Here is a 57,671-nt window from a genome sequence, read left to right as displayed (position 1 = left end):
ATTGTACTGGAGTTATACTCAAATACGATGCTATGTGGTACTGTGGAATTAAATCATCTATTCCAGATATTTTCTTTCTTAATCTTAAATATCGCTCTGTAGCATCCATAGAAATAAACTCCAATTGACGTTCTTCATATTTAATAAAAACGCGTTCTAAAACTTTGTTATACAAATTGCTAATATGAATATCTTCTGCACAAAGTCTAGTAATTTCTTCGAAATTTAACTCATATACTTTACACTCAGTAAGTGTTTCATAAGTTAGTTTAGAAGGTTTTTTTTTAATCAAAGCTGTAAGTGACCCAACAAAGCTAAAAGGCATAAAAAAATTTTTATTATACTCCTTTCCTTTTTCAGAACTAAGATAAGCACGTACCATTCCAGATATAAGCATATAGATTTTATCAGGAACCTCCCCTGGTTTATCTATTTGATATCCCTTTTCAAGTTTTCTAAACGTAGATATACTGGCAAGCTTCTCAAAAGTTTCTTCGGAAACATCTAAAAATGAATTTAAAAAAATAACATTTGGATTCATTGTCTATAATTTTTAAGCTGCTTCAGATGCATTCGGAGCTGTAATGTATCCGTATTAAAAAACAAATATTAAAATATTGTTTAGTCATTATCAATAATGATATTTCAGTATATAGTAAAATAACACCTTCTGTAAAGTTACTAATAAATTTCTCTATAATTTGCAGATAAATTTGTTTAGATGCACTATTTCGTGAACGCTTTGAAAGCCCAGAACATATTATTAGATAAGTGGTGATTCTTCCGACAAATCCCAATAACACCAATTTTGTAAGTTAAATTCAGTACAAATCCAGTGGTTTTTCTTATGTTTTTTTAGATTAAAACTAATAATTGAGAGTCAAAATTATGGTATAAAAAAGCCTCAAGTTTTTACTTGAGGCTTTTTCTGCTCTTAAGTGTTATTATGTTTTACTTTAAAGTAAATTCTGAGCTTGATACTAGGTCTTTTTCATTAAAAACGTTAACTATATAACGTCCTTTTTCAAAATTATCTTTTCCTTTTGATGCTACGAATTCACATATATTAAGGCTAGCATTTTCGTAGTTAAACTTACTAATAATACTGTAATTTAATGTTTTCCCATCAAAATGAACTTGATCGTTTAATCCTAAAGTATTATTTTTTGGATCTATTACCTGTACATATAATTCTTGGTCTCCAGCTTGAACTAAACCATTTTTAGCAACAGTAAAACATACTCTAATTTTGTCTGTACGGCTAGCTCTCTCTGTTGGTATTAGTTTTCCTGAAGTTCTTTCAATAACTCCAAATCCTTTTAATCCAACCGTATTCAAAACTGCTGCATTTTCAACTACTTCAGCTAAAGCATTATTTTGAACTAATAGAGAATCAGTAAACATAGTGCGCTCTTCTAAACGTACACGTGTACTATCTAAAGATGTTGCTAAATATGAATTCTCAACTCTTAAAGAATCATTTTGTGCCATTAATACATCCATTTCCTTTTGTAATGACTGATATTTCTTTTTGTATCTCCATAAACTTCTTACATTCGTTTCAGAAATCTTTAATGAATCAATTAAACCTTGGATACGTCCTCTTGCATCAATTAAATTTTTGTTCGCGACATCATTTTCGCTAATAGCCACATCATATTGTTTTGCCATAGCGTTTAAATCGTTCATAACTAATTGCTTCTCTTCTGTTAAATCTTTTTGTATCTGATTACTACTCTTATACAAATTCATTGTATAAAACCCCGTTCCTAAGAATAAAACTAATGCAATTCCTAATCCTACCTTAAGCCCCATATTGCTCTTACTGTTTTCCATAATTACTTGTTTTTAAGTGTTTTTAAAATCTAGTGTTGCTATAATATTAATAGTTTATTTTTTTTATGCCATAAACAAATATAATGGTGTATTTTTAGTACTCAAAAATTTATTTACTTAAAAATGGATAAACTAGTTTTATTTAAAAATTCTTCACGAAATAAATTATTAAACAAACGCCTTGGTGAATCCAAATTTGGCCAACATGTTAAAATATTAACCAGCATTTCCAATATATACGAACAACTTAAAAATTTGGATGTTACTTATGTAATAATTGGCTTACCTGAAGATATAGGTGTATTTGCAAATCATGGGAAAATAGGAGCTTCAAAGGCTTGGGAGTCTGCCCTTAAAGTTTTGTTAAACATTCAAAGTAATCATTATACAAAGGCCGAGAACGTTTTAATTTTAGGACATCTTGATTTTTCTTTAGAGATGATGGAGGTTTCAGAGCTAGACATTTCTAAGAAAAAAAATATTTTAAAAGCTAGAAAAATAGTTGCGAAGATTGACAACTACGTATCTTATGCTATCAATCAGATAATTTTAGCAGGCAAAAAACCAATTATCATTGGTGGCGGACACAATAATGCCTATGGAAATATTAAAGGCGCTTCATTAGCATTTAACAAACCTATTAATGTCATTAATTTTGATGCGCACTCAGATTTTAGACCAGAGGAAGGGCGCCATAGCGGAAATGGTTTTAGTTACGCTTACGCTGAAGGGTTTTTAAAAAACTATTTTATTTTTGGTCTACATGAAAATTATACTTCAGAAAGATTATTTAATAAGTTGAATAAACTTAAACCTATTAAGTATAATACATTTGAATCTTTAGAAATTAGAAAAGAATTAAAGTTTAAAACCGAATTAAATCGTGCATTAATGCATATTTCTAAGGCACCATTTGGTATTGAAATAGATTGTGATGCCATTGAAAACATTCCAAGCAGCGCCTGCACACCTAGCGGTTTTAGTGTTAATCAAACCAGACGATTTTTAAGCTTTTTTGCCGAACAGGATAACGCCTGTTATTTACATATCTGTGAAGCTGCTCCAGATAAAAAAACAAGTACTAAGGTTGGAAAACTTATTACCTATTTAATTACAGATTTTATAAAGTCATAGTATCTATGTATCAAACTTTTAATATTAATCAATATATTTGCATAAGCACTTATATAAATAATAATACTATGGATGCATTACGTGGATATGGAGAATTAGGATTGGGCTCTCGGCTTAAAAGAGTAAGTGAATATATGATGAAAGAAACTCAATTAGTTTACAATCATTTTAATGTGGACTTTGACCCCTATCTTTTTCCAATATTTAAGATTATAGTTAACAAAAAGGGTGTAACAAATTCTGAAATACAGAACTCATTACAATTTACACAGCCTGCCATAACACAAGCTATTAATAAATTAAACGATAAAGGCTTAATTGTATATGATTCGGATAAATTAGATAAACGAAAAAAAATAATTTCCCTATCAGGTAAGGGACACGATGTATTAGAAAGATTAAAACCTATCTGGAAAGCTATTGATAAAGTCATTAAAGAATATACCTTAGAAAGTTCTTCTTCTTTAATTGAACACTTAAACATATTGGAAAATAAACTTAACACTAAAAGTTTTAGTGAAACAATCATTAATAATATTAAAATGAATACAACACAAGCACTTGAAATCATTTCTTTTGATAAACAATATGCCAAGGATTTTTATGAATTAAATGTAGAGTGGTTGAAAACATTTTTTTATGTAGAACCTTATGACGAAGAAGTCTTAAGCAAACCTGAACAATATATTATAAACAAAGGAGGTCATATATTTTTTGCAAAAATCAATAACCAAATAGTCGGTACTGTTGCACTCATGCCTATTGGTAATGATGGCCTTTTTGAATTAACAAAAATGGCTGTTTCACCAGAACATCGAGGGTACAAAATAGGACAACAACTCATGCAACATTGTATTGATTTTGCTAAATCTATCGGATTACCAAAGCTTGTACTCTACTCCAATACAACTTTAGAAAATGCTATTTATATCTACAAAAAGTACGGATTTATCGAAAAACCTTTAGAGCCTGACACACCTTATAAACGAAGTGATATTAAAATGGAATTGGTGTTTTAAACAATTAAGTATAAAAATCATCGATTAAAAACACCAAAATACGATTAAGTACTTCTTAATAGATATTTATACAACCATATTTCTTTAATTTGCTTTAATTAAAACCCCAAATAGAAAATGAAAACCTTAAAACTTACGTTATTAACAATTATTACAGCTTGTTTAACTTTTTCTTGTAGTAGTGATGATGATTCACCTACAAAAAGCAATGCTGAATTAATTATTGGCACATGGAAATGGACTGAAGAAACTGAAGATGGTACTAATGAAGTACTAGACGAATGTGATTTATTAGATACGCTTACTTTTACAGATACACAAGTCTCTTATGTATCTCATTTTAAAGAAAATCAAAATGCTACGACATGTTCATCTATTACATTAAATGATATATATTCTATTAATGGTAATAGTATTACTTCTGATGTAGAATTAGCTGATACTAATACTTATGAAATAGTTACACTTAACTCAACTACATTAGTATTAAAATTTGAAGAAACTTTCAATAATGAAACTACCGTATATACAAATACGTTTGTAAAACAGTAAGTAATACTATATGTAATAAAGAGGCTGTCTAAAAAGCAATTAATTATTGTCAAACTGATCGCAGTCGAAGTTATAATGTTTTGAAAACTAAAGCATTTCGACTGCGCTCAATGTGACATTTAAACTAAAAACTTACTTTTTAGACAGCCTCTTCTATTTTCTCTTATATAAATTGAAATTAATTCATGAAATAATAAAACAAAGTAAAAAGGATCAAAAAAATAATTAGAAACAATAAATAATCCTTTAATCTATCTTTTTTAAGGTTACTCCTTATTCCTGCTTTTAACCTTTCAAGCTCAGATGCTCTTAAGTTTGGAGAATTAAATTCAAGCTTTTTTCCATACCTTTTATTGAGTAGTTTCTTTTTATCAAACTTATCACTGTTCTTATCTTTACGATCTTTACGCCTTTGTAAGACAGCTTTAAAATGTCCTGAACCTCCAAGTCCTAACATACTTCTTTAATTTAATTAACAGCCTTCAAAGAATCAATTTGTTTCTGTAATCTTTCAATTTCTTCTGCCTTTTTATCAACTACTGGAGCAATATTTATAGAGTCTTTTACAGTTTCAGATACATCTATCTCTTTAGTGTCTTCTGCAAAATAATAGCCTATACCTTCACTAGCTCTCCAGGCTTCATTCAGCTGGTCGTAAACTGTTTTATCCCATTGACTCGGGTGTTTTACATCAATCCAAATAACATCTCTATACTCGCTATCTATCAATGCTAAGTCTGGAGTTGCCGAACCATCAAAATTATCGGAACCTTCTCTTATAGCCGATATTGTACCCAAAAAGAACATACGCTTTCTTCCAGCAAGATCTTTTATATAAGGTCTGAATTCAACGGGTTTATTCACTGACCAATCAAATTCTTTACGAGATTCAATAACTTTTAAAGGCATGGCAGAAACCCCAGCATAACCTTGCTTTTTTGATGCATGATCATAATAATATATCTTGTCGGTACCATCAGCAGGTATAAAAACACTAAAAGTTAAACTGGTTCGCTCATCCCCCACTGGTTCTAAGCCAAACCAATGATACAAACCACTATATCCATCTGAATCAGTATCGGAAAAATCGAAATCGGTTACGAATGGTTGTTGATTCTGATCATCTGGTAAATTAGGAATCTTAACAGCAGTTTCCATATTCCATGGCAACGGATCACTGAAACCTCCTAAAAATTTTAAAGATTCTGCTTGTAAACGTGATACTTTTTCTGCTAATGTATTTTGTCTGGTGAGATAAGGATGATTCTTCATCTCATCAGGACTTATATAAGTTCCCTTTCCTATTAAAATACGTTCCATATAATCATTAAAATCGTGTTCACCGTTTTCAATAACCATCACACCTCCAAAGGTTGGATAGGGAAACAAAAAGCCTTTCCATTTAATTAAACTTACAACTTCTACCCATTGCCCTGTATCATTTTTCATGTAATAAGTATCACTGGGCTCTATAGTGAATAACTGAAAAAAGTTAAAACGTTGTACTACTGCATTATAAGTATTTCTGCTAAACTTTAATGATTCTCCTATTGAAAAGGTTACTGGAATTCTATTCTCGTTAGAAAATCTTGGAAAAGGTGTCGTACTGGACACCGCGAAAACTTCTTCGGTATTATCAGTCATACCTTGCCATACATACTTTTCTGTTGGCTGAATAGCCATGGTCCATTTATTCTCATCTCCTATTCTTACTAAATGTGGCAATGAGACGTCTTTAGTCTCTCCAACACTTTCATTGGCCATAGAAAACACATTTCTTAATGGTTGAATTCTTTCATTTTGTGTTAGGGGTAACTCATTAATTTCAACTCTGTTCAGATTATTAAAAACATTATAAGTCTTCATATAATCATACATTTTAAAGTGCCATCCAGCAACATATAAAATCCCGAAGAAAACAACTAATAATCCTAAAACACCTAGACGTCTTCCTGTGCTTGCAGAATTTCTAAACTTTTTTAACCCAAAGAATAAAACAATAGCACTTAATAAAATGATGAAAATAAATTTTCTAACAAATAATAACGCTGGCTGATAATCGTCGCGTAAAACAAATAATAAGATCAGTAAGATTAACGCAATAATTAGTGTTGTAATCTTTTGACGTTTTCCTCTATTCCAGTAATTTTTAATCATATTCTTTTTTTTAAGTATTCAGTAATCAGTCGCAGTTTGCAGTATTTACTCTTACTCTATAATATTTTCTTTTTTCTTAATTTCAAATCTATTTATTCCTTAATGATCACTTTTATTGTATACTGATATACTGAACACTGCATACTTTACAACAGCCCTTTATCTTTTAAACGTTCTCTAGCACTTTTCTCTTCTTTTTTTGGTGCTTTGTTTACATCCTTTTCATCTTCAACCACTTCTGCATCTTTAGTTTTTAAATCTTCAATAAAATCTTTCCCTTTTTCAATGGTATCATGCACAATGTCTTCTAAAGAATCTGATTTTTCTTCAATAACTTCTCCAGACTTAAATACAAAATTAGCTAAATAAGTGCCAGCTAGTGTACCAACAATCATTGAAGCAAATATTGAAATAGTTGCAATGTCTATTGGAATTAAAAAACGAGTAATAACAATACCTATTAAAAATAGAAATCCAATAAAAATGAGTCGCACCAAGAATGTTTGTTTATATACAAAGCCCTTTTTATCTGTAGACTTCATTTGCAATGCTTTCGAATTAAAAACTTTATTAAAAAAACGATATATACCATTACTACGAGACTCTCTCCAATATAGAAAGGCTCCAAAAAATATAGCTGCAATAAAAATTATTAATTCTAGTCCCATGTTTTAAAAGTTTGAAGTACGAAGTTAGAAGTTTGGAGTTTCTTACTCATGCTTGTTATTTTATATCGTTTGAAGTATGAAGTTGGAAGCTTGAAGTTTCTTACTCATACTTGTTAATTACTCTTTTAGTTATTCTCCTCCTTTTTTTAAGGAGGAGTGGATTTTGATTTCTTAAAATCAAAAGACGAGGTGGTTTATTTTACCCTTCCGTCTTTAATTCTCTTAAAGAATTAAATCCACCTTCCCTTTGCAAGGGAAGGAATTTATTAATTACTATATATAAAGTTAGTCTAAAACTATTAAATTTTGCTACGAATAATTGCTATGGCCCATTCTTTAAGTGAATCATCCCATGACTTAAAACTAGCATAAAAATCTTCTTTATCGTACCAATACCAATATAAAATGTCTTTAGGCGATACGTTTACCAGCAGTTTCCAAATTAAATCTTGGTGTTTTGCTTCTAAAGAGGAATGTGGTTTATGCAATGCTTCAAATAATTTTGAATCAACAATATCGGCTATTTTATATTGATTACTTGTTTCCAATTTTTCCAAATAACGCTCCACACTCATCACTTTTTTACGAGATTCAATATCTAATTTATTTAGGTAACTTTTATACAAAATAGGGTTTTCTAGAATATCTTTAACCGGATGCTCTGTTTTTTCCAGGTATTGTGTCATTTCGTATTTTTTAATACGCTCGTAACGCTCTGTTTTTACTGCTACTTCTAAATCATATTCTATAATAACATGATCGCGTAATTTATCCATTAACTCCGATTGATGTATGTGATAAATTAACACCTCATAATTCGTGTCCTTAATAGCTTCTTTATGCCACTTTTCATCTTCAAAAACTACGATAGGTGTAATAAAATCACGTAATACATATACACCTCCAAAGGCTCTAGTATAAAAGGAACTCACAGAGAAATCTATAGCAGGCAATTCTAAATCTCTAGTTCGTAAGTCTCCATAGGTTTTAGCGGAATGCAATAATTCTAAATGAATTTCTTCATCTATAAAGTTATGACCTTCTTTAAATTTTTCAATGAGTTGGAATTGTTCATTTTGCTGATGATACAGGTTATTCATTAAGTGAAAATTAATGTGTACTGTATTATATTTCAACACATCCAAAGGTTCATAAAAAGCATCTATCTTTTGATCAAAATCAATACAAATTGCTGAATCCCTGGTAATATCATTGATTTTATCTCCATAGATTTTAAAGATCTGCTGCATCATTTCCCTATCAAAAGTATGATACGGTAAATACACAGGCTTGCCTTTTTGCAATGGCGAAATAATGATCCCGTGTGGATTCGCTTCTCCGTTATTTAAGTAATGAAGATTCTCTTTTTCTTCTGCTACTTCTGGGCTCCAGCCTATACCGTCTATATGAAACGTTTTTAACTTTGTTTTGGTAAACCCAAGTTTTACTAAACATTTGTTATAACGCTCTACTAATTTTCCACTTACAGGAATCAGTTCGCTTCTATATAAATTGGCTTCTTTTAGTTTTTGCACGTTTTTGTCATTCCCACGAAGGTGGGAATCTCATTATTTATTGTTATTAATTATTATGTTTACTAATAAACATAATTTTATTTTTCAATATGGATTCCTGCCTTACTGAAACAAGTTCAGCATAGGTCGCAGGAATGCCAAAATCTCACTCCAATAACTTGTTAATCATCGCATACTGCAACAAAACAATAGTCCTTGTATCTACTATTTTTCCAGTATTCAGCATATTAACTACTTCTTTAAAAGGCATTTCTAATACTTCAATATCTTCATGTTCGCTATCTAATCCACCTCCATCATTCACTTTCATAGCATCTGTATACTCACCAATAAAAAAATGCATTTTTTCGGTCATCACTCCAGGTGAAGAATAGGCTTCATAAACTTTTTTTACTTCTTTTATCCTATACCCTACTTCTTCTTCTGTTTCTCTAATAACGCAGGCTTTCGGATTATCTTTATCTAACATACCAGCGGCAATCTCAACTAAAAACCCATCGTCATTGTCATTCATATACGTGGGCATTCTAAACTGTTTTGTTAAGATAACGGTTTGCTTTTCTTTATTATAAAGTAGTATGCCAGCTCCATCTCCTCTATCGTATACTTCTCTTGCCTGTGTCACCCATTTACCATCTTTCATTAAATAATCGAAAGTTAGTTTTTTGAGTATATAATAATTGTCTGAAAGCAGTTTGCTTACTATATTTTTAATACGATTAGTTGCCATTTTCAAAAGTACCTCTTGCTTCTCTTTCTATATTTAACTGGTTTACTCTAGCATCTACTTTTCGTTTAAAATCTGTATCTGCAATGGTTGCTACATTATCTAAATAGCGTACTACTTCCTGACGACGAATTTCTGAAAAATCTAAGCCTTTCATGTTTGCACGCATTAATTCCTGAAGCATATTAAACTTGATTTCGTAATCTTGTTTAAAATAAATTTCTGGGTTTTCAAACCAATCTTCTTCTAAATCAAAATCTGTTAAACGTAATGATACAGCACTTTGAATGTTCCTAACATCACGCGATGAAAAGAATGGAAATGCCTTTTGCATGTCTTTATAAAGATTCGCATAAAATAAATGTTCATTCGTTTTAAATTGTTTTTCTACGTTATCATAGATATCATGCACACGCTCTTCGATTGGCTTATTGGAAACATTCAGGATTTCTCCCATGTTTTTTGCCAAGCCCTGATCTTGTAAATAACTATAATTTTCTGGTTCTTGCATGTTTACAAAATCGGGCATGGTTTCGTCTAATTTACGCCACCACAAATGATCTTGATCTAAAAAATCATGTTCTGTTCTTGCTCCATCTATTTTAAATCGTCCCTGTACACGAGAAATCACAGCTTTGTCGAGCATTTCTGGTAGATTAGTAAATAATCCAATCGAACTGTTTCCGTAGTTTACGGCATAAGCACCTTCTGTATAGCGCAAAAATACACCGATTACTTCTTTTACACCTGCCGAAACACCTTGTGCTGTTCGCTCCTGTAAATTATTTTCTGCATCATCAATGGGAGCAAAAATTAATTTTGACGGGTCTTGCATAGGCTTCATCCACTCTACCATTTTTTCTGCCGAACCACCTTGAAATGTACTAATTAGGGTATCTGGCATTGGATGAAACAAAAACGGAATATCTAAAGCATCACAATGTTCTTTAAGTCGTGTTGCAATCGCTGCAATAAGCATACTTTTTCCTGTTCCTGGAATACCATAGCCCATAAAAACGGGCATGAAGCCTCCTAATTCTTGAAACGGATTTTTCTTCGCTGTGAAATCGTAACTTAACATATGTTCTGTTAAACGACGCGCAAAGTGTTTGGCATCACGGTTACCAACAATTTGCTCAAACTTAATTTTATTAAACTCGATACTTTTTGCTGTCCCTTCAAATACATTGCTCCAACCTGAAATGGCAAATTCCGATTTTTCTAACTTATAGGTTCTGTCCTCAATAGTTTCTGTATACTCTAAGCTACTTTTGCGTAGTTGAATTTCATCAATTAAGGCTTCAAAGTACACCACTGTAAAGTCTATAACATCCTTATCTGATTTGATAATTTCTGGATGGTCTAAATACTTATCATAGTAGAATAAACTACATGAAATTCCTTTTAAAGGCGTTAGTAGTGACACTTCTGGAATACCAGCAAACTTCTGCTTCATCACACTTAAATCGTCTGATGCATATGGTTTTAAATCGTTTAATATTTTATAGGCTAAACTGAAAAGCATAAAGGCTGTAGCGGTATGCATTTTACTTTCAAATTCACGTTTACCATTGGTATCTAAAGCCGATTTGTTTTCATTTAAACTCGATAAACCAGACGAATCATAATAACTATCTTTAATCCAAATACCTAATGTTATGCCTTCTTGAACAGCATATAGTGTTTGATTTAAATAAATAGGAATGGCTATAGAATCTGGTAATAAACGCTTTTTTAAAGCTAGAATCGTTTTTGATACCGAGGTTATTTCCGCTGCATGACTGCCATTATTAGCACGAGATAAATACAATAAAATAGACTCGTCCTTAGCATCTTTATCTTTGTTTTTAGCACGCTGACCTTGCTCCCATTGCACACTTTTTAAATAAGAAGACGCTTCATCACGAAGCATGTCGAGTTCGGTTAATTTTATTGGGAATGTTGAGTTGTGCTCCATATACTATGGTTAAGTTTATAAATAGTTTTAGTGATATACATTTTTATTAATATAATAAACTAATTTGTATAACCACTCCATAAAATTAGTATTAAAAGACTAGTTTTTGTTACTTCTTAATGATATTTTTTTCAATTTACTCAGAGATACATTATTTGAACTCTTAAATGCATATGTTCAAAATAAGAAAAGTACTTTAGCCTTTAAAAATTAATTTTTATCAAAACGAAAAATTAAAATGTTTAAAACGAGTTTTTTCATTTCTACATTATGTTTTTTATGTCTAAGTGTTGTGTCCGCTCAAGATATTGTGAACCCTACGGCCCCTGTTGGAGAACAAAAAACCAATTCATTTTATTACGGTTTTGAGGCGGCTGGAGACCTCGCTAAATGGAGAACTACTCAATCTGAAAATTGGATAACCACAACAGAGCGGAAATCGCGAGGTAGTAAAAGTCTAAAATTTACATTGAACGAGATTAGTAATGCTATTGAAAGTTTTGTAACACCCTATACAATCTCTAAAGTTAGGAATGCTGTAAGAGGTGGACAGTCTATGATTATTGTGAGTAGCTATGATGGTAGGATGTTGGGCATTGACTTTGGAGGCAATATCCTTTGGGATGTTGAATTAAAATCTTCAACTAGCGATGAACCCTCTGGCGTTGGAAACAATGATATTTTTTGTTACGATTTAAACAATGATGGGAATGATGAAATTTTAGTAGCAAGTGCCGACGGTAAATTATATTGTTTAGATTCTCAAAATGGTACAAAGCTTTGGGATACATTTTCTATTTCACAAATAAGCGGAGTAACCCCAATGTATGCTGTTTGTGTAGTAAAAAAAGAAGGCGCTCCATACATTGCTTGTGGCAATTTTGATAATAGCATTTACTACTTAAATGCCGATGGCTCTTTTAATAAAGAAGTTAAATCTGAAAACTATTCAAACTTTAAAATTTTTGGAGATAAAACATTCAATCTTTTTAAAGACAACTTGCATATAGCTAATTTTTTAAGACCCATTCCGCAAGATGCCAATAACGATCATCTGGGCATGATAGCGACTAACAATAGCATGCAAGTCAAGGGTACTTTTTATCAATTTGAACCTTTAGAAGATTTACCCATTCAAATCCCTGGGGCGGCAACCAACGTGGGCATAGTTTTAAACACCCTTAAACCAATAGGTTATTTTAAACTGGTTAATAATCCATCAGATAATAAACCTATCATACTTTTGGGTAACAGCACACAACGTAACAGATCTGGAGCATTCACACTAAATCCAGATATTGATAATTACACCTCTACATCAAGTGTTGGCGGACAACCTATTCAAGGGGTATTAGTGGATTTAATAGGAAATGGTTACACAGACGTCAATGGCTATCGTGTTCCTCAATCTGAAGTGGTTAACACATCTTCTGGATCTATATTCTTGACGCTTTTTGGCTCTGATATCATCATTCAAGATGAAAACTTAACATCGAGCAGACGTATTCAATCTTCATTTGCTTATAATGACTTGTGGAAAGACACGGTTTCTGGGAAACTATTATTTGCAGGAAGCCAATCTGGTGGTAGTTGTGTACATGTTATTGACACTATGAATCCTGATTGGGAACAAAACTATGTGAATTTAGTTCCTCCAGGAAAAATAACAACATTATTGGATAACGTTGAAACTATTAAAACTCAAGTAGCTTCTTACGTAAGACCAAGCTATGAAGTGCCATCCTCACCAAATAATGTATACTTTGTTACTGGTTTAAGTAACAATACTAGTAATTCTACTAAAGCATTTATAAATACCATGGAAGCCATAGACCCTATTAATGGACCTAAAGTTCTAGAAAACGTGTTTAGCCAAAGATATAGAAATTGGGATAGAGCTTCAGATATTTCAAGTGTTAAATATCAAAACAAAAGAGATAGTAGGTTTACGTATTTAGATTGCGACGAAGACCCCGATATTTCTGTATGTAGTAATGATTATAAAAATGTTACTCAAATTAGAATCGATGCATTAAACAGAAACCCACACGGCGTTTCTTTTTGGGGCGGACACGGTAATGACCCTTCCCCTTTTTCGCAACCTGTATTAAATGAGATTTTTACAGCCGATATTAGTAAACAAAAAGTACTAATATATCCTGAAATTGTAGATAAAGATCCAGAATTTGAACAGTTCATGGATGATTATTTTTATGAAATAACAGACAATGTAAAGACTAATAACTTAAATGTAAAAATGCATGTTAGAACCAAACATACATTTTGGCAAGGTGATGTTCATACAGCTGCATGGGATAGGTTGATTTCTGGTGAGTTTGCAGATATTTTCATACCATCAATGGAAGAAACTCAAGATAAATCGATGGAACTGAGCGTTGCAGGAAGAATGGGAGTTTGGATGAGTGGCGCTGTGAATAACTGGGGCTCTCGAAGCGTACCTGATAATGCTTCTTATGATAGATTACGTCAGTTTTGTCACCCCAGAGCCAAAAATCATTATTTACGACATACCATTTATTCACTTGCAAGTGGAGCTACCCACTTTAATAATTTTGAAACGTTTGAGAGTTCTTGGATGAAGTTAGTTTTAGAATTAACAGCAAAAGGCGCTATCTATGTCCCTAAGCGTAATCAACTGCTCAGTATTTCTCCAGTGCATTTAAGCATCCTTAACCCAGACCTTCAATATCTTTATAAATCGACTTCAGTGAAGTTCCTAACAGGGTTTGATAAAACCGCTGGAGAAGAAAAATTTGTCTTTGGAAGATTAAGCGGAGCGTTTCCTGGGGCTAAAAACACAGAATACGATTTTTCGACCTATGCTGCTGGTGCCAAAGAAAGACGTTTAAACTTTATTCCAGCCTATGAAAATGGTATGGTTTTAATAACACCTCCTGATGTTCCTAGCGGACAAACACAACCTGTTAGAGGTAAGTTGGAGGATCACATGCATCCTTTTTATTCAGGAAAGACAAAAGAATACTTTACTGACGGTAAAAAATATTACTCAGATTATAACCAAACAGCATCTTTCGACCCAGATAGCAACTATTATCAAACAATAAAAACAGACATAGAAAATAGTGCCGATTTGCTTCCTATAAAAGTATCAGGGAATGTGGCTTGGGTAGTTTGTCAAACCAATAAGCGGCATTTACGTTTAACTCTTATTGATTCGGGGTATTTAAATCCACATGGAGGTACTGCTAAAGTTCAAATTAATACTTCGGAAATTAGTGTTTCGGGCATAAAAAATGTGCTCAACCCATCTGAAACATATAGTGGTAATACTATTGATATTGAAGTACCTTTAGGAGGTTTCAAATTTTTTGACATCACACTTTCAAGTGATTATTACTAAAAAACTAAGCATGAAAAAAATAATGTTTTTTATAGTTATACTAACTGTAGCCATTAATTTTGGCTATTCACAAACTGTGTATTCCTTTAATTCTTTTTCCTCGGTTCCAAGTTCGCGATATACGCTTGCTGAAAATACAGATCACAGCCTACATTTAAGTATTTTTATTGAGTCGGACGCTACCTTAAATGGTTTTAAAACGACTTTGGATGGTGGCCATGAACTTATTTGGGATTTAACGGCGTTTAATAAGAATGAATGGATAGATTTAAAACACGATTTTACAACTACTGATGAATTGGTAAACCCAGTTTTTAATATTGAAATAATTGATGATAATACCTCAGGAACTGGTTTTGGAACATTTTTTATTGATGATATTAAAATTTATGATAATTCATCATTATCTATTCCAGATATAGAAAATGAAGTTAGTATGACTCCTAATCCAGTTGAAAATGTTTTAACTCTAACAAATATACCTGTTAATTTTGAAATAAAACTTTATAGCATTTTAGGAACTGAGTTTACGGTAAAGAAAATTGATAATGACAATGGGGTTAACCTAGAAATGTCTGAATTATCTTCTGGGGTGTATATTTTGAAAATATTAGACGAGAACAGAACTTTTACCAGGAAAATTATAAAAAAATAGAAAAGGGTATTAAGGCTTTTCTATTTTTAAACCAGCAATTTCAATAGGTGGTTTTGCCAAATTATTCATAATCTCTGGTGTTTTATTATATAATAATTGAATAATGCGGTGTGGTGCAAATACATATTTTTGTTTAAATACACCGTTCCATTTTTGAAGGATTTGTTTATTAAAAAAACGACCTTCTTTAAATTCACTTCCAGATTCAACTTCATCAATTTTAAGAGATATCGCGTAGGATTCTAAAGGAATATCTTTTTTTCCTATGCCTTCTAAAACGGCATGTGTTATATCGTTTTCATCTTTTGCAAATACATTATGCACAGGCCCTAAATCAATACGTTTTAAAAGCTTTGGTGATACTTTTGGTAATTTTCTATCTATAGTATATGCCATGGTATCTAAACTCATTTTTCTATCGGCTGTCGTTTTCAAAACTTCATAAATGTCATCTTTATAATCTTTTACATCTGTTCCGCTATAATTGAAATACATAAAACAGATAAACGGTCTGTTGTGTGAGACATCATAAAAACTCCAGCTAGTCATGTATTTTGTATCTATACCTTCTGGTGCACTTAAAATTTTGCCTTGTACAAAACGGTTAAAGATATATTGTTTCTTTACTGATGAATAATATACTATAGATGCAGCCTGGAATAATTTACTTTTCTTAATAGGCTCCTTTTTGCGCATTAATGTTTCTAAAAACTCTTCTTTTAAAGTGCTAATGGGTGTTAACCTTCCTAAATAATCATCCCGCAATTCTAAATCGTTAAACAAATATCGAAATTCTAAATAGTTAGGAAACCCTGAATGGGTTAAATCGACTTTCATATTATCCTCATCATCATACATATATTTTATACGCATGGCTTCTATGGAATATAATAACAAGTCGCTATACTGCTTAAATAATTTAATTTCTTGACTATTACATAGCTCTTGTTGTTGTACGGCAACCACAAGTTCTTTAAATGCAAAGTCGACCATTTTATGATAGAAAACATACTGTTCTTTGGAGTCAAGAACTGCTGAATCTAATGGTGTTACAATGTGATTAATGGACATTTTATTTATTAAAAGTGAACTAGTAAAAGTAAAACGTTCTTACTCGTTTATCAATTAAATTAGTTGAATAGCACGTTAAGGATAGAGGCATTGTTGAAGCTCTTTTTTGTTTTTCTCAAAAAAAGCGACTGCCGAAAGCCTGACTTTTTACTCATAAGTATCATGTTTTTAAAATATGATACTTATGAGTAAAAAGTAACGCTCAAATTATTAAAATATTTATAGTTTATTTGATTGAGATTCCTGCCTTTACTTCGACTACGCTCAGTATAAACTCCAGAATGACAATTAGCTCAATAAATCGTCGTCGCTTGATTCTGGTTTTGGTTTTCCTTCTGGTTCGCCATTATCTCCTTCTAATGCTTTATTAGGATCGACTTTATAATAATCTTCAAAAATCTCTTTCATATCGATACCATAACGTTCTGCAAAATTCTTTTGAATATCACTGTCTTTTGCACGAATTTCCTGTAAAGCCTCTGCGTAGCTACTGTATACGCCTTGCATTACTTTTTCATGAACTGGAATATTATCCATCATATCTTGACGCGCTTTAGCACTTGCTGTATGCATAGATGCTAGAGTTTCACCTATATGTTCATCTGTTTTTACTCCCAGGTGTTCTAAAATAGCTGCAAATTCTTGATCGGTTCGTGCTTTTAAAGCGACTACATAACCGTCATAATATTTTAAACGCTCTTCGGTATCACTCTTTAATTTTGCACGATGCGTTTGTAGGTTGCTACGCAAAGAGGTTAATACTTTAATAGTTAAATTATGCTTGTGTACGAAACTATCTTTACTTGCTGCTAAGGTGGTATACGCGTTTTTTAAACCTTCTAATTCTTCTACTTTTTGCTCTAGAGTCGTTACTTTACCAACGGCTTGTGCATAGTCTGCAGATTGTTTATCTGCAATATCTTCAAGTTCTTGTCTTGCTTGTTTTAATAAGGCGTATTGCTCTTCTAGCTTCGCTTCTACTTCTTTCTTCTTCTCTAAAGCTTTTGTATGATTTTTAGTGGCTTCTACAATAGCATCTTGCAACTTATCTTCTACTTCCTTAATCTCTACTTCGCGATTTTTTAATCTGCTTACGGCTGCTTGAGATTTATATGATAATTCGCTTAATAGTGTCTGAATATCTGCGCTTTCAATACGCTCTTGAAACATGGCTTTTGCTTTATTATCTGCAGCTGCACGTATTTTTTCTGCAGTTTTAAGTTCTTCTTGCGCCTTTTTTATTTTGCTTTTGCGCCCCCAAAGGTTATTCCACCATGTATCTGGTTTTGCTTCGGCATCTTCTAATTCTATTTTAGCACGCTCTAGCGCTTTTTGAGCATCGTCTATTACTTTTTGCTCGGTAGGATTAAGTGCTGAGAATTTTTCGAAAATGATACCAACTTCGTCTTGATAGTCGGTTAAATCTTTAATAGCATCTAAAAGGGTTGATCTATCTTTTTCTGCCATGTGTACCACATCATCTAAGGTGGCATTTAATATTTTTTGTCGAACTTCCGGATCATCTTCTTGAGACAATTTAGATTTCATAGTGTCAATGGCTTTTCCCCAATTAACATCTACTTTTTCTGTTTTCTCGTTAGAATTGGTTTCCAATAAATCAAAATCGTCAGACATAAGGTTAGAATGTTTTTTTAAATTATATATATTTTAGATAAGCAATGTCGTTAAAAAAAATCAATTTTAAAAGCAAACAAATGCTTTTAGACACCCTTTTTACCGAAATAAGTTCAACACAAACTAAGAAATGACAATTAAACGGATAAACGGAAATCTCAAATTTTAATTTGTGAGGTAATTTCTCAACTTACAGTACTTTAACTATTAGTATAATTTGTTGTTAAAATGTTACATTTTTTTAAGATTTCACTATTTTTTTATGCCCTAAATGGCTACTTTAAAATTGCCTTCTAAATAAATTATATTATATTTGAGTGACTATTAATCAAAGACATACGATAATATATGTTATCCAACTATTCGACTATATTTTTATTAACTCCCTTATTAATTAACCAATCTGATATTGTTACTGTACTAATCATTGTTGTTCTCATTTTTTCAATTTTATTGATTTTAGGTGTTAGAAAATCCTATAAACTAAAAAAGGAAAATGAAAAGTTAAATAGTATGGATACAAAAATGCCTGATGAAGAGGAAACTTATAAAGATTTTACCGAGGGGCATATGTATGACAACAAATAAAAAACGCCCACTTTTCAGCAGGCGTTTTAAAAATTTATCTTACTAGTTTTTTATACTTTATTCGTTTTGGCATTAAATCGCCACCAAGACGTTTCTTTTTATTTTCTTCGTAATCACTAAAACTACCTTCAAAGAAATAGACTTGAGAGTCTCCTTCAAAAGCAAGGATGTGTGTGCATATTCTATCTAAAAACCATCTATCGTGCGATATAACTACAGCACAACCAGCAAAGTTTTCCAGCCCTTCTTCTAGTGCTCGTAATGTATTTACATCAAGATCATTTGTTGGCTCATCCAAAAGTAATACGTTGCCTTCTTCTTTAAGTGTCATGGCAAGGTGTAAACGGTTTCTTTCTCCTCCAGAAAGTAATTTTACTTGCTTATTTTGTTCGCTTCCTGAGAAATTAAAACGACTTAAATAAGCTCGTGAATTTACTTGTTTTCCTCCCATCATAACCAATTCTTGCTCATCACTAAAGTTTTGCCAAATTGATTTTTCTGGATCTATATTGGAATGACTTTGATCTACATAAGCTATTTGGGAGGTCTCTCCTACTTTAAACTCGCCTTTATCTGGCGTTTCTTCTCCCATTATCATTCTGAAAATAGTAGTTTTACCAGCTCCGTTTGGTCCAATAACCCCAACAATTCCTGCTTGTGGTAGATTAAAGTTTAAATCATCGTATAACAATTTATCATCATACCCTTTACTAACACCTGTAGCTTCAATAACATTGGTTCCTAACCTTGGTCCATTAGGGATGTATATTTCTAGTTTTTCGTCAAGTTGTTTTTGATCTTGACTCATTAACTTATCGTAATTCTTTAAACGTGCTTTTTGTTTGGTTTGACGGCCTTTGGCACCTTGTCTTACCCATTCCAACTCACGTTCTAAGGTTTTTTGACGTTTAGATGCTGTTTTACTTTCTTGTGCTAAACGTTTTGATTTCTGATCTAACCAAGAGGAATAGTTTCCTTTCCATGGGATACCTTCTCCTCTATCTAACTCTAAGATCCAACCCGCTACATTATCCAAAAAGTATCTATCGTGCGTTACTGCAATCACAGTCCCTTTATATTGTGCTAAATGATGTTCTAGCCAGTGTACCGACTCTGCATCTAAATGGTTGGTAGGCTCATCTAATAACAATACGTCTGGTTCCTGCAAAAGCAAACGACATAGTGCTACACGGCGTTTCTCTCCTCCGGAAAGTACACCAATTTTCTTATCACCATCTGGAGTACGCAAGGCATCCATAGCGATTTCTAGTTTGGTATCGAGTTCCCAAGCATTGGCTGCATCAATTTGATCTTGAAGCTCTGCCTGACGGTTCATTAACTTCTCCATTTTGTCTGGATCGGAATACACTTCTTCCAAACCAAACATGTCATTAATCTTATTATACTCGTCAAGAATAGCAACAGTTTCGGCAGCACCTTCACGTACTACTTCCATCACTGTTTTATCATGATCTAGCTTTGGTTCTTGCTCTAAAAATCCAACGGAGTAATCTTGTAAAAAGGTGACATCTCCTTGAAAATTTTTATCAACGCCTGCAATGATTTTTAATAATGTAGATTTACCTGAACCATTAAGACCTAAAATTCCAATTTTAGCTCCATAAAAGAAGCTTAAATAAATATTTTTTAATACTGGTGTATTGGCACCTTGAAATGTCTTGGTTAAACCAGACATTGAGAAAATTACTTTCTTATCGTCGCTCATTATTAATTATTAATTTATAGTCGTAAGACTTAATATGTGATAATTGTAAATAAAATAAACAGGAAACACTAAACTCTTCCTTTTAAAGCATTAAAGACCCATGCATTAGCAAAAAAGCCTACACCTACTGCAGCAAAACCCCAGCCAGCAACATCATCATATCTAAAAGCTCCAAGACCAATCAATGCTAGTCCTACAAAAATCATTACCCATGTAGCCCAAGCTAACACAGTGTTCTTATTCATTGCCATAATAAATTCTTCATTTTTGGCGCATCCTTGCTAATTAGGACAAGGCAGGCTATTTACTACACCTTTTATGACTATAAACATTTAATATATAGCATATTGCATGTTAAAAAAGATGTTGTTTTCTACCCTTTTACGCAGTTAGAGGAGCAAATATCGTATTTTTAAATAAAAAAGCATCCATTTCTGGATGCTTTCTTGCTATTAATAATATAACGCAGTACATTATAGTTCATTTTGATATTATAATCCGACATCAATAAAATTGCTTTATAAACTTTATTTTTTTGAGTTTTATTGTATGTAGTTTAGGCTTTTCACTCTGCTAGGTCAATTGCAAATAGCTGATATGGCCATGGATATCCATCTGCAGGTGTCTATTGCGGCTTGATCCATACTAGATAATATGGAGCCGGATTATTGTTGCTTTCGGTAACTACTGGTTCCCAGTGGTCAATACCTTTGACATCCATATCTTCAAAAGCGATATATCCCCAGGTTCATTGACCTGTATACTAGTGGTTGTGTCTTGAAAACCATCAAGAGCCTTAAAGGTAAATGTAGCATTTAAGACAGTGTCTAGATCGATGTTATAACCAAGTTCTAAAACCTCTTTTAAACTTAAATGCCCTTAATTTTTTGCTTGCGATATACAGTATCATAGTAGCTAATCGTATGACTGGTTAACACTTTCTGCATGCTGCTTCTTGTAAGTTTGTTTACTTCGGCTTCTGCTCTACTGAAACTAATTATGAGGTTCGTTGATATGATATGTTTTTCATCGTCATTAGCACACGATACTAACGAGAAGTAAAGTATCATTATTAAACAATTGAGATATTCTTCATATTAAAACTTCTAAAGAGTAAATATGATAGTTTTTTTGTTCTCAAAAAACGTGCTACTACGAATAATTTAAAAGTAGATACGTACTTGAAAATTGAAAATCAGAGAGGATAATCCCATTCCATAAACATTTTGTCTCCTTGCCTCAGCCCTCTCTGCAAAGAGAATATTCCATTACATTTTTAAAGAAGCTTTTAAATTTGTAGTTTTATTATGGTGAGTGCTATACCTGTAAGATTACAGATTGTTTTCATAATCCATACTTTGATTCAGTACACGAACACTTAAAATATCAATATCTATAGCCAAATAAAAATGGTAAAGGATTTATACGAAAATCTTTTTAATGATAGAATAAATTCAGATAATGCCATATTTATACAATTTCTTTTTGACATGTATAAATAACTGCCCAGAAATTTATTCTTTATACAGCTTTTACAATTAAGCTGGTATGGTATATAAATCTGATTTTGATATTTGAAAGGGAAAGATTCCTAATTTTTCTGTTAAAGATAGTTTTAACAATGAGTATCGATCTATTGTAACCAATTCATTGGAATCTGTATACGCCCCAATAATTTTAAAGTTTTTAAAATCTTCTGACTTAACAATAATATTACAAACATCCATCAAGTAGCCTATATTATAATGACACACTTTATAGTCTTTCAAGAAATTAACTAAAATTGAATCTGGAACACCTTTTATTTTTTTTATCTCAAAATATCTTACTTTCATTTTAAGTAGAGGCCTTTTAATAATAAAGTGATTCTGGCAATTATATTTAAGATTACTAAACATCGCAAAACTAAACTCGTATTTAACTCCTAAATATGGCCCTAGACTATTTAAAACGTAAAGAAAAATTAATGGTATACTTGTAGGTTTGACCAAAAGTATTCCAGAAAAATCTTTCTTAAAATTGTATATATTTTCAAGTACAACATATAAAAGAAACGTACTTAATACAGAAAAAACCAGAAAATTAAACTTTGCCAAAACGGGTAATAAATAATTATAATAGTTTCCCAAAGCTCTGAATAAGATAAGTGATATTATAACAATAATAGCCCAGATCTGAGTATTTAAATGAAACGCTATTTCATTTGAAAATGATAGAAGACATCCTAGCATTATTATAGAGAAGTGAATATGAGCAATGTAACCAAAACCTATTATAAGCAAACTAATAAGTATTACATATACAGACGTAAATACATCAAAAAATAATGGTAATAAGCTATAACACTCTAAGAAAACTACAAAGTAAATTCCAAAAATTATGAATACATTATTAACGCGATTTAACTTCATTCCTTTTAATAAAGCTAGTTGTAGTAAACTACCTGACCCGCAGCTAGTCTGAAAGTTGAAAAAACTGCTATTCAGTTTATGAAATCCGGCAAAAAAAAGAGTTAACAAAAACAAAACCTGAATAAAGGAATTTAAACTTTCATCCTTATTCGAAATGGATAAGAAGTGTAATATAGTATTGTACAGAACTATGAACCAAACTAATATTAAATGATTAGATAGGCGTTTTGAAAAATTTAATATGTACAATGACAAAGTAATAAAAAGTATTAGGCTTATTATTTTAGTATTATAGCAAACCCCGCAGACAAGTGTTATAAATAAAATGATTTCTACAACGCTGAACAAAAATGAATTTAAATACAACCCACCTATGGGGTATACTCTAAATTTGTGTTTAAAAAACCCAAATGACGCTGAATAAACAAATAAATGAATTATGGTACCAATAAGTATAATTTTTAAACTCATAAAGTTGTTTTAATTTATTAATTAAAGCCAAAAAGTTGGGTTAAACGACAATCGTTTGGACTGGTACCAAATCCATCTGAAGCCTTGTGAAAATATTGACCATCAAATACAATCATTCTGTTATATTTCATTTCTACTGTATCAATAACTTCCCATAAACTCTCATTCTCAAGGTCTTTTTTGATATTTAATACGTCTTCTTTATCTAAAGAATCTACAGTTGTTATACCCTTTTCTTTGTGACGAAAGAATGATAAAGCTATTTTTTCCTTGCAAAACTGTTCTGGAGCCAAATAACATACACCAGACCATCGTCCTGTGAAATAATGAAAATGAATCGTATCTTCTTCGCCAGAGTATAGTGTATTAAACATTCCAACAGAAGCTCGTTGCCAAAAATTATCTGAAATTTCTATCTGTTTCCAATTAGGTTTATTTTTCAAATTTAAAAGCTCGGCTATTTTAAAAAGTGTACTTTTAGTAGAGTCATGTTTCTCTACAGATCGAAGCCCATTCCACTTGGCTGAAATAGGTTTTTTATAGGTACATTTTAAAGCAAAATCCCTAATTTTATCAGGGTTATTATAAAAATTATCAATTATTTTAAACATATCTTTTAAATTTTAGAATCATAACAAAAAATATGAGCACTGCCAAAGTTTTGTACAGTGCTCAAGTAAATTAATCATGTACATCTACAGACATACGGTCTACGACCCATTGTGGAACTCCCTTTCTTGATAGAGAAAAAGTAACCAACCTTTTCATTTCTCGTTGAAGTTCTGCCAGATTAATTTCATACCCTTTAGCTTTGGCAAGCTCCAATACTTGATCATGATTTTTTAAGGAAAGAATTTCCTTTGAATTGTCCTGAACTATCAGGTAGTTTACAAAATCTTCTGCTGTTTTTTTGAGCAATCATTCATATTAAAATGTATTTGAATAAATCCCTACTCCCTTTTATAGTGGTTTTTCAGGTTATTCCCACTGTTTTATTTATAGTCTTTACTACAAATGCTTAAATAGATATAGTCAGTAATTTCTTATCCAAAATTACATGTTATAAACAATTGGTATTAATGAAGTTTCCCCTTTTATCGGGGTGATTTTACCTGATTAATTTTATAGGGTTTTTCCCGTTTTAATTACCGGAAATTGATTGGTTTAGAAAAGGTATATGTGTATAGAATTTAAGATAAAAGGGCTTAGAAATACTCACTTTTACAGCCATTATTTCACAATGAATCTAGGAATTTAATTATATGTGTATTATCGATTATTGATTTAACGTGTGGTAAATCAATATTATAAAAACGATGAAGTTGTTGTGTTTTCATAGCTTTTTTTGCTTTTACAAAATACTATTTAGAAAAACTTAAATATTTCGTCAAAATTGTCTTGTATTTCTGCTTTAAAAGCATTTATCTCGGTTTTGCTCATATCACAGAAAAACTTCTTTTTTTAAAGATGCATTTTGGGTTAACAAATGTGTAGAATGATTATAAATTAGTAACAATTTTGGATTTAACAATCAATATAAAGGTAAATTCCTACAAAATTACTTACATTTAAGAATTCCTAATTAATAATTAATAGAAAATCAATATTAAGCTTTTTGATCCAAATCCAAGGACCAATAACTTTTTCTTAAACAAGAAACTAAAACTATTAATTATGAAAAAATGTGTTTATTTATTTGCGCTACTAATTATTTCAACATCATGTAGAAAGCATGAGAAAAAACAAGAAGTTGTTGATTTAGCTACAGGACCATCGTCTACGACTACCTGTAAAAATACTTATTCAGAGACAAATGATGTTCAAATTGAAAAAGATAAAATCTTTAGTTTACTTTCCTTAGCTGCGGTGTATAAAAACTGGCAGACTCCAGAAACTAATCCAGTTAGAGGTTACAATATTGGTTCTGTATTAATTGCACCATCAGGTCAAGTCGTTAAATGGGCTAGAAACTGTGTGGATACCACAGCTAATAGTACACAACATGGGGAAGTTAGACTCATGACTAGCTATTTAGGCATGACACAATATTTTTCGTTAAAAAATGAAGATGATAACCCCTATACATTATACACATCATTAGAGCCTTGTGCCATGTGTAGTGGAATGATGACATTACAATCATTAAATAGAACTGTTTATAGCCAAACAGATCCAGATTTTGGTAAAGCTATCCAACGGTTAGAATTTGATGCTGCAGATTATGGCGGGTGTCCGCCATACCCAAGAGCCGTAATTAGTGATGTGTCACCGTCTATATATCGTTATATGTTGGATACAGCTTATGTTAATTATTTAAGAAAAGGCTATGATAGAAGCATTACCAAATTCCTTACAACAGAAAATGCCAGAGTTATATATTCCAGTGCTGTAGATGAATTATTAAATTATCAAGTAACTTATCCAGAAAATCAAAGCGCATTAAATAATGCTATTTCGTATTATAATAATATAGTTTCCGATACATATACGCCTTTAGATGATGATAATGATTTAGTCACTACAGTTTTTACAGTAAAAGGAGCAAGTACTACTACGGGTATAACAGATATATATAAAACTTATGGAGGTGATTTATATCAAGTGAGCAATATCCAGGTGTTTACTACATTAAATGATATTGATGGTGATGTGTTTTTTACCATAATTAATAGCGCTAACCCATCTGAATATGCCATTATTGATTCTGGAGCGAATATTAACACTGGGGCAGCTTTAGTGAATGTTATGTATCAATATGGTGTGTCCTGTAGCGTTACCAGGGAAAAAGAACAAAACGGTGTTTATTATTTCACTATTAATACAGTAATAACCCATGATAATGATTGCAAATGGAATGGTTCTGAATGTGAACCAATTTAAATTAAGGTAGTCAATAAATAGGCTAGCGATGATTTAGAAGATATTTTAAAAATTGTGGAGATCAAGGAATATTCTAAGCTGGAAGGTCTTTTTAAAATTTGGAATCAAAAAACAATTTGCCAAAGATATTTTTATAGCGCATTTAAACGGGATGTCTCTCAAATCCGTTGTGAAATGGATGATAAGTAAGTCTGTGTTAGCAGAAGGAATGCAGGCCACACAAAAGCTTAAGTTAAAAGAAGCGTTTTTAAAGGTTTTTGATAATAATACTAGGAAATAAGTTGTGGAATTAAGTCTAATGATATGCAGTAGATAAACAAGCGTATTTCATTAAAATTTGATGAAGCTGTTATTTCCTATGAAAGATTTGTATATAAATGAGCATTGAAACAATTACTTCAAAATATACTTTAGGGCTTAGAAATACTTCTCAAGTATAACATTCATATTATTTAACAGTATTCTTATCTATTAATTCTAAATCCCCAGAATAACTAATTGGAAACCTGGAATTTCCATTTACTGTTATATGTGTTTTTAAGTTTGGGAATAATTTAATGAATACCTGAAAATTTTCTAATTTACTCTTTGCTTGAAATGAAATGGTATAACTATGATCCTTATTTTGAACAGCTTTATAGTCTTCAAAAACTCCATCAAACTGTATTGCACTATCTCCTCCATTATAAGCAACTTGCATTTGTCTTTCTCCAAAATATGGTAAAAAGGACGAAACACTGTCTTTAGATATAGTTAAAAAATTATAATTTCCAATTAAAGAAATAACACTTGAACTACTCCCAGGTTGCATTAACCCCGAATTAAGAACTTGTTGCAACGCATTCGTTACTTGCGGGTAAGCTCGGTCTGATTTAATGGTAAACGCTTGCTTGTTTACTAGAGAATTAAGGAAATCTATCTCAGCTTGAGTTGCAATTGATTTTGATGCTTTACATGAGAAAAACATCATCATAATCCCAATAAAAATATAAATAGATCTCATTTCACGGTAATTGGAAATAATATAGTTTCTAAATTACGAAATATTATAAAACGTTTGTTATTATAAACTTATATTTTCATTTAATATTATGAGAAGTAAGTTTTATAGAATCGATAAAAAGTAGGGTTACACATAAATTCTTGGTGATTTAATACCTAATGGTACATATATTATTCCTGTTATTAGTTTTTACTATTCTATGGCAATTAGGCTTTCATATTTTTTTATTAAGGCATAATATTTTTTTGCGTTGACCATGTTCTCAGCTCCCTCTCCAATTATGTTTACACTAAACCTTGTAACCGATCGATGCATTTTATAGTAATTTAACAACGCATCGTTCATTGGGGTTTTACCTTTATAATGTGATATATATTGGTTTATAAAGTTTGTGGCATCATATGGTCTTTCAAAAAAATCGAAATCCACTAATATGGATGCCAGATCGTCTAATAAATCTATTTTGTTATAGTCTTCTTCAAATTCTATACAATCGATAAGTACAATTTTTTTACGGTCAATAAAAATATTGCCAAAATGTAAATCGCCATGAACATGTTTTATATAATTCTGTTTAATCCTACTTTGAAATAAAGTATTATTTGCTTCTAAAAAACGATTTGAGGTTGTAATAACTTTTTGAATAAACTCAAAACCTGCTTTTCCAATTTTTTTACAAATTATATCTTTTAATTCTAAAACTTGATTTAACCTTTTTACTAATTTATTAGTATTAAAATCTGAACAAACTTCAGATGTTTTATGAATTTTATAGATATATGCTGAAAAATTTGAAAGTTCCGACTCTTGCAAAATGTTTTTATTAATGCGATTAGCAAGCAGATGTGTATCATCTAACCGTTTCATCATAACGGCATAATCGATGATGTCTCCAGAGGTTACTGCAAGTTTGAATTGATTCTGATAATAAGTAATAGGGACTACTTTTAAGTAAACATTTGGAGCAAACCGATCGTTTAAATTTAGCTCTTTTTTACAATAAAATTCCCTTTTTGATACTTCTGAATAATCAAGGAATTTAAGTTTTAATGGTTTTTTAACTTTGAAAGCATACGCTTTGCATAATAGAATCCATGATATATGTGTTTCTATCGTTTTTTCATACCCATATTTTTGTTGAAACTCTGAAGACAGGCATAAATTAATGATTTGACTAGAATTCAACGGATTGTTTTTTTAACTGGTTGAGGTAATTAACAACACTCCCCTCATTATTACTACCAATAACAACATCTGATTTTTCTTTAATAATTGGAATCGCATTATTTACTGATATTGCTGTATCTGCCAACTCAAACATTTCTACATCATTAATACCATCTCCAAATACTGTTAAAAGTTTATCGGTATAGTCATACTCTTGCTTTATAAACTGAAGTGCATTAGATTTTGTCGCCAAATGGCTATGTACTGTTAGCCAAAACCATCCTTTAGAGTATTGATTTTCAAACAAATGAGTTTTTATACCATGACCATTATGCTTAATAATAAAGGCCTTTAATTCTTCTAGTTTTTCTTTTCTATCTATAAATGTAAAACAGGTAACCTCACTCGAAATGGCCTCAGATAATTGATCAACAGCTACCAAAATTTGATCTTTGCTATTTTGTCGATCACATAAATACGAATGCTCACCGTGGTTTTTTAATCCATAATATAGAATCCCATCTTTATTTTTTTGATGATTAGAAATAAAAACACCAAGGTTATTTCTCTCAATGATCTCTGAAATATTTTTTTTAATATTTTTTTCAATACCATTAATTTGAATGTGCCGCATTGTATTAATGTCGGAGATATAGGCACCATTTAAATTAACAACAGGTAAACTTAAATGAATACCATTCAACATATTTCGAATTGTATTTAAATTTCTTGCACTAGCGACACTAAACAAAAGACCATCATCAATTAATTTCTGAAGATCTGCATAACATTTTGGAGCTAACCTAGCATTATTATTTAATAATGTGCCATCCAAATCTGAATAAAAAATGGTATTGGAAAAATTAGACTGTTTATACATATTGTAATTTACTTATGCCCGATTCATTTGGTTTTAAAGGTATTGATGGACGAATTTCCAACTCTCCTAAAAGAACATCAGAATTAGAATTTACTACAGAGAAAATACATTTACCTATGCTCTCTGGTTGCAACTTTTTATCATCATTCCCTTTAGGTCTATTATTTATTGCTCCTGCATTAATTAGGGTTGTTCTAATTCCATAATCTCTGGTTTCTTGAATAAACACTTCAACCATGGCCTTTAATGCCGCTTTAGTACTGCAATATGCTACACCTCCATCAAAATAATGTGTGGCAGCATGACTTCCAATAACAGTTATATAAGTTTTTGATGACTTAAAGATAGGTAAAAGTGATTTTAGCAAGTAAAAAACTGCAGAATAATTCGTTGCTACTGAATCTTCCCAATCTTTATAAGGCATATCCTCTATAAATGATAATTTTCTAACTGCAGCATTTAATATACATACATCTATATTTACAGATTCCTTAACCAGATCCTGACATCTGGCTATTATCTGACCTGGCTGGCTAAGGTCGCACTTTAACTCACCAAGCCATACTTCATTTTTTAATGTTCTGTTTAAGGATATTATTTCATAGCCCTGATCATAAAAGTATTTAGCAATCCCATAACCTGCACCACGGTTTGAACCTGTTATTAATAATACTTTTTTACTCATTTTTTTGATTTTATGTCTACGATAAGCTGCGTCCAGGTATCAATAATTTCTTCATGGCTTTTACCCTGTCTAAATAAATCTTTATCAAGGGATGAACCGTCTTCAGATTTTAATCGCATACAGTCAGGCGATATTTCTGAAGTAATACAAACTTCTCCATCATTGTTAGTACCAAAAATTAAACAAAAATCTACTAAGACATTTGGAGATAACCACTCACATAAGATGTCATTTGTTTTTAACGCTAATTTTTTCAGTAAATCTGGATCTTCTCCATAAACTTTTAAATAATCCGCAGAAATAGGAATATCTTCAGGATCAATTCTATAATCAAATTTTACAATAGGCGTTGAAAATTTATGATTATCTGGGAAAAGCCCTGGATATTTTCTTTGTGTCGAACCCACTGCATAATTTTTAACGATCACCTCAAAAGGAGGGCTTGTACATTTTCGTGTCAAATATTTATCTGTATCCAATCGTTTAACAAATGCTGTAGGGACATCATGTTTATTTAACAATGCTACAGCCATTTCATAAAAATCCAATCGTAAATCTTGAGTTTTTTCCACCATTTCATACCTGTCATAAGTAAAACTTGATAATGAAGGAATTAATTGTGCGATGTAATGATCATTGTCATAATTATATAGGTACTTACTTTTTCCCTTTACAATAGGCTCTTCTTTTAAAGTGTTATTAACAGTTTGTGTCGTCATAATATTTAGTTTAATTATAAATTCCAATAGTCTCTTTTTTCAAAACTACATGGCGATTTTAAGGTTATTTTAAAATTATCTGGGTTTTGTTGTATCCAGTTGGTTACTGAATCTGGTAGTTCTAAAAGTATTTTATCATATATTTTTTTTAGTACTTTATTGGAGGTGTTTGAATCCTTTTGAGGATCAAATTTAAGCGCAATCAAAATTTCGAAACACCCCTCTTTTTTAACCATTTTAAATAATGGCCAATTGTTCTTGTTATTATCTTTAAAAATGTTAAATCCTGTTGAGGCTCTGTTAAGTTCTTCAATTTCATCAATCGCCTTTGCGATTTCAGCCTCCCCAAAATATAAATCTGAGGTCATTTTAACGCAACGTTTTAATCGCCCTCTAAATTTATAAGCCAGTGTTCCTTTATCACAGTTTACTTTAGTTACATCGACTAAGTCACCAGAGCGATAGCGTATCAAAACAAAACGCTGCGTAAAAGGAAAAAGAGGGGTTAATATAAGTTCTCCTGTACCCGTTTCTAATTGTTTACCTGTTTCTAAATCTACTATTTCAGGGACAACAAACGGGTCAAAATGATACCCATCGCACTGCTGACAATATTTTGCGCCTCCAAACATTTCAGACATGGAATAATTATCACTAATTTTCACATTAAAATAATCTTCAAATTTTTTGCGTCTGCTTTTGGGAACTGGCCAACCAAAGATTGTTATTGAATTTAGCTGATCTTTTGGAATTTCAATATTATTCTCAGTTAAATACTGGTATAAATAACTTAATCCCATTACTGTTGTATTCAATTGACTTACTTTATTTTCAATACCATTAAAGTTAAATTCATTTTGTAACAACCAGGCTGTACGGACAACTCCATAATCCTTAGTTAGTTCAATCATAAAATTATATCCTATACCTGGTAGCCTTAAAACAGAACCATGGTTCATAGAGCCTTCAACAATACCAAGAGGTTTTAATTTTTCTGAATGCAGCATACCTGATTGTAAAATCGAAAAAAAGTTTTGAAGATATAACTGCTCTTCTTGAGACCTTTCAATAAGTAACGGAGGCTGATTTGTGGTTCCTGTTGTAAAAGTCACAAAACCAAAGGTTGTGATTTTAGATAAAATCTCTGCACGATTTTGATAGAGTTCTTCTTTACTTAGCGTAGGTAATTGATCTAATTTAGATATAGTCCAATTAGTATCATTAGGTATTGTTTCTTTATAGTAAGGCGTATTTTCTTTAGCCGTCCTTAAAGTAAGATCTAATAACTTGTTTTGTAATAATTTATAGCCTTCGTGATACTTAACAGGTTCTGTGATTATATAAGAAAATAACGGAGCCAGAATCCCAGATCCTACATGATTTGACTCTAATTTTTCTGGTAATTCTTTAACTTTTGATAGAAATCTATCTGGAGTCATAATGACATGGCGCTTTTCGGTAAGCAATGTTTGGTCATCCATCTGATAACTGAATTTTTTAATAATCAGATTCTCTAAGCTATTATTCCCATAAGAGTAATCTCAGGAAATAAAATACTTGGAGAATCTGGTTTTAAAATGTATGATGATTTATTTTTTCGAACTTGCAATTTCAGAAATCACACTGGCCATTGCTTTTCCAAAAATTACCGGCTCTGCTGCCGCTATTTTAGAAAAAACAACAGGTTCTGCGGCGGCTATTTCTGATAACATTGCTGGTTCAGCAGTTGCTATTTCGGCAAATAATGATGGCTCTGCGGCTATTAATTCTCCAAGTATGGTTGGTTCTGCTGATGCAATTTCAGATAGCATAGTAGGCTCAGCAGATAGTATTTTTTCCATCATTGCTGGTTCTCCAGATAGTAGTTCGCTTATTACAACAGGTTCTGCTGATGCTATTTCTGATAAAATAGAACTTTCGTTAGCAAGGGATCTGTTAACTTCTCCTGCTTCCTGTATAAAAGAATCAAAATGAGGTGTTTGTTTAGGTTTTCCCAAAATAAATGATTTTAGAGTTAATGATTAAATTTGCTATTTATAACTCTTGAGAAGGAGAATAAAACTACTTAAAAAGTAAGTAATTACTGTAAATATATAAAAATTATTTAAAATATATGTTTCATAAGCATTTCATTCATATTAATACAGTAAATTATTGGTCATCTGAATTTAAGATAATTATATAAGGTTCCTAAAAACATGTTCAGCATACAATACATCCTCGACTAACCCCTTTGTTAAAAATGCTTATAGCCATATTAAGTATTAGGATGTTACGTACACTGAACATTACAAAGAACAAATAATTAAAACATTAATTAATCATCATCATCTTGCTTTTCTTTATCTTCATTAGCTTTTCCCTTTATTAAAGCTGTAAGGTCTAAATTTCCAACTGTTTGTTTGTCTTTGGTTAAAACTAATCGCGAAATATCTGGAGATTTTTGAAACGGAATTTGAATCATTCCAGATTTTAAAAATGTATTGTCTTCTTTTCCTTCTTCACAAGATCTGACTAGGAACGGGTCTGGTATTATATAATTACTAATGACTCTCCCCTCCGTGTTTAAAACTTCAATATTAAAGTTACCTCTTTGATGTGGAAGCTTCCCGCCCACTTCTTTTAAAACGGCACGTTCATCCAATTTAATAGTTCCGTCTGTTACATGCACTGTTAAAACATAAAATGAGTGTTCATTTATTGAAAAATGGCCTAATGTAAATGGTGATGTGTTTTTTTCGGCCTGTTTTCTTTTTTCCTCATTGGTTTCCTGAGCCTGTGTAGCTAAAACATTAGTGATACATATTAGGACTACTACTATTTTATATATGGTTTTCATTGTATTTTAATTTATAGCGTTATCAAGTACTGTGTATGTAATTCTCGATTTACAAGGACAGTCATACTCTGTATGTGTGAGCCCGGAAGTTACCATCTGGCAATTTGATACACACAAATGATACCATCCACTAGTCCCCATTTCTGTAGCATCTGATGGTGATTTACAACTTCCATAATTATTACCAGCTGCTTGAGCATTGGCTAATGTTGGCCAATTATTAGGATAATTTGTTTCTTCCCAATGTACCCCACTACCATATTCATCTGCAAGATCATATAACGCATGTCCAGATTCATGCATGATCGTTCCTCTATTTTGCATTTCGGTAGAGAACAATCCTCCAGAAGCATAGTCTCTCAAATTATTTTCATGCATTAAAACCCTGCCTTCTGCAAAAGCTAAGTTAGCATTGTTTGAAGGTACCTGATGTGTACCATCTGTAGCAATATCATCATAATCAGTAGCAGTTCCTTTCTGCTTATTAATGTAAAAATTATATTGACGTCTCCAAAACCTGGTATGAGGCTCATCAAAAAAAGCTTCTTCTATAGCACCATGACAGTTATCATAAAAATTAGACATGGTCGTAATATCTGTATCTGGAATAAATACAACATCAAAAACATCATCAGGATCACCTTGACAGTATACCGGTGCTGGCATATTAGTAACAGGATATGGTCGTGTTGCATAGGTTACTTCAAATGTTTTACTTTGATCGGGAGTCGTTATTTCCCAACGATACGTTACGAGTTTGTTAGATCCATGACCACTACTTTTTGTATGAGATAAATCACCAGAAGGGCTTGTCCAGGTTTGCAATAATACGTCTGAACCTGTTGAAGTTATGATGCCACTACTATTAATTGTGTTTACTTGTTCATACAATTTTGCTGAGTCAATACTACCAGATGTCACTTTTGTAAGATTGTATGTTACTTGTTGACTACTCGTGGGGTGAATGGGCTCATGCAAAGCTAACGTAACGGGGTCTTTTTCACAGGATGACAGGAATACTGTCATAATAATACCTGCCAGAATCGAAAACGATTGTAAGTTTTTTTTACTTTTCATAATTATACTTTAGTTGTTTTTAAAGTTATTAAATACTAAAAATCAAACTGTTATCATGTCGTAAAATTAAACTATAACAAGTACAAATTATAAGTTTTATAACCCTTTCAAAAGGGTGTTTTTCCTGTTTTTAATAAATCTCCTATTTATAGATATAACCAAAAATTTTAATCTGAATGATTCGTGGCTTCCTAGGAGAAAGAAATGAGTTATTCAGATACTAATAGTATAATTATTTTTAAATATCTTATATTTTTCGTATCTTAAAGTGTTTATTTATATAGTAACGCTTAATGAATCTTGTCTGTTATTGAGACTCAAATTGTAGATTAGACTTTATCTCAAAAACCTTATAATCATGAATGCAATACAAATATTAGGCTTTGTTATTCTTATATTCTTATTAGCAGGAATACGTATTATATATGAATATAAAAGAGCTCCTAAATTTAGATTTGGTAAATATGTTAAGACCTTAAAGCCAGGTTTTAGGTGGATTATTCCTATCGTAGAAACGATTCAAATAGTAGATATTCGCGTCATTACTATTAATATTATATCGCAAGAAGTGATGACTGAAGATAATGTTCCTTGTAGTATCGATGGCGTATTATTCTTTAAGATTGATGACCCAGAACGGGCTGTACTAGAAGTTGAAGAATACAAATTCGCTATTACTCAACTGGCACAAGCAGCTTTGAGGGATGTTTGTGGTAAAGTAGAGTTGGATACTATTTTATCAAAACGTGAAGAGATAGGAAAAAATATAAAAAGTATTGTTGAAATTGAAACCAAAGAATGGGGAATTCATATTAACGATGTCAAAATTAAAGACATCCAATTGCCTGAAAACATGCGACGTATGATGGCTAATCAAGCTGAAGCTGAACGTTCTAGGCGAGCACGTATTATATTAGCTCAGGCAGAAGAACAGGCTGCAGGAAAATTACTTGAAGCAGGAAAATTAATAGATCAGTCGCCTTCTGCAATAAAACTGAGGCTTTATCAAACGTTGTCTAACATTGCTGCAGAGAAAAATTCAACGATTCTTTTCCCTTTTCCTGAGGAAGTATTACACAAAAACAATAAAGTATTACCAAAAAGCAAGAAGAAAAAGAAATAAGAACTATACATCAATCCAAATATTTATTAAAAAATTTAACAATAACTTGATAAGGATCTCTAGATTCGGATAATTCACAATTGACTAAAAACACATACCCTAATCCCACCCAAACATGAACTATAACTTAGTTCTTATGGTGCTAAACCAGTAGTCTTCAAAAACTTGTTTGAAAATAGCTCATACATATCTTCCGATAATAATGACTTTCTTTGTGCAATCCATTTATTAGCATGATCGCCATACATATGTTCTACTAATTCTGGAAATGCCCAATCACTATTTTTCCCCCAATGTAAGGTAAATGGGATATTATTTTCTTTTAGTACTTCTATCATACGCTTAGAAAACTTCTTTAAACTCATAATTTTTCTGGTTTCTTTCCAAAGAACTCCATCTATTTCTAACATACAAGTAATAGGAAATTTAGTAAAGGCTATAGTGCCTTGAGATTGCTTAACAAATCGCATTGCAAAGATTCCTGGTATAGGGCCTTCATCTCTAGTTAGTTTCCCTAGAAGTTCCATAGCTTTTGGTCCATCTTTATGATCTATACCGAAAGAACAAGCAAAAGCCGGTCCTTGATAAGGTGCGTCCCAGAATATTTCCTTTAACATACCCGTTGTTTGATCATCTACCTTTGGTAGAATGGTATTACGTAAACGCTTTACTAACCATGGAATACTTTTAGGTAAATTTTCTGCAAGCTTAACAAACAGAAAGATAAGATCTCTATAAAGAGATTCTTTTATTACTGGAAACGGATCTGGATAAGGTTCTACATATGGTTTCTTATACATTAATTCCACAACACAATCTGGATCATTACTATATTGATTGATAAAAATTTTATAATGGTAAGGTCTGTTCCCCTTTCCATTTGAATTAGTTTCTTCAGGAATAGTGAATGAAGCATTCTCAAAATCCATGGTTTCTGCCAATTCATAAGCAGTTGTTTTACTAATCTTTTTCACATAACGTTTTAGTAAAAAAATAGGCTCTGCCTCTATAACGATTCCATGTATGAACCCAAAACCACCCAACCCAACCATTGCTGCATGAAATAAATCATCATCTCTTATAATTCTTGCATTTAACTTGTTAACAAATTCATTACTTAAAACTGGCTTAGAATCACGTTCTATATATACAATATCATCATCATTTGAACCAATTATCAGATTTAATCCCACGACATAATCCTGTACAGATCCAACATCTAAAGCAGAACCATGTACTCCAGTAGATATACAACCTGCTAACGTTTGACCATTACTTGCGCCGCTTGTCTTGAGAGATTTTCCATTTTCTGCCAAAATCTCTGAAACCTCTTTTATCGTCGTTCCACATTCAAATAGAAATAGATTAGACGAATCGTAATTGGAATTAGCGTGACAATCGCTAGCATTAATTGGCAAAGAAATATTCATAAAACCATTATAATGCATTCTATCTTTATGACTGGCAATATTATTCATTGACCATGCTGATCCATAGGCACGAAATCCATCTCCAGCCACATGTGTTTCCTTTATTAAACGTTGAATTTCTTTTGCCGCGTCGTTATAACGATCTAACTTTTTAGGCATGGCTCGTTCTCCTTCCAATTTAGTTTGATAAAGAATTTTTAATGGAAATGGGCCGTTTTTATGTAATGTATTCCATTCTTTTAAAAATTTACTTTTAGTAGTCGCCATAATCCTTAATTTGTTGGTTTTTCACACACATACTTAACTTTTACTTTTCGTTTTCTTCCAAAAGTAATAGCACTTAATAAGACACCTCCAAAGGTGTTGCGATATTCAATAATGTTTAGCTTTCCTGATTCGCAAGCTTCTTTTTCTTTGATTAAATACGTAAAATCTTCTGAACTCACTTTAATACTTATAACAGTATCGAACTCTACAACTGCCATACCTCTGTAATAATCATCTCTGTCTGAAAACGGGTCAGGTTGTGGCGCACCATTTACATTACGAAATCTCACAGAATAACAAGACGTTAAAATACAGCAGAAAATAGCTATTGATAAATATTTAAATGGCTTCATTTTTAAATAATTTTAATATTCAAAGTATGTATAATTATTAATAGTTATAATGAATGATGTTTGATAATACCAAATTCATTAAACATAAATTTAACAAATACCAAAAAAGGTAAACTGTTAGATAGTAAAGTGTATTAATAATTTAATAGGGAGAGATTAATCACTTAATGTTTAAGCGATGGTTTAAATATAATAAAAATATTTTAGAAGTTTTGTTTACTCCGAGGCATAATTCAGGCCTACCTCCATCTATTTTTATAATAAATGAAGTCTAATACGGCAGGGAATAAAAGCTCCTATAGAAAAGAGCCATCCTAATCAGGGTGGCTCTTTTATGAAATCAAGTTTCAAAATTCTATAAATATTTATTTTTTAAAGCTTCTTTACAAAAAACTTAATAAAACACAAATTCATTATTCAGCATAAGAGTCTATAACTTCTTTACCCAAAACAATATCTCTTTTGGCTACATACAACCCTTCTTTTTTATCCAGTTTAAGAATTCTGTTACTAACATCAGCTCGTTTTACTTTCGAACGTTTATCGTTTAATAATGGATCATCATCAAAAAGGTAAGTGGCTATTTTATATTCAGGTTTACCTGGTTCTTTAACTATTGGAAGTATCTGTTTAAGTTCATTACCATATATATATTTACCAGGAACAAACGTGTAGAATGTATAATGTCCATCTGCATCTGTTCTTATCCAGCCTCTATGATGTACATATCGTTTCTTATTATGTCTTTTTAATTCGAAATTTCCATGCTCATCTGCTTGATGTATAAAGAGAAGCACATTCTTAGCTGGTGTTATACCATCACTTTCGTAAATAGTACCAGTAATTTTTAGTTTATTCTTTTTAGATGCATAATCAGGAATGGTATCTACATTATTCAATTGTTTTTCTGAATAATCGTAAATTGGGCTACGTTTCTTAAAATCAACAGGTTTTTCTTCTGATATACTCGCAAATTCTTGTGCGGTAATGGTAGAAGAAAAACATATAAAACATACGAGACAAAAAAGGGACATTAGATTTTTCATAACACTAAAAATTAATAATTTAAGTTAAAATTAAGTCTTTCTATCCATAAAAAAATAAAAATCATGTGAACTCTTAAATTACACGATGAAATGATTTTGAAGGTAAAATTCATCGACAAAATGTACGTTTTTTTTCAAATAATGATCATGTTTTTGAAAGTTAAAGGTGATGTAATTTGTCATGATTTAACATATAGAACTCCAATATATAACAAAAACAAAAATTGCTCCACCCATAAGGTGAAGCAATTTTAAATGAAGGTTACCCCGATATAAATATGATATTTAATAAATTCTTGTTAATCTAAAACAACAATTTTTTTCGTTTCTCTACCTTGATCTGTTTTTATAACAACTAAATAGATGCCTTCTTTAAATAAAGTCCCAGAAATGTCTGTAGTATTTTGAGTCATTTTTTGTGTATAAATCATATGTCCTAAAATATCAAACACCTCAAGGCTACCGCTAACCAATTTTGTTGAAAGCTTTATAGTTAAATCATCTCCAAGACCTAAAGGATTAGGATATGCTTTCAATTCGGATTTTAAATTAAAAGGATCTGAATCTGTTCCAAGAGTCGAACAAGGGTCTACCATCACAACTGGAGGCATATCATCAAGATAATAAGGTCCGTGCCAAAAAGGTGTATATAATGCCGAATAAGCAGAATAATTAGATGGATAGTTTACTTGAAGTACTGGTTGCGTCCAAGATGCAGGAAACTCATTTCCTCGCTCTATAATATTGTTTCCTAAAGTTTGGATACCGCGCTCTAATCCATCATCTTGATTACCATCGATAAATTCATTGTTCTCTATAATGATATCTCTCAACCCTTCTACTGTATTACTATTCCCATCATCTTGAGGAGCTACTTGTAAATGCCAGCTATGTGGTGCTCCTGCTCTTCCAAAGATATTATTATGAATTCTTACATATCTCGTGTTAGGCAGAACCTCTGTAGTCGTTCCTGGGTTGAAAATAGCGTGATCTGCTGGCCAATCGTTTATACCATTAGACATTAATTTAAAGTCAGTACGTAAGTTATCTGTCGCTGGTCCCGAAAGTAAGTTATGACCAATAACAGATTTATAAGTTCCAAAAATTCTAAGTGTATGTTCTTTAGCTTGTTCTGATGTATTACCAAGCACGGCAACATGATGGGCTAGACCTGCTATAGCGTTTAGATACCCCGTTGGATCACCTAACATATTTACGTGATTCTCTACTATGAATATAGAACCTGGCTGCTTCCAATCACTAGGAGAAGACGTTCCTCTTTGGTTTACAGCATACCAAGTATTTGCAGATGTAAATACAATATTAGCACCATTACCGATAACATCATTTTGATATACTAATAAATTATTGAACATTAATCTTTGTAATATAAAAGGACTATCTAATCCTTGTATGACACCATTTTCCGGTGGCGTAGCGGCATTATCTTCATCCATATCAACTATAACCTGCGTTACTTGTGGTTTAGAACCAGAACCAAAACTTCCTAAATGAAAATTACTGCGATCCGTAATCCTTATAACACCAAGAGCTGTAAAATCATCACCTGTTTTAAGCAAGTAGCGCTTATTACTTTCCCAAGCTGGCCATGAGGTAGCATTAGCTATTTGTTGTGCTCCATTTGGGGCTCCAGTGAAGTTTGAATCTGTTGATATCACAACAGTATTTGTATTTGAATAATGAACATCTGGATCTAGAACTGTTATGGTTTCTGTTGCTTCAGATGTACTACCATTTGGGTTTCTTACAACAACTCTCACTTCATAAACACCTGGAGTATCGAATACATGAGCTGCTAGAGGGCCTCCGGTTTCTATATTCTTACTTAATCCACTATGTGCCCAAGTACCACTACCAGGGTCATCAAAACAAAAAGAATACCCTAATTGTCTAAAAGGATCTATGGCATTGTCTGTATCGGTAGTCATAGTTGCATCAAAAAGTACTGATAATGGAGCTGGTCCAGATAATCTAGTTGCTGTCATCTGTGCTATGGGGTCTGCTATTGCAGCATGCGATATGAGAAAATATAATAAAAAAATAAGGGATTTGCTACCTGAAAAATGATTCCTGGCATAATTAAAAACTAATGTTGGTTGGTTTAAAAGTAGGTTTTTCATAATTAAATTAATGTAGTTTGGGAATTGATATAGAATCTAAGGGGGGTAACCTTTGTTGATTCAAAAATAATTCCTTTTTAATTATATAACAAGTAACCTCTGCTTTTTCCTACCTTTTATTTTGTATTTTATTACGACCCCAATTTGCTTATCATACATCAATAAAATATTGCTAATTAACTATATAATACCAAATAAACTTCAAAATAACCGATTAAATTCGTTTCTATTTCCTCTACATTTCAATATAAAAAGAACCGTAACTATGGCTATGCTAATATTTTCTATTTCATCTAAAGAAAATATAATTCAAATTTATTATCAATCATTTTGAAATTCATTTGGTATAAAACTCTAACAGTATATTAACATGGCATTTTGATATTTTTATCTAAATTGGCCCAGCGAAAATTAAAAAGATAACTCGTTTATCGTTTAGTAGTATCGAATTTATAATATGAAATTTCTAACGTCTCTCTTTTTTTTAATAGTATCCATTTTTAGTTTCGGACAACATAAACCTACATCTATTGAATTAGTTGATTATTCAGACTTTCCTTTTGCAAAAGCAAATATTAAGATTGATAATTTCAATAATACTAGTGATTTAAAAAATAATCTCTTAAACATAACTAAAGAACACTGGGATACAACTACTTATAACCCTTATAGAAATGTTAAAGTTAATTTTCCTTTAGAAATTAAGTTTAGTGATAGTTTATACACGCCACCTATTAACTTTAAAAAAGTGGTAACATCTCGTTACGGATGGCGAAGAGGAAGAGCACATAGAGGTATAGATATTGATCTTGTTACTGGCGATAGTGTTGTATCTATGTTTGATGGTATAGTACGTCTTGCCAATTATACTAGAGGTCATGGAAGAACAGTAATTGTTAGGCATTATAATGGATTAGAAACTGTTTATGCTCATTTATCTAAATATGCCGTTAAAGCCAATGACACAATAAAGCATGGACAACTTCTTGGTTATGGGGGAGCTTCAGGTAACGCTAGAGGAAGTCATTTACACTTAGTTATTAATTATAAAGGGATATCCATAAACCCAGAATACTTATTTGATTTTAGTGAGCAAAATATGGTGCATTCTAAAAATATCTGGGTTACCAAAAACTGGGTGCAACCAGGGCTTCACAGTTCTAAAAGGCAAACAAAATTAACAGTTTTACATACTAAAGAGGAAGCTATTGCAAGTTTAGAAACTCGTAAAAAAGTTTATATCGTTAAACGTGGTGATACATTATCCGGAATTTCATCAAAAAACAATGTATCTATAGCCTCTATATGCCGATCTAATTATATCAGGAAAACAACTCCGATAAAAATTGGTCAAAAGCTAATTCTTGAATATACATTTTAAAAACTTAGTACTTCTTTATAGTATTAATTAAATCAATCATTTATTCAAGTCCACTTTGCATAAATACAATCATTAACATCTTTCCAAGTTGTCATATACAGATACAGATACACCATACCATCCCCATTACTATAACCTTTCTTTACTTTTTTATATTTATATTTGAAGGCACTGGCGCTATTAATTATGCTAAACTAACTGATGAAAAATGAGTCATTGCTTTCGAGGATCATTTTAATGAGCAGTAATTTGTATCTAAATTTATTTATTAAGTATTCGATCTATCTCAGCAAACCAATCATCAATAGTAGTTTCGTTGGTATTTAAAGCCACACTACCATTACCATAAGGTTTATATATGCTTTGATTTGTTACTGAAAAAAAACCAATAGTTGGAGTTAATGTAGCACTAGCTAAATGCATAATACCATTATCTGCTGAAATAAACATTGACGTATTTCTAATTATAGCACCCATTTCACGAATATCTTTGCTATAAATATTAGGAGCTTTAAATGATATTTTTGAAATATTTTCAACAGGTAGTATTTCTATAATATTATAATTAGGATATTCCTTTTGCAAACGTGCATAAAGGATTTTCCACCAGTCTTCAGAATAACATTTAGGTCCGGTAGCATGCGTATAAATACAAATAGTGTTTTTATCATTTTGAATAAGAGTATCTAATATTATTTTCCCGTTATCTATTTCTGTTTCTGTTAGCTTAATGTTTAAAACAGGGATTTCTTTATTGTTTTTAGAAAACCCTAATTTTTCTAATAAATGTCTTAAATTATAAATTGGGTATTTAGAAATATGATCATAATCTTTGTAAACAGTTTGGATTTCTTCATCTATATCACCAAAAATTTTGTAGGTTCCTTTAACAAATTGAGTAGATAATTTACCTGATGATGAATTTTTATCACCGTTTATAACTAAATCGTATTGCTTCCTTTTTAATTTTAACCAACACAATCCATAATCTATTAAATGACTAAACGGTTTCCTAGGCAGTTGAATAATTTTATCGATTTGCTCATATTTTTCAAAAACAGGAACGGCAACCCCACCTTTAACAAACAAATCAATTTTACAATCTGGAAATGTATTAATTATTTCTTGTACTAAAGGTGTTAATAGTAATTGATTGCCTAATCTTTGATTAGGTCTCGAAATAAGTATATTCTTTATTTCAATTTGCCTGTTAGAATCAGTTTTGAGAATAGAATAAGAATTCCCTACGCTCTTAGTAAGCACCTCCATCACTTTGTTTCTAAAAATATTTATACGCCTAGGAATCTTCATTATAATATTTAGCAATGTAGGCTAGCATGGGTATTCTGTAAAATAAAAATAAGCTAATAATCAAGCAAATACAAGTTAGCACGATGTTTATAATATTACTATTTTCTATTAAAAACAAAAAAATATATTGAGCATGCAACCTTTTACTTTTTTTATTGTCTATAATAATAGCTTAAATAATAGAACTATTTTTAAGGCGAACTAGAGCTAGCAGAATAATTGGAGACCAATATATTATACACTCATAAATCACTTGTTGAAAAAAGCAAGTTAGGTGATAGAAATGCGCAATACAAGCTGTATGAGCTATATGTTGATGCTATGTATAATATAAGTATGCGTATGATGCATATAAAAGAAGATGCCGAAGATGTTGTACAAGATAGTTTTATTGAAGCCTTTAATAATTTATCATCTTTTAGATATGAAAGTACTTTTGGGTCTTGGTTAAAACGTATTGTAATTAATAAAAGCATCAATCAATTAAAAAAGAAGAAAATACCAGTAGTCCCTATAGAGGATCAAATGTATCATATAAAAGAGGATGCAGAAGATATACCTTCGGAGATAGATATTAAAAACATAATAAAAGGCATTAGATTATTGCCGTCTGGTTATCAACAGATTATAAATCTATATTTAATTGAAGGTTATGATCATGTAGAGATTTCAGAAATATTAGAGATAAGTCCTTCTACTTCTAAATCACAGTATCACAGAGCAAAGAAAAAATTAATTGAAATTGTAAAGACATTATAATGGATAATTTCGAAAAATATATAAAGGAAAACAAAGCCCTTTTTGATGTACACAAAGCAGATAAAAGTAAACTTTGGGAAAACATTGAATCTGGATTAAACAAACCAGAATCAAAAACAAAGACTATTAAATTATGGAGCAATCCACTTTTTAAAGTTGCAGCAACAGTAATTATAGCTTTAGGAGTGTTTTCAATAATTAATATCTCACTAGTTAGTGGTGCTAACAACAGCATTCAAAATAATGTCGCACTACAAGAACTAAACGATATTAATTCACACTACAAAGGTTTGATTGCTTACCAAGTAAAACTTGTGAATAAGAACACGCAATTATCACCTGAAGAGAAAAAAGAGTTCCTATCCTTTATGGATGAACTAGATATTGAGTATGAAATTCTTAAAGAAGAGTTGCAAAAAAATGTAGATACCGAAAGAGTTTTAGAAGCTGTAGTAATTAACTACAAAAAGAGAATTGAATTAATAGAAAACTTATTAGAACAAATTAATAGTTCTAAAAAACTAGACAATGATGATGCATATACTTTATAAAAAAACAACCGTAATTGCTCTATTTTTATTGAGTTTTTCAATGTATTCTCAAGAAGTTTTAACAAAAACTATTGAAGAAATATACGAGATGTCTAATTCTGGCGAGCTACATCTAGAAAATAAATATGGTAACATACTCATTAATGGTTGGGAGGAACACGATATTTCTATAAAAATAGATATTCAAGTAACAAACAAAAAAAGAGACGATGCAGAAAACCTTCTAAATCGTATTGTAGCCAATATTAAAGCCGTAGATGACTTTGTTAGTATAACCTCGGAAATATCAGATAAAAACAGTAGTCTTTTTTCAAGATATTTTAATAAGGTAAATCCTTTTGAATTTGATAAAAGTAATGTTGAAATAAATGTCGCTATTTATTTACCAAGGCATGCAGAAATTGATATTACAAATAAATTTGGTGATGTTATTATTGACAATTGGGCAGGGCGATTAAAAGCAAATATAGAGCATGGAGACTTGTGGATTAATGAAGGGATTCCAAATGCAAGAATAGCGATGAAGTTTGGTAAACTAAGAAGTAAAGCTATCGATTACGGAACTATTAATTTAAAAAACGGAGATATCGACATTGAATCTTCTAATAAATTACTACTGAAGACTAGTGGAACAAAAATTGAAATTGATACAGTTAAAGACCTAGAAATCATTTCAAGTAAAGATGAAATAATAATTCAAAAGGTAGAAAAAATTCAAGGGGAATTAAATTTTTCTAATGCTCAAATAGAATCTGTTAAGGAAAAAATTACCCTCGATATGAAAGTTGCCGAATTGCGTATTGCAAAAATAAATACCCCAGATGCCTACGTTTCTATAAATCAGGAATCATCAGATATTAATATCAATATATCCGATTTGTCTTTTATGTTCAATGCTATATTAGAGCAAGGTTTATTGAGGCTACCTAAAACTTTTTATAATATTGAAAACAATATGATCGACAAAAGTAAAAGGATACGGAAGATCAAAGCTACTTACGGAAAAAACACTTCTGGTATATTTTCATTCAATGGTAAAAAAGGTATTATCGTCTTAAAAGAATAAGACACTTTCTTAAAAATCAAACATTCTTCAAAAAAAAATCATTTTACATGCAACCAATCATAAATTATAGTGTCTATAACTATATACAATCAAATACACCAACTATGAAATTTCTTAAAGCTTTTCTTTTATTACTATTATTTTGTTCTCTGAATAGCTTAAACGCTCAGGAATCTGACGATTACATTGAGTTTAATGACCGTAAAAACACTGTGCATGGTGTCTATCTAGGCTTAAGCTTTAATTATGGAACCATTGACAAAGCAGAAACGTATTCGTCTAGTTTTAAGGTTGCTTATGTCGCAAATCAGCAATTCGAAATTGGTTTTATAGGTACAGGGTTTTATTCAGATCTTAATAGACTTGGGTTAGATGCTCGCAATAAGGATTTAGGTGGGTTTTATGGTGGTTTACACTTAGAACCTATACTATTTAGTAAATCGAAAGTTAACCTATCATTTCCTTTATTAATTGGTGCTGGTGCAGTAGCATTATTTGAAGATAATTTTGATGATGATGAGGAAGTTATTGTAGATGATGATGACTGGGAACATGTTTTCGTTGTTGAACCTGGCATTAATGTACTTTATAATATTAATAGATATATACAACTGGAAGCTGGAATAAAATATAGGCTTTCTAGCAAAGTGAAATTTGAACCTGAATATGATTTAACCCGTATAAATGGTATTTCAGGAGGCATGGGAATCAAAATAGGCGTGTTTAATATGGGAAGAAATCGCTACAAAAAAAATATAAGATGACATATAAGAAAAAATCAAATCGTATGAATGCACTATATGTGCATTCTAAAGACAATAAAGTTTATCTAAGAATGGACAATGAGGCAAACGAACCTATTAATTTTCAATGGATTCCAATCATGGAACTAAACAAAAACATGAATCAGTAACACAAATTAAACATCAATCAATCAATCAATCAATCAATCAATCAAAATGAAAACGAGCAGACTATATATATTATTAATACTTTCAGGGTTTATTATATCATCATGTAGTGTAGATACTATAAGAGTAGATGCAAATGATGAAGTTACCTATAGAAATGTATATATTACCGATTACTCATCAATAGAAATAGCCAATGGCTTTACAGCTTATATCACATTTTCTGATACTGAAGAATCTATTAAAATAGAAGCTAACGAAAATTTACACGATCATATTATAACATCTAAAAGAGATGATGAATTGATTGTACGTCTTAGAAACAATCTTAATATTAGAGGAAGAGAGACTCTAAATGTATATATTACTACGAAGTATATTAATAATTTTACTGCTACAGCAGACTCTCAAATTTATCTGGAAAACACTTTAATTGAAGATAACGCAAAAATAAAAATAACTGCAGATAGCTTTTTTTCAGGTCATGTGGATGCTAATTATTTAGAACTTAAAAGTACAGCCGATTCAAATGTTGATTTGTCAGGTTCGGTAAACATTCTAAACGCATACCTTTCTGCAGATGCCAGGCTTTCTGGCTATGATTTAGAAGTTGAAGATTTAAAAATAAAAATGACTGCCGATTGCAATGCCAATCTAACAGTGAATAAAACGATAGATGTTGAAGCTGTAGCAGACTGTACATTACGTTATAAGGGTAATGCAACCATTATTCATGAAAGTTTAAAAGCGGATTCGAGGGTTATTAAAATCAATTAAATAGATACTATTTAACCTGTATATTTCTACATTTTAAAGTCATTTTGAGCTGAGAGAGACATCACATTTGGGTAAATTCATGATGATTACTCAAATTCCATAAAATTGTTCTTTGTTATTGATTATGTGATGTCTCTTCATTCAAAATAATACAGAACATAATATTGTTTAAAGTTATACTATCCATGATTTTCTTTTCGCTTTAGTTTTTCTTTATATAAGATATTAAGGACTAACCCTGCAATAATCAATGCAATACCTAATAAACTCCAAAACGTATAAATCTCGGTAAAAATAAATACTCCAAACAAAACAGTGTAAAGAACCTCCAAATATTTAAACGGAGCCACAATATTTGTAGCAGCAATTTGAAAAGCTTTTGTCATAAATAGCTGTCCATAATACCCAAAAGCTCCTAACCCAATTAGTAACACCCACTCTATGCCTACAGGTGTTACCCAGTTATTTGTAGAAAGTACCCCTCCAACTATAGTTGAAATTACCATAAAATAGTTAACCACCACCACTGGGTGATCTCCTTTTCCTATTTTACGTATTGTTATATATACCAGTCCACTAAAAATAGCAGAAACAACGGCTAATAAAAGACCATAGCTATTCAATTCTGTATCAAAGCCTTTTAAAATTAATACCCCCATAAAAGCCACAGCAAAAAAAAACCATTGCCACGGTTTTACTTTTTCGCGCAGTAAGAATACGGCAAAAATTGCTGCAAAAATAGGAGCTATATAACGTAGCGAAACCGCTGTACCGATTGGTAAATACTTGGTAGACATAAAAAAGAAAGTCATTGAAGTAACACCTACTAACCCCCTAATAACCAGAAGTTTTTTCTGGTTTCCAAAAATTGAAATGTTATTTTTTAATAGAAAAGTAAACGTAAAAACTAAAGAAGCTATTGATCTAAAAAATACGATTTGATATGCATTAATATGCACTAATTGCTTAACTATAGCATTCATACAGGCAAATGCTAAAGTGCTAATAAGCATAAATTTTATGGCATTCTTAACTTCCAATAGTTCGGGTTTTAATTCTTTTACGTGAAGTAATAAAGAAAACACCTGTTAAAAGAATACAAGCCGCTATAATGGTTTGAGTGGTAATAGTTTCATCAAGCACATACCAACCTAGGATTATAGCTACTATAGGGTTTACATATGCCGAAGTAGAAGCTTTCTCTGTAGAAACAACTTTAAGCAAATAATTAAATGCTGTGAAGGCTATCACGCCCCCAAATACTATTAAAAAAATTATAGACCCTTGCACCTTTAAACTCCAATGAATAGGTAATATCCAACTTTCATTTAAAAGCAAACTTATTAATATTAAAAGCCCACCAGCAATACTCATTTGGTATGCCGTACTAACAAAAAAGTTTGATGGTAAATCTGCCTTAGCAACAAATACACTGCCATAACTCCAGGCTAAAACACAGGTGAAAGCCATAAGCATACCTATCAAACTTTCATCACTAGTAATGAGTTCTTTTTGACTTACTAAAAGATACATCCCAATAATACCTAATGCAACACCAATTAAAGATTTTGGTTGCATCTTTTTACCATCTATAAGTCTCATGAGTAATAATACAAAAAGTGGCTGAGTAGAAGCTTCAAGAGCTGCAAACCCACTATCCAAATATTTTAAAGCCCAAACAAAAACACCATTACCATACACCAAAAACAAAAAACCAGCGATGGTACAATTAATAAATTGCTTTCTGCTAATAGATAGCTTAAGTTTCATCAACTTAGCTATTATAAATATAAGCGTACCTGCCATAGTGAAACGTATGGAAGCTACAAAAAATGGTGGTATTTCTGTTACAGCTATTTTATTGAGAAGGTAGGTAGATCCCCAAATAACATAAATAGCAAAAAATGCCAAAATAATAAGAATCGTTTTTCGCGATATGCTCATCTATACTCGTAATTAGAAATAATAGGATAACGAAAAACTATCTTGAAAAAGTAAAGAAAAAGATACTAAATCTTTTTCACTCGAACCGCATTCATTCCTTTTTGACCGCGTTCTAACTCGTAAGTAACTTTATCATTTTCTTCAATAGGTTCAAGCAATCCACTAACGTGTACGAAGTATTTTTCTTGATTTACACTATCGATTATAAAACCAAAACCTTTAGAATGGTCAAAGAATGACACTTTTCCTTCTTTGTTTACTGGTTCTTCCTCTTCTCTATCTTCTTTCTTAGGGATTCCTAATTCAATACTTTCGGCTTCTACTTTCTCACGCATTGCAGGATCTGGAGGCGTGTCTGTTAAGTTGCCATTAAAGTCTACATAAGCAAATTGAATTCCTTGTGGGTTTTCTTTAGCCTCAGCTCTACGAGCTTCTTTCTTTTTTTGCTTTTCTTCTCTTTTCTTTAAGCGTTTTTTTTCTTTTTCAATTTTGTTAAAAGTTACTTGAGATTTTGCCATAGTTTATATTACAATGCTTGTTTAATGTGAATAATCGGATGCAAAGATACGCCTTATTTTAAGGATGTTGTAATAATTTTAGAAGTAAAATTATATAAGACCTCTAATCTTCTGGCGGATAACCATGAATAGCTTCAAAAACTTCATCAAAATTTGAACGTAAATATGCATTTAATTTTTTTCTATAATCACCTTTTAACCACTCTACAAAATTAAAAGTACTCTTACTTATACACTTAGTATATCGCTGTATTCTAAAATCGATATCGTCTCCTAGCATTTTTGCTAATCCCAATGCATCATAGACATCTTCACTATTTTCAATACATATTTTGGCATGTTGTTCTATAGAACGCTCCAGAACAACTTTTGATGATTCACCACTTCTAATTGACTCTATGTAAGTTCTTTGTATATCGAAATAAACATCTTTAGATTTAGAAAATTCTTTACGCAATTCATCTGGCATTTCATATCTGAAATTGCTTTCTAACTCTTCATCACTTAAAATCGCATCTAAATAGTAATTTGGAGATTTAAAAATACGTTGCCAATCTAAGTTATCGCCCCAAGGTCCAAATCGGTGAAAATTATTACCTAAGTCAATCACACTAAATGTATTCTTATTTTTTAAAATACGAGAGCCACGCCCTATCATTTGATAATAAAGCGTTAATGATTTAGTTGCTCTATTTAAAATAATACTCTCTACAGTAGGTTCATCAAACCCTGTAGTTAAAATACTTACCGATGTTAAAATAGCATCAGGAGTATTTTTAAACCATTTTAAAATAAGTGCTCGCTCCTTTTTAGTGTTCGTATTATCTAGATGAGCTACAGGGTATCCAGCCCTTCTAAAGGTATCATAAACATGTAAAGAAGTATTAATTCCATTATTAAAAATTAATGTCTTTTTCCCTTTAGAACGTTCTTCATAAGCTTGCAACAATTTGCTAAGCATATCATTATCTGTATACAAATCTTCAGAAGATTTCACTGTATAATCACCATTAGCTCCAACCACTAACGAGGTTAATCCTACATTATAAGAAAACATTTCAGCGCGAGCTAAAAACCCATTTTCTATTAAAGATTCTATGCTTTCCCCAACAATTAATTCATCATAATTATCGGTCATTGGCAGCTCTATACTAGAGCTCAAAGGTGTTGCTGTAACTCCTAAAATAAATGATTGACTAAAAAATTTAAAGAGTTTTGTAAATGAATTATAATGCGCTTCATCAATAATTACCAAGCCAATATCAGAAATATCCAACTTATCATCTTGCAATCTGTTATTTAAGGTTTCAACCATAGCCACAAAACAACTATAATCTGCTTGATCACTTAAATCTGCCTTACTATCTATAACTTTATTCAACACACCAAACTCTGTAAGCACATTAGATGTTTGCTTACATAATTCAATACGGTGCGTCATCACCAATACCTTTTTTTTATGATTTTTAAGATATTGCCTAACTATTTCAGAAAAAATAACTGTTTTTCCTCCACCAGTAGGAAGTTGATATAATAAATGGTAATCAAGAGGTGATTCATCAAAGCTCTTAAATATTTTATCTATGGCTCCTTTTTGATAGCTATATAAGTCTTTACCTGCTTTTCTTTCTTCTAATTCTGTTATTGAAATGGACATCCCTATAATTTTGTGACGAGCAAAAATAACACCTTTAGAGGGTTTATCACGAATGTTTAATACGAAAATTATAAATGATTGTTTTTCCTTCTGAAAATGAATTAGTTATAAAAAAGATTAAACTTATTTCTATTTATTAAGTCTTAAGTAAGTATTATCGTCCAATTAAAACTCAATACTCATGACTCGACATATAGTAATTAGCCTATTAATACCATTATTCTTTTCTTGTGATAACTCAGTAGACATAATTGATAATAAAGAAGAAGTTCCAGAAAACACTCAAAATACAGCTCCTAATATTTTACTTATCATTGCAGACGATATGGGGTTAGATGCCACTCCTGGTTATGATATAGGAACAGTTAAGCCCAACATGCCTACACTTCAAAGTTTAATGAATTCAGGAATTAAGTTTACAAATCTATGGTCTAATCCAACATGCTCTCCAACTAGAGCATCCATTTTAACAGGAAAATATGGATTTAAAACCAATGTACTTGATGCTGGTGATGTGTTATCGACTTCCGAAATGTCATTACAAAATTATATAGACACAAATACAAACGAATCATATAACCACGCTGTTATTGGTAAATGGCACTTATCAAATAACGCAACCCACCCTAATAATATGGGTATAAATCATTTTGCAGGCCTTTTAGGTGGCGGTGTTCAATCCTATTGGAACTGGAATCTAACAGAAAATGGAGCTACAACTAAATCAACAACATACACCACAACTAAATTCACAGATTTGGCTATTAACTGGGTTGCAGAACAAACTACTCCTTGGTTTTTATGGTTAGCTTACAATGCACCACATACGCCATTTCACTTACCTCCAAACGATTTGCATTCTCAGGGCATTTTACCATCAGACCAGGCAAGTATAGATAACAATCCACTCCCCTATTATATGGCGGCACTAGAAGCGATGGATAGTGAAATGGGGAGACTAATCAATTCAATGTCTGAAGACGAAAAAGAGAACACAGTCATTATTTTCATAGGAGACAATGGTACTCCAAATCAAGTGGTACAAGAACATCCTTCTACAAGAGCTAAAGGAAGTGTATACCAAGGAGGCGTTAACGTACCTATGATTATTTCTGGAAAAAATGTAACACGTATTAATGAAACTGAAGATGCGCTTATAAACGCTACCGATTTATTTACTACCATAGCAAATATAGCTGGTGTATCTACTACTGAAGTTTATGACAGCAAAAGTTTTAAAGAATTACTTTCAAGTGCAAATAATGTGAGTAAGAGAAATTATGTGTATACCGAAAATGAAGATATTACCATTAGAAACAACACGCATAAGTATATTTATTTTGATGATGGCTCTGAAGCTTTATATAATTTAAGTAATAACCCTTTAGAAAAACCAAATCTTCTCAATGCAAATCAATTACCTTTAAATACTAGTGATTCTGCTATAAAAGATGAGTTAACTACCGAATTAGCTAAGATTAAAAATTGATTTTTTTATTCACATGGTATGACATTTTTAAATGAATTTGTAGCAAAATTCATTTATTATCTTAGAAGTATTAAAATTTGTCTCATCGAGCGCAATCGGGACGTTTTAAAAATCAAGACATAAAAAAGTTCTCGGCTTTAGCTTGTCTTGAGTACATTCGAAAGGTTCGAACGGACATCTAAACGCTTTTTAAACACTCTTTTCTTATTTTAAATAATGAACTCGTTTAAACTTTTTCTATTTCCTAAAAAATGGTCGAAATTTACCCATATTTTGTTACTTTTCTTATGCGTAATTCTGCTATGCCTTGCAAAAAGTGCCTCATCTGAATAAATTTCATCTCATTTTCGGTTAAAAACAAAAAGTTTAAACGAGTTCAATAGTAAAGATTGTCTGAATAATTCTAATTTACGGAAGCATTATTTGTTTTCATCCCTGTCTGTCAGTTAGTCACAACCAAGTCTTTGTTCTTGATTCTAACAGCAAAGCGGTCTTACATCTTCAATAGAATATTAACGATATAATTTATACATTTACATCTCAATTATTAGCTACTCTAAATATGCAAATCAACGACAAATCCAGAGCAACAAGCTATCAAGCTTCAAACCATAGATATGATACCATACCCTATAAAAGGTCTGGAAAAAGCGGTGTGCTTTTACCTGCAATATCATTGGGACTATGGCACAACTTTGGCTTTGTTGATAATATACAAAACGGAAGAGATATTATTAGATGTGCTTTCGATTTAGGTATTACACATTTAGACTTAGCTAATAACTACGGACCTCCATATGGATCTGCCGAAGAAAATTTTGGCACTATCTTTAAAAAAGATTTCAAGCCTTATAGAGATGAGTTATTTATAGCAACAAAAGCTGGCTACGATATGTGGCCAGGCCCTTATGGTAATTTGGGATCGAGAAAGTATTTAATTTCAAGTTTAGACCAGAGTTTAAAACGTATGGGATTAGATTATGTTGATATTTTTTATCATCATAGACCAGATCCAGACACTCCTTTGGAAGAAACTATGGGAGCTCTAGCCGATATTGTACGTCAAGGTAAAGCCTTATATGTTGGTATTTCTAATTACGAACCAAAGGACACCCAAAAAGCTGCTGTGATTCTTAAAAATTTAAACGTTCCCTTTATTTTACATCAGGCACGTTATTCTATGTTCGATCGTTGGGTAGAAGATGGGCTTTTAAATACTTTAGAACAAAATGGTGTTGGCTGTATTGCCTTTTCTCCGTTGGCTCAAGGGTTATTAACTGAAAAGTATTTAAAAGGCATCCCAGAAGGATCAAGAGCTGCGAAAGATCTCACCTATTTAAATGTAGATGCTGTAAATAGTAATATCGAAAAAATTCAGCATCTAAATGTTATTGCCCAAGAACGTGGTCAAAAATTATCGCAAATGGCTATTGCCTGGATTTTAAGACAACCGCAAGTTGCCTCCGTCTTAATAGGAGCTAGTTCTCCAAAGCAATTAAAAGAAAATATAAAAGCTGTAGATAATTTAAGTTTTTCTGAAGATGAGTTAAAACTCATTGACAAGATAGTTTCCTAAATTTAATCGATAAATTTTGATTAAGTGTTAGAAAATGAATCTATTAAGCTACTAGAAACTAAAATCGAGAATCTTACAGAGATTATTGAAATAGAGAAAAAGTATTCTCAATTTATTGGTCAGTATGATATCACTAGGCACAGAGAAGTACTAACTAATAAAGATGAAAAACACGTCTCTATTTTTAATAAATCTAACAATATTCTTATTGGTTATGTGATACTCGCTGGTTTATTAAATAAAGACCATGTTATTGAATTTAGAAGAATAGCATTGTTAAAAAGAGGCTTAGGCTATGGAAGTATGGCTATTAAATTAATAAAAGCCTTTTGTTTTAAACATTACAAGGCTAAAAAAATATGGCTAGATGTCTTTACAGATAACGAAAAGGCTATTATACTATACAAAAGAGAAGGTTTTGTAAAAGAAAACGAGATAAAAGCACCTCATGAAGGGGCTCGTTCTGTTTATATTATGTCGATAACAAAGTAAATACTACTCTCCTTATTCCTTTACTACAATAATGGTTGCTTTCACACCTGTAGATAGATTCCAACGATTAGAAGATATTAAACTACCTTGGTCATCAACAACTCTAAATTCAGCGGTATTTGGTCCTGACTCTCCTTGATTTAAAGCTAAGAAATCTATCTTATTAAATCCTGGTTGTAAATCCAGCTTAAAACCTTTAAAACCACCTGTTAAAAATACTCTGGCATGAATAACATCGTCATTTACTAAAACCTGGATAATATCACCATCAACATAACCATGATCTCGATAGACCACGTTTACAAACTTAGCTTTACTTTTAAAATCGCCAAAATATTGATCCGTTGTACTACCGTTTTTCAATTCTAACTCTTCTTTACTTAGTTTTAAGTGATCTAAACTTTTATTAAGTCGCTTATGATAAAGCTCTCCTGGATTACCAAACTCCTCAGTTGGGAACATAGAAAACTCTTTCTTAGGCATATCAAGATTTTTAGAAACCTTAGGTGTATTTATATTATTAATTGATGTATTGTTGTTAATAGGTCTGGATGGTAACAAAGGACTAGCATCAACAGAATCTTTGCTTTTTACCGCAGGAATGGCAATAGACTTTCTTTTCGAATCTATCTGACCATAGGTTGATAACGAAAAAAGTAGTAGTATAAAAAATGAAAAATAAAGCTTCATTTGTTTCTATTATTCCATTGAGTTAATGTACTTATATATTTCAAAGATATTTTTTTATCTGAAAATATTCTACTCTTATTTAAATTTTGTAATGATTTAACACAATAACCATTCCTAAAGTATTTTAAAAGTCTAAAAAATGCGAGATTACTTACTACTACCCTATCTAAATTGTTAAATTTTGTTAATTTATTACTTTGTTATGCATAGTACTGTAACATTTTTTATTTGTGGTCGTCTATCTAGTATAAATCAATCAAAAAACAACAATTATGAGAACATTAAACAGCAATCAATTAAGCGCAACATTAACTGAAACTAAAAGTAACAAATGGAATAATAAAAGACGCTTTAGATAAAAAGGACTAAAATGTTATTTTGAATGCAGTCGAAAAATCTCAAAAAACTAATATTCAAATATTCACCAAAAGAGATTCTTCATTTTCATTCAGAATGACATCTTTTATCTCATCAATCAATCAACCCGTGCTGAACTTGTTTCAGTATTAAAATTAAATCAGAAATCATGAGAACATTAAACACTAATCAATTAAGCGGAACTTTAAACAATACAAAAAGTTACAATTGGAACAGTAAAAGACGTTACAGATAGGTAGCGTCTTTTAAATCAAAATTTTCATCAATCAATCCTTGCTGAACTTACTTGTGCTGAACTTGTTTCAGTATTTCAGTATTAAATAATCAAAAAATGAAATCAACTACTAAAATATCGAGATACTTGAGTGGTATCACTCAAGACAATTTACTTACAGATAGAATTATACCAAATCTTAATTACTCGCATGAGGATGACTGGAAACGTTTAAAACGTTATGCTTATTAAAAAGTCTATCACTGTTGTACTTTGCTAGCTTACCAGTGTTGTAAACTTGCTATACTAGCAAAATGCAAAAAGATATTTTTTTCTAAATATTTTTTTATTTAGATTGTCTTAGCCTTAATAACTAAATTTAACTATTGTTAAATAAAAAATATAATTATAAGTAAAATTATGAATATTTTAGTTGGAAATTATAAATAGAAAAGCCACTCTATTTCTAAAGTAACTTCTTAGCTTGTTTTTTTCTTACTCTTGACCGCTAATCTTTACCGCCACTAGTTTTTAAACTAGCGGTAGCTAGGGCTTTTTAATACAACTTTAGCAAGGGACAACTCCTTAAATCGATCTAAAACCCTATCAGGACTAGGCGTTTTAAAAAAAGGAAGCTGTTTTAGGTTATGATGAAAATTACCGCCTAAGTCTTCTATACAATCTCCCCCACAAAAATAAACAGACCAAAAAGCGTATACTATATCTTTCCATGAATATTTACATTGAGTTGGTAATTTGGGCAAATGTTCTTCTAAAAGTTTACCGATCTTTTTGTTTTCAAATTCTTGTAAAACAAAATTTA

Annotated in this window: 53 protein-coding genes and 1 pseudogene (1 of these 54 running past the window's edge); 19 read left to right on the top strand and 35 right to left on the bottom strand. The window is 31.4% G+C overall.

Annotation, left to right across the window (positions count from 1 at the left end; translation table 11 throughout):
- Positions 1-541 carry the 5' portion of a Crp/Fnr family transcriptional regulator gene (locus tag EM932_RS14945; protein ID WP_135878002.1) on the bottom strand. The gene continues 35 nt to the left of window position 1, outside the view, so the window shows 541 of its 576 coding nt (coding positions 1-541); it begins with the start codon at positions 539-541; its stop codon lies beyond the left edge, outside the window.
- A 410-nt stretch (positions 542-951) separates the two neighbouring features.
- Entirely contained in the window at positions 952-1,836 is an 885-nt protein-coding gene (locus tag EM932_RS14940; RefSeq protein ID WP_135878001.1) for a chromosome partitioning protein ParA, read from the bottom strand.
- A 123-nt stretch (positions 1,837-1,959) separates the two neighbouring features.
- Here EM932_RS14940 and EM932_RS14935 point away from each other — a divergent pair, with 123 nt between their 5' ends.
- From EM932_RS14935 to EM932_RS14925, 3 genes are all read left to right on the top strand, one after another.
- Positions 1,960-2,970 (top strand): formimidoylglutamase, encoded by a 1,011-nt coding sequence (locus EM932_RS14935; protein WP_135878000.1) that lies wholly within the window; start codon positions 1,960-1,962, stop codon positions 2,968-2,970.
- A 68-nt stretch (positions 2,971-3,038) separates the two neighbouring features.
- Positions 3,039-3,989 carry a bifunctional helix-turn-helix transcriptional regulator/GNAT family N-acetyltransferase gene (locus tag EM932_RS21360; protein WP_317129375.1) on the top strand — a complete coding sequence of 317 codons (951 nt, stop codon included), beginning with the start codon at positions 3,039-3,041 and terminating at the stop codon, positions 3,987-3,989.
- Between the two features lie 117 nt (positions 3,990-4,106).
- Positions 4,107-4,541, top strand: a complete 435-nt coding sequence (locus tag EM932_RS14925) for a lipocalin-like domain-containing protein (RefSeq protein WP_135877999.1) — start codon at positions 4,107-4,109, stop codon at positions 4,539-4,541.
- Between the two features lie 178 nt (positions 4,542-4,719).
- Here EM932_RS14925 and EM932_RS14920 read toward each other — a convergent pair whose 3' ends face one another.
- The 6 genes from EM932_RS14920 to EM932_RS14895 form a co-directional block, all read right to left on the bottom strand.
- Positions 4,720-4,998 (bottom strand): hypothetical protein, encoded by a 279-nt coding sequence (locus EM932_RS14920; RefSeq protein WP_135877998.1) that lies wholly within the window; start codon positions 4,996-4,998, stop codon positions 4,720-4,722.
- Positions 4,999-5,009: 11 nt separating this feature from the next.
- The gene (locus tag EM932_RS14915; protein ID WP_135877997.1) at positions 5,010-6,698 is read right to left on the bottom strand and encodes a hypothetical protein; all 1,689 of its coding nucleotides are present in this window, start codon (positions 6,696-6,698) and stop codon (positions 5,010-5,012) included.
- A 146-nt stretch (positions 6,699-6,844) separates the two neighbouring features.
- Positions 6,845-7,366 carry a stage II sporulation protein M gene (locus tag EM932_RS14910; protein WP_135877996.1) on the bottom strand — a complete coding sequence of 174 codons (522 nt, stop codon included), beginning with the start codon at positions 7,364-7,366 and terminating at the stop codon, positions 6,845-6,847.
- A gap of 299 nt (positions 7,367-7,665) precedes the next feature.
- Complete coding sequence (locus EM932_RS14905; RefSeq protein WP_135877995.1) at positions 7,666-8,901, bottom strand: DUF6638 family protein; 1,236 nt, start codon at positions 8,899-8,901, stop codon at positions 7,666-7,668.
- A gap of 145 nt (positions 8,902-9,046) precedes the next feature.
- On the bottom strand, positions 9,047-9,631 hold the full coding sequence (locus tag EM932_RS14900) for an NUDIX domain-containing protein (RefSeq protein WP_135877994.1): 585 nt from the start codon (positions 9,629-9,631) through the stop codon (positions 9,047-9,049).
- Entirely contained in the window at positions 9,621-11,585 is a 1,965-nt protein-coding gene (locus EM932_RS14895; RefSeq protein WP_135877993.1) for an AAA family ATPase, read from the bottom strand. The genes EM932_RS14900 and EM932_RS14895 overlap by 11 nt, the downstream gene beginning before the upstream one ends.
- Positions 11,586-11,823: 238 nt before the next feature.
- On the opposite strand from EM932_RS14895, the gene EM932_RS14890 reads away from it, so the two are divergent.
- Both EM932_RS14890 and EM932_RS14885 read left to right on the top strand, forming a co-directional pair.
- A complete protein-coding gene (locus EM932_RS14890; protein WP_135877992.1) occupies positions 11,824-14,967 on the top strand; it encodes a PQQ-binding-like beta-propeller repeat protein in 3,144 nt (1,047 codons plus the stop codon).
- 10 nt (positions 14,968-14,977) lie between these two features.
- On the top strand, positions 14,978-15,622 hold the full coding sequence (locus EM932_RS14885; protein WP_135877991.1) for a T9SS type A sorting domain-containing protein: 645 nt from the start codon (positions 14,978-14,980) through the stop codon (positions 15,620-15,622).
- A 9-nt stretch (positions 15,623-15,631) separates the two neighbouring features.
- On the opposite strand, the gene EM932_RS14880 is transcribed toward EM932_RS14885, so the two are convergent.
- On the bottom strand, positions 15,632-16,693 hold the full coding sequence (locus EM932_RS14880; RefSeq protein ID WP_135877990.1) for a hypothetical protein: 1,062 nt from the start codon (positions 16,691-16,693) through the stop codon (positions 15,632-15,634).
- A 288-nt stretch (positions 16,694-16,981) separates the two neighbouring features.
- A complete protein-coding gene (locus EM932_RS14875) occupies positions 16,982-18,328 on the bottom strand; it encodes a coiled-coil domain-containing protein (RefSeq protein ID WP_135877989.1) in 1,347 nt (448 codons plus the stop codon).
- 348 nt (positions 18,329-18,676) lie between these two features.
- On the opposite strand from EM932_RS14875, the gene EM932_RS14870 reads away from it, so the two are divergent.
- A complete protein-coding gene (locus tag EM932_RS14870) occupies positions 18,677-18,916 on the top strand; it encodes a hypothetical protein (RefSeq protein WP_135877988.1) in 240 nt (79 codons plus the stop codon).
- Between the two features lie 34 nt (positions 18,917-18,950).
- Here EM932_RS14870 and ettA read toward each other — a convergent pair whose 3' ends face one another.
- The 5 genes from ettA to EM932_RS14845 form a co-directional block, all read right to left on the bottom strand.
- Positions 18,951-20,642 carry an energy-dependent translational throttle protein EttA gene (gene ettA, locus EM932_RS14865; RefSeq protein WP_135877987.1) on the bottom strand — a complete coding sequence of 564 codons (1,692 nt, stop codon included), beginning with the start codon at positions 20,640-20,642 and terminating at the stop codon, positions 18,951-18,953.
- 68 nt (positions 20,643-20,710) lie between these two features.
- Positions 20,711-20,893: a CAL67264 family membrane protein gene (locus EM932_RS14860; protein WP_135877986.1), complete on the bottom strand. Its 183-nt coding sequence runs from the start codon at positions 20,891-20,893 to the stop codon at positions 20,711-20,713.
- A 1,287-nt stretch (positions 20,894-22,180) separates the two neighbouring features.
- Complete coding sequence (locus EM932_RS14855; RefSeq protein WP_135877985.1) at positions 22,181-23,053, bottom strand: hypothetical protein; 873 nt, start codon at positions 23,051-23,053, stop codon at positions 22,181-22,183.
- A gap of 488 nt (positions 23,054-23,541) precedes the next feature.
- On the bottom strand, positions 23,542-24,135 hold the full coding sequence (locus EM932_RS14850; RefSeq protein WP_135877984.1) for a DUF6445 family protein: 594 nt from the start codon (positions 24,133-24,135) through the stop codon (positions 23,542-23,544).
- Between the two features lie 70 nt (positions 24,136-24,205).
- Complete coding sequence (locus EM932_RS14845; protein WP_135877983.1) at positions 24,206-24,442, bottom strand: Nif11-like leader peptide family natural product precursor; 237 nt, start codon at positions 24,440-24,442, stop codon at positions 24,206-24,208.
- 756 nt (positions 24,443-25,198) lie between these two features.
- Here EM932_RS14845 and EM932_RS14840 point away from each other — a divergent pair.
- Positions 25,199-26,404 carry a nucleoside deaminase gene (locus EM932_RS14840; protein WP_135877982.1) on the top strand — a complete coding sequence of 402 codons (1,206 nt, stop codon included), beginning with the start codon at positions 25,199-25,201 and terminating at the stop codon, positions 26,402-26,404.
- Between the two features lie 448 nt (positions 26,405-26,852).
- Here the strand turns inward: EM932_RS14840 and EM932_RS14835 are convergent, their stop codons facing one another.
- From EM932_RS14835 to EM932_RS14795, 9 genes are all read right to left on the bottom strand, one after another.
- Entirely contained in the window at positions 26,853-27,407 is a 555-nt protein-coding gene (locus EM932_RS14835) for a DUF4251 domain-containing protein (RefSeq protein ID WP_135877981.1), read from the bottom strand.
- Positions 27,408-27,599: 192 nt separating this feature from the next.
- Positions 27,600-28,592, bottom strand: a complete 993-nt coding sequence (locus EM932_RS14830; RefSeq protein ID WP_135877980.1) for a hypothetical protein — start codon at positions 28,590-28,592, stop codon at positions 27,600-27,602.
- Positions 28,582-29,454, bottom strand: coding sequence for an HAD-IIB family hydrolase (locus tag EM932_RS14825; protein WP_135877979.1), 873 nt, complete (start codon positions 29,452-29,454; stop codon positions 28,582-28,584). Before EM932_RS14825 ends, EM932_RS14830 begins: the two co-directional genes overlap by 11 nt.
- On the bottom strand, positions 29,447-30,139 hold the full coding sequence (locus EM932_RS14820) for an SDR family NAD(P)-dependent oxidoreductase (RefSeq protein WP_135877978.1): 693 nt from the start codon (positions 30,137-30,139) through the stop codon (positions 29,447-29,449). The genes EM932_RS14825 and EM932_RS14820 overlap by 8 nt, the downstream gene beginning before the upstream one ends.
- Positions 30,136-30,858 (bottom strand): phosphoribosylaminoimidazolesuccinocarboxamide synthase, encoded by a 723-nt coding sequence (locus EM932_RS14815; RefSeq protein WP_135877977.1) that lies wholly within the window; start codon positions 30,856-30,858, stop codon positions 30,136-30,138. The genes EM932_RS14820 and EM932_RS14815 overlap by 4 nt, the downstream gene beginning before the upstream one ends.
- A gap of 14 nt (positions 30,859-30,872) precedes the next feature.
- Positions 30,873-32,339, bottom strand: coding sequence for a phenylacetate--CoA ligase family protein (locus EM932_RS14810; protein ID WP_135877976.1), 1,467 nt, complete (start codon positions 32,337-32,339; stop codon positions 30,873-30,875).
- A 108-nt stretch (positions 32,340-32,447) separates the two neighbouring features.
- Positions 32,448-32,855 carry a hypothetical protein gene (locus EM932_RS14805; protein ID WP_135877975.1) on the bottom strand — a complete coding sequence of 136 codons (408 nt, stop codon included), beginning with the start codon at positions 32,853-32,855 and terminating at the stop codon, positions 32,448-32,450.
- 320 nt (positions 32,856-33,175) lie between these two features.
- Positions 33,176-33,697: a hypothetical protein gene (locus tag EM932_RS14800; protein WP_135877974.1), complete on the bottom strand. Its 522-nt coding sequence runs from the start codon at positions 33,695-33,697 to the stop codon at positions 33,176-33,178.
- A 6-nt stretch (positions 33,698-33,703) separates the two neighbouring features.
- Complete coding sequence (locus tag EM932_RS14795; RefSeq protein ID WP_135877973.1) at positions 33,704-34,774, bottom strand: carboxypeptidase M32; 1,071 nt, start codon at positions 34,772-34,774, stop codon at positions 33,704-33,706.
- A gap of 358 nt (positions 34,775-35,132) precedes the next feature.
- On the opposite strand from EM932_RS14795, the gene EM932_RS14790 reads away from it, so the two are divergent.
- The gene (locus EM932_RS14790; protein WP_135877972.1) at positions 35,133-35,897 is read left to right on the top strand and encodes a slipin family protein; all 765 of its coding nucleotides are present in this window, start codon (positions 35,133-35,135) and stop codon (positions 35,895-35,897) included.
- Between the two features lie 134 nt (positions 35,898-36,031).
- Here EM932_RS14790 and EM932_RS14785 read toward each other — a convergent pair whose 3' ends face one another.
- The 4 genes from EM932_RS14785 to EM932_RS14770 all read right to left on the bottom strand — a co-directional run bounded on the left by EM932_RS14785 (position 36,032) and on the right by EM932_RS14770 (position 41,134).
- The gene (locus tag EM932_RS14785) at positions 36,032-37,594 is read right to left on the bottom strand and encodes an FAD-linked oxidase (protein ID WP_135877971.1); all 1,563 of its coding nucleotides are present in this window, start codon (positions 37,592-37,594) and stop codon (positions 36,032-36,034) included.
- 5 nt (positions 37,595-37,599) lie between these two features.
- Positions 37,600-37,947 carry a hypothetical protein gene (locus EM932_RS14780; protein ID WP_135877970.1) on the bottom strand — a complete coding sequence of 116 codons (348 nt, stop codon included), beginning with the start codon at positions 37,945-37,947 and terminating at the stop codon, positions 37,600-37,602.
- 413 nt (positions 37,948-38,360) lie between these two features.
- Positions 38,361-38,993 (bottom strand): dioxygenase family protein, encoded by a 633-nt coding sequence (locus tag EM932_RS14775; RefSeq protein ID WP_135877969.1) that lies wholly within the window; start codon positions 38,991-38,993, stop codon positions 38,361-38,363.
- Between the two features lie 299 nt (positions 38,994-39,292).
- Entirely contained in the window at positions 39,293-41,134 is a 1,842-nt protein-coding gene (locus EM932_RS14770; RefSeq protein WP_135877968.1) for a T9SS type A sorting domain-containing protein, read from the bottom strand.
- Between the two features lie 457 nt (positions 41,135-41,591).
- Between EM932_RS14770 and EM932_RS14765 the strand changes: the two genes are divergently transcribed.
- Entirely contained in the window at positions 41,592-42,515 is a 924-nt protein-coding gene (locus tag EM932_RS14765; RefSeq protein WP_135877967.1) for a M23 family metallopeptidase, read from the top strand.
- Between the two features lie 261 nt (positions 42,516-42,776).
- Here EM932_RS14765 and EM932_RS14760 read toward each other — a convergent pair whose 3' ends face one another.
- Positions 42,777-43,826: a glycosyltransferase family 9 protein gene (locus EM932_RS14760; protein ID WP_135877966.1), complete on the bottom strand. Its 1,050-nt coding sequence runs from the start codon at positions 43,824-43,826 to the stop codon at positions 42,777-42,779.
- A gap of 219 nt (positions 43,827-44,045) precedes the next feature.
- Between EM932_RS14760 and EM932_RS14755 the strand changes: the two genes are divergently transcribed.
- From EM932_RS14755 to EM932_RS14735, 6 genes are all read left to right on the top strand, one after another.
- Positions 44,046-44,585, top strand: a complete 540-nt coding sequence (locus EM932_RS14755) for an RNA polymerase sigma factor (RefSeq protein WP_246041083.1) — start codon at positions 44,046-44,048, stop codon at positions 44,583-44,585.
- Positions 44,585-45,136, top strand: coding sequence for a hypothetical protein (locus tag EM932_RS14750; protein ID WP_135877965.1), 552 nt, complete (start codon positions 44,585-44,587; stop codon positions 45,134-45,136). Before EM932_RS14755 ends, EM932_RS14750 begins: the two co-directional genes overlap by 1 nt.
- The gene (locus EM932_RS14745; protein WP_135877964.1) at positions 45,117-46,202 is read left to right on the top strand and encodes a hypothetical protein; all 1,086 of its coding nucleotides are present in this window, start codon (positions 45,117-45,119) and stop codon (positions 46,200-46,202) included. The genes EM932_RS14750 and EM932_RS14745 overlap by 20 nt, the downstream gene beginning before the upstream one ends.
- A 104-nt stretch (positions 46,203-46,306) precedes the next feature.
- Entirely contained in the window at positions 46,307-46,966 is a 660-nt protein-coding gene (locus EM932_RS14740) for a hypothetical protein (protein WP_135877963.1), read from the top strand.
- Positions 46,963-47,115 (top strand): hypothetical protein, encoded by a 153-nt coding sequence (locus EM932_RS20930; protein ID WP_170179809.1) that lies wholly within the window; start codon positions 46,963-46,965, stop codon positions 47,113-47,115. Before EM932_RS14740 ends, EM932_RS20930 begins: the two co-directional genes overlap by 4 nt.
- A 46-nt stretch (positions 47,116-47,161) precedes the next feature.
- On the top strand, positions 47,162-47,890 hold the full coding sequence (locus tag EM932_RS14735; RefSeq protein WP_135877962.1) for a head GIN domain-containing protein: 729 nt from the start codon (positions 47,162-47,164) through the stop codon (positions 47,888-47,890).
- 179 nt (positions 47,891-48,069) lie between these two features.
- On the opposite strand, the gene EM932_RS14730 is transcribed toward EM932_RS14735, so the two are convergent.
- From EM932_RS14730 to EM932_RS14715, 4 genes are all read right to left on the bottom strand, one after another.
- Positions 48,070-48,903: a DMT family transporter gene (locus EM932_RS14730; protein WP_407925220.1), complete on the bottom strand. Its 834-nt coding sequence runs from the start codon at positions 48,901-48,903 to the stop codon at positions 48,070-48,072.
- A gap of 16 nt (positions 48,904-48,919) precedes the next feature.
- Positions 48,920-49,834, bottom strand: a complete 915-nt coding sequence (locus tag EM932_RS14725; protein ID WP_135877960.1) for an EamA family transporter — start codon at positions 49,832-49,834, stop codon at positions 48,920-48,922.
- 65 nt (positions 49,835-49,899) lie between these two features.
- Entirely contained in the window at positions 49,900-50,352 is a 453-nt protein-coding gene (locus EM932_RS14720) for a cold-shock protein (protein WP_135877959.1), read from the bottom strand.
- 103 nt (positions 50,353-50,455) lie between these two features.
- Positions 50,456-52,009 carry a DEAD/DEAH box helicase gene (locus EM932_RS14715; protein WP_135877958.1) on the bottom strand — a complete coding sequence of 518 codons (1,554 nt, stop codon included), beginning with the start codon at positions 52,007-52,009 and terminating at the stop codon, positions 50,456-50,458.
- Between the two features lie 181 nt (positions 52,010-52,190).
- Here EM932_RS14715 and EM932_RS14710 point away from each other — a divergent pair, with 181 nt between their 5' ends.
- The 3 genes from EM932_RS14710 (at position 52,191) to EM932_RS14700 (ending at position 55,566) form a co-directional block, all read left to right on the top strand.
- Positions 52,191-53,498, top strand: a complete 1,308-nt coding sequence (locus tag EM932_RS14710) for a sulfatase-like hydrolase/transferase (protein ID WP_135877957.1) — start codon at positions 52,191-52,193, stop codon at positions 53,496-53,498.
- Between the two features lie 562 nt (positions 53,499-54,060).
- Positions 54,061-55,074 carry an L-glyceraldehyde 3-phosphate reductase gene (mgrA, locus tag EM932_RS14705; RefSeq protein ID WP_135877956.1) on the top strand — a complete coding sequence of 338 codons (1,014 nt, stop codon included), beginning with the start codon at positions 54,061-54,063 and terminating at the stop codon, positions 55,072-55,074.
- A gap of 24 nt (positions 55,075-55,098) precedes the next feature.
- Complete coding sequence (locus EM932_RS14700; protein ID WP_135877955.1) at positions 55,099-55,566, top strand: GNAT family N-acetyltransferase; 468 nt, start codon at positions 55,099-55,101, stop codon at positions 55,564-55,566.
- 12 nt (positions 55,567-55,578) lie between these two features.
- Here the strand turns inward: EM932_RS14700 and EM932_RS14695 are convergent, their stop codons facing one another.
- Positions 55,579-56,256: a hypothetical protein gene (locus EM932_RS14695; RefSeq protein WP_135877954.1), complete on the bottom strand. Its 678-nt coding sequence runs from the start codon at positions 56,254-56,256 to the stop codon at positions 55,579-55,581.
- A 709-nt stretch (positions 56,257-56,965) separates the two neighbouring features.
- On the opposite strand from EM932_RS14695, the gene EM932_RS21315 reads away from it, so the two are divergent.
- A complete protein-coding gene (locus EM932_RS21315) occupies positions 56,966-57,100 on the top strand; it encodes a hypothetical protein (RefSeq protein ID WP_262709953.1) in 135 nt (44 codons plus the stop codon).
- 284 nt (positions 57,101-57,384) lie between these two features.
- Here EM932_RS21315 and EM932_RS20925 read toward each other — a convergent pair.
- Positions 57,385-57,671 (bottom strand): annotated as a pseudogene (locus tag EM932_RS20925) (hypothetical protein); the annotation flags it as partial.

It is taken from the genome of Flavivirga rizhaonensis, from assembly GCF_004791695.1.
GTDB classification, from domain to species: domain Bacteria; phylum Bacteroidota; class Bacteroidia; order Flavobacteriales; family Flavobacteriaceae; genus Flavivirga; species Flavivirga rizhaonensis.
Note: the sequence above shows the minus strand (reverse complement) of the source record. Positions and strands in the feature narration are given on the sequence as shown.

Excerpts from the sequence above, each read along its gene's own strand:
- EM932_RS14940 (WP_135878001.1), bottom strand. The coding sequence starts at position 1,836 with ATGGAAAACAGTAAGAGCAATATGGGGCTTAAGGTAGGATTAGGAATT.
- EM932_RS14935 (WP_135878000.1), top strand. The coding sequence starts at position 1,960 with ATGGATAAACTAGTTTTATTTAAAAATTCTTCACGAAATAAATTATTA.
- EM932_RS21360 (WP_317129375.1), top strand. The coding sequence starts at position 3,039 with ATGGATGCATTACGTGGATATGGAGAATTAGGATTGGGCTCTCGGCTT.
- EM932_RS14925 (WP_135877999.1), top strand. The coding sequence starts at position 4,107 with ATGAAAACCTTAAAACTTACGTTATTAACAATTATTACAGCTTGTTTA.
- EM932_RS14920 (WP_135877998.1), bottom strand. The coding sequence starts at position 4,998 with ATGTTAGGACTTGGAGGTTCAGGACATTTTAAAGCTGTCTTACAAAGG.
- EM932_RS14915 (WP_135877997.1), bottom strand. The coding sequence starts at position 6,698 with ATGATTAAAAATTACTGGAATAGAGGAAAACGTCAAAAGATTACAACA.
- EM932_RS14910 (WP_135877996.1), bottom strand. The coding sequence starts at position 7,366 with ATGGGACTAGAATTAATAATTTTTATTGCAGCTATATTTTTTGGAGCC.
- EM932_RS14900 (WP_135877994.1), bottom strand. The coding sequence starts at position 9,631 with ATGGCAACTAATCGTATTAAAAATATAGTAAGCAAACTGCTTTCAGAC.
- EM932_RS14895 (WP_135877993.1), bottom strand. The coding sequence starts at position 11,585 with ATGGAGCACAACTCAACATTCCCAATAAAATTAACCGAACTCGACATG.
- EM932_RS14890 (WP_135877992.1), top strand. The coding sequence starts at position 11,824 with ATGTTTAAAACGAGTTTTTTCATTTCTACATTATGTTTTTTATGTCTA.
- EM932_RS14885 (WP_135877991.1), top strand. The coding sequence starts at position 14,978 with ATGAAAAAAATAATGTTTTTTATAGTTATACTAACTGTAGCCATTAAT.
- EM932_RS14880 (WP_135877990.1), bottom strand. The coding sequence starts at position 16,693 with ATGTCCATTAATCACATTGTAACACCATTAGATTCAGCAGTTCTTGAC.
- EM932_RS14875 (WP_135877989.1), bottom strand. The coding sequence starts at position 18,328 with ATGTCTGACGATTTTGATTTATTGGAAACCAATTCTAACGAGAAAACA.
- EM932_RS14870 (WP_135877988.1), top strand. The coding sequence starts at position 18,677 with ATGTTATCCAACTATTCGACTATATTTTTATTAACTCCCTTATTAATT.
- ettA (WP_135877987.1), bottom strand. The coding sequence starts at position 20,642 with ATGAGCGACGATAAGAAAGTAATTTTCTCAATGTCTGGTTTAACCAAG.
- EM932_RS14860 (WP_135877986.1), bottom strand. The coding sequence starts at position 20,893 with ATGGCAATGAATAAGAACACTGTGTTAGCTTGGGCTACATGGGTAATG.
- EM932_RS14855 (WP_135877985.1), bottom strand. The coding sequence starts at position 23,053 with ATGAAGTTAAATCGCGTTAATAATGTATTCATAATTTTTGGAATTTAC.
- EM932_RS14850 (WP_135877984.1), bottom strand. The coding sequence starts at position 24,135 with ATGTTTAAAATAATTGATAATTTTTATAATAACCCTGATAAAATTAGG.
- EM932_RS14840 (WP_135877982.1), top strand. The coding sequence starts at position 25,199 with ATGAAAAAATGTGTTTATTTATTTGCGCTACTAATTATTTCAACATCA.
- EM932_RS14835 (WP_135877981.1), bottom strand. The coding sequence starts at position 27,407 with ATGAGATCTATTTATATTTTTATTGGGATTATGATGATGTTTTTCTCA.
- EM932_RS14825 (WP_135877979.1), bottom strand. The coding sequence starts at position 29,454 with ATGTATAAACAGTCTAATTTTTCCAATACCATTTTTTATTCAGATTTG.
- EM932_RS14820 (WP_135877978.1), bottom strand. The coding sequence starts at position 30,139 with ATGAGTAAAAAAGTATTATTAATAACAGGTTCAAACCGTGGTGCAGGT.
- EM932_RS14815 (WP_135877977.1), bottom strand. The coding sequence starts at position 30,858 with ATGACGACACAAACTGTTAATAACACTTTAAAAGAAGAGCCTATTGTA.
- EM932_RS14810 (WP_135877976.1), bottom strand. The coding sequence starts at position 32,339 with ATGGATGACCAAACATTGCTTACCGAAAAGCGCCATGTCATTATGACT.
- EM932_RS14800 (WP_135877974.1), bottom strand. The coding sequence starts at position 33,697 with ATGAAAACCATATATAAAATAGTAGTAGTCCTAATATGTATCACTAAT.
- EM932_RS14795 (WP_135877973.1), bottom strand. The coding sequence starts at position 34,774 with ATGAAAAGTAAAAAAAACTTACAATCGTTTTCGATTCTGGCAGGTATT.
- EM932_RS14790 (WP_135877972.1), top strand. The coding sequence starts at position 35,133 with ATGAATGCAATACAAATATTAGGCTTTGTTATTCTTATATTCTTATTA.
- EM932_RS14785 (WP_135877971.1), bottom strand. The coding sequence starts at position 37,594 with ATGGCGACTACTAAAAGTAAATTTTTAAAAGAATGGAATACATTACAT.
- EM932_RS14780 (WP_135877970.1), bottom strand. The coding sequence starts at position 37,947 with ATGAAGCCATTTAAATATTTATCAATAGCTATTTTCTGCTGTATTTTA.
- EM932_RS14775 (WP_135877969.1), bottom strand. The coding sequence starts at position 38,993 with ATGAAAAATCTAATGTCCCTTTTTTGTCTCGTATGTTTTATATGTTTT.
- EM932_RS14770 (WP_135877968.1), bottom strand. The coding sequence starts at position 41,134 with ATGAAAAACCTACTTTTAAACCAACCAACATTAGTTTTTAATTATGCC.
- EM932_RS14765 (WP_135877967.1), top strand. The coding sequence starts at position 41,592 with ATGAAATTTCTAACGTCTCTCTTTTTTTTAATAGTATCCATTTTTAGT.
- EM932_RS14760 (WP_135877966.1), bottom strand. The coding sequence starts at position 43,826 with ATGAAGATTCCTAGGCGTATAAATATTTTTAGAAACAAAGTGATGGAG.
- EM932_RS14750 (WP_135877965.1), top strand. The coding sequence starts at position 44,585 with ATGGATAATTTCGAAAAATATATAAAGGAAAACAAAGCCCTTTTTGAT.
- EM932_RS14745 (WP_135877964.1), top strand. The coding sequence starts at position 45,117 with ATGATGCATATACTTTATAAAAAAACAACCGTAATTGCTCTATTTTTA.
- EM932_RS14740 (WP_135877963.1), top strand. The coding sequence starts at position 46,307 with ATGAAATTTCTTAAAGCTTTTCTTTTATTACTATTATTTTGTTCTCTG.
- EM932_RS20930 (WP_170179809.1), top strand. The coding sequence starts at position 46,963 with ATGACATATAAGAAAAAATCAAATCGTATGAATGCACTATATGTGCAT.
- EM932_RS14735 (WP_135877962.1), top strand. The coding sequence starts at position 47,162 with ATGAAAACGAGCAGACTATATATATTATTAATACTTTCAGGGTTTATT.
- EM932_RS14730 (WP_407925220.1), bottom strand. The coding sequence starts at position 48,903 with ATGCTTATTAGCACTTTAGCATTTGCCTGTATGAATGCTATAGTTAAG.
- EM932_RS14725 (WP_135877960.1), bottom strand. The coding sequence starts at position 49,834 with ATGAGCATATCGCGAAAAACGATTCTTATTATTTTGGCATTTTTTGCT.
- EM932_RS14720 (WP_135877959.1), bottom strand. The coding sequence starts at position 50,352 with ATGGCAAAATCTCAAGTAACTTTTAACAAAATTGAAAAAGAAAAAAAA.
- EM932_RS14715 (WP_135877958.1), bottom strand. The coding sequence starts at position 52,009 with ATGTCCATTTCAATAACAGAATTAGAAGAAAGAAAAGCAGGTAAAGAC.
- EM932_RS14710 (WP_135877957.1), top strand. The coding sequence starts at position 52,191 with ATGACTCGACATATAGTAATTAGCCTATTAATACCATTATTCTTTTCT.
- mgrA (WP_135877956.1), top strand. The coding sequence starts at position 54,061 with ATGCAAATCAACGACAAATCCAGAGCAACAAGCTATCAAGCTTCAAAC.
- EM932_RS14695 (WP_135877954.1), bottom strand. The coding sequence starts at position 56,256 with ATGAAGCTTTATTTTTCATTTTTTATACTACTACTTTTTTCGTTATCA.
- EM932_RS21315 (WP_262709953.1), top strand. The coding sequence starts at position 56,966 with ATGAAATCAACTACTAAAATATCGAGATACTTGAGTGGTATCACTCAA.